At 63.5% G+C, this 57,671-nt stretch carries 48 protein-coding genes (1 of these 48 running past the window's edge); 40 read left to right on the top strand and 8 right to left on the bottom strand.

Annotated features, from left to right (window positions below):
• The 4 genes from Q0H23_RS05940 to Q0H23_RS05925 all read left to right on the top strand — a co-directional run.
• Window positions 1-476 carry the 3' portion of an FxLYD domain-containing protein gene (locus Q0H23_RS05940; protein ID WP_293836631.1) on the top strand. Its footprint begins 178 nt before the window's first position, so 476 of the gene's 654 nt are visible here — the last part of the coding sequence; the start codon falls outside the window, past its left edge; its stop codon occupies window positions 474-476.
• Window positions 477-518: 42 nt separating this feature from the next.
• Window positions 519-938, top strand: a complete 420-nt coding sequence (locus tag Q0H23_RS05935) for an XRE family transcriptional regulator (protein WP_293836629.1) — start codon at window positions 519-521, stop codon at window positions 936-938.
• 55 nt (window positions 939-993) lie between these two features.
• Window positions 994-2,136 carry a protein kinase gene (locus Q0H23_RS05930; protein ID WP_293836627.1) on the top strand — a complete coding sequence of 381 codons (1,143 nt, stop codon included), beginning with the start codon at window positions 994-996 and terminating at the stop codon, window positions 2,134-2,136.
• Between the two features lie 652 nt (window positions 2,137-2,788).
• Window positions 2,789-3,709, top strand: coding sequence for an alpha/beta hydrolase (locus Q0H23_RS05925; RefSeq protein ID WP_293836625.1), 921 nt, complete (start codon window positions 2,789-2,791; stop codon window positions 3,707-3,709).
• Window positions 3,710-3,864: 155 nt separating this feature from the next.
• Here the strand turns inward: Q0H23_RS05925 and Q0H23_RS05920 are convergent, their stop codons facing one another.
• Entirely contained in the window at window positions 3,865-4,488 is a 624-nt protein-coding gene (locus Q0H23_RS05920; protein WP_293836623.1) for a hypothetical protein, read from the bottom strand.
• A 307-nt stretch (window positions 4,489-4,795) separates the two neighbouring features.
• On the opposite strand from Q0H23_RS05920, the gene Q0H23_RS05915 reads away from it, so the two are divergent.
• The gene (locus Q0H23_RS05915) at window positions 4,796-5,554 is read left to right on the top strand and encodes an SDR family oxidoreductase (RefSeq protein WP_293836621.1); all 759 of its coding nucleotides are present in this window, start codon (window positions 4,796-4,798) and stop codon (window positions 5,552-5,554) included.
• 187 nt (window positions 5,555-5,741) lie between these two features.
• Here the strand turns inward: Q0H23_RS05915 and Q0H23_RS05910 are convergent, their stop codons facing one another.
• The gene (locus Q0H23_RS05910) at window positions 5,742-6,194 is read right to left on the bottom strand and encodes a fructose PTS transporter subunit IIA (protein WP_293815006.1); all 453 of its coding nucleotides are present in this window, start codon (window positions 6,192-6,194) and stop codon (window positions 5,742-5,744) included.
• 208 nt (window positions 6,195-6,402) lie between these two features.
• Window positions 6,403-7,872, bottom strand: coding sequence for a fructose-specific PTS transporter subunit EIIC (locus Q0H23_RS05905; RefSeq protein ID WP_293836619.1), 1,470 nt, complete (start codon window positions 7,870-7,872; stop codon window positions 6,403-6,405).
• A gap of 779 nt (window positions 7,873-8,651) precedes the next feature.
• Between Q0H23_RS05905 and Q0H23_RS05900 the strand changes: the two genes are divergently transcribed.
• The 9 genes from Q0H23_RS05900 to uvrB all read left to right on the top strand — a co-directional run bounded on the left by Q0H23_RS05900 (window position 8,652) and on the right by uvrB (window position 19,713).
• Window positions 8,652-10,247, top strand: coding sequence for an ABC transporter substrate-binding protein (locus Q0H23_RS05900; RefSeq protein WP_293836617.1), 1,596 nt, complete (start codon window positions 8,652-8,654; stop codon window positions 10,245-10,247).
• Window positions 10,248-10,477: 230 nt separating this feature from the next.
• Window positions 10,478-11,494, top strand: coding sequence for an ABC transporter permease (locus tag Q0H23_RS05895; protein WP_293836615.1), 1,017 nt, complete (start codon window positions 10,478-10,480; stop codon window positions 11,492-11,494).
• Between the two features lie 5 nt (window positions 11,495-11,499).
• Entirely contained in the window at window positions 11,500-12,402 is a 903-nt protein-coding gene (gene nikC / locus Q0H23_RS05890) for a nickel transporter permease (RefSeq protein ID WP_293814998.1), read from the top strand.
• Between the two features lie 6 nt (window positions 12,403-12,408).
• On the top strand, window positions 12,409-13,395 hold the full coding sequence (locus Q0H23_RS05885) for an ABC transporter ATP-binding protein (RefSeq protein WP_293836613.1): 987 nt from the start codon (window positions 12,409-12,411) through the stop codon (window positions 13,393-13,395).
• Window positions 13,388-14,485, top strand: a complete 1,098-nt coding sequence (locus tag Q0H23_RS05880; RefSeq protein WP_293836611.1) for an oligopeptide/dipeptide ABC transporter ATP-binding protein — start codon at window positions 13,388-13,390, stop codon at window positions 14,483-14,485. The genes Q0H23_RS05885 and Q0H23_RS05880 overlap by 8 nt, the downstream gene beginning before the upstream one ends.
• Before the next feature lie 339 nt (window positions 14,486-14,824).
• Window positions 14,825-16,021 (top strand): 30S ribosomal protein S1, encoded by a 1,197-nt coding sequence (rpsA, locus tag Q0H23_RS05875; protein WP_293814992.1) that lies wholly within the window; start codon window positions 14,825-14,827, stop codon window positions 16,019-16,021.
• Between the two features lie 260 nt (window positions 16,022-16,281).
• Window positions 16,282-16,713 (top strand): zinc ribbon domain-containing protein, encoded by a 432-nt coding sequence (locus tag Q0H23_RS05870; RefSeq protein ID WP_293836609.1) that lies wholly within the window; start codon window positions 16,282-16,284, stop codon window positions 16,711-16,713.
• 6 nt (window positions 16,714-16,719) lie between these two features.
• Window positions 16,720-17,328, top strand: coding sequence for a dephospho-CoA kinase (coaE, locus tag Q0H23_RS05865; RefSeq protein ID WP_293836607.1), 609 nt, complete (start codon window positions 16,720-16,722; stop codon window positions 17,326-17,328).
• Between the two features lie 123 nt (window positions 17,329-17,451).
• On the top strand, window positions 17,452-19,713 hold the full coding sequence (gene uvrB / locus Q0H23_RS05860) for an excinuclease ABC subunit UvrB (RefSeq protein WP_293836605.1): 2,262 nt from the start codon (window positions 17,452-17,454) through the stop codon (window positions 19,711-19,713).
• 3 nt (window positions 19,714-19,716) lie between these two features.
• Here uvrB and Q0H23_RS05855 read toward each other — a convergent pair whose 3' ends face one another.
• Entirely contained in the window at window positions 19,717-20,427 is a 711-nt protein-coding gene (locus tag Q0H23_RS05855) for a hypothetical protein (protein WP_293836603.1), read from the bottom strand.
• A gap of 863 nt (window positions 20,428-21,290) precedes the next feature.
• Here Q0H23_RS05855 and htpG point away from each other — a divergent pair.
• The gene (htpG, locus tag Q0H23_RS05850) at window positions 21,291-23,303 is read left to right on the top strand and encodes a molecular chaperone HtpG (protein ID WP_293836601.1); all 2,013 of its coding nucleotides are present in this window, start codon (window positions 21,291-21,293) and stop codon (window positions 23,301-23,303) included.
• 208 nt (window positions 23,304-23,511) lie between these two features.
• Here the strand turns inward: htpG and Q0H23_RS05845 are convergent, their stop codons facing one another.
• The 4 genes from Q0H23_RS05845 to Q0H23_RS05830 all read right to left on the bottom strand — a co-directional run bounded on the left by Q0H23_RS05845 (window position 23,512) and on the right by Q0H23_RS05830 (window position 28,986).
• Complete coding sequence (locus Q0H23_RS05845) at window positions 23,512-24,258, bottom strand: acyl-ACP thioesterase domain-containing protein (protein ID WP_293836599.1); 747 nt, start codon at window positions 24,256-24,258, stop codon at window positions 23,512-23,514.
• 333 nt (window positions 24,259-24,591) lie between these two features.
• Window positions 24,592-26,502 carry an ABC transporter ATP-binding protein gene (locus Q0H23_RS05840; RefSeq protein ID WP_293836597.1) on the bottom strand — a complete coding sequence of 637 codons (1,911 nt, stop codon included), beginning with the start codon at window positions 26,500-26,502 and terminating at the stop codon, window positions 24,592-24,594.
• The gene (locus Q0H23_RS05835) at window positions 26,495-28,294 is read right to left on the bottom strand and encodes an ABC transporter ATP-binding protein (protein WP_293836653.1); all 1,800 of its coding nucleotides are present in this window, start codon (window positions 28,292-28,294) and stop codon (window positions 26,495-26,497) included. The genes Q0H23_RS05840 and Q0H23_RS05835 overlap by 8 nt, the downstream gene beginning before the upstream one ends.
• 131 nt (window positions 28,295-28,425) lie before the next feature.
• Complete coding sequence (locus Q0H23_RS05830; protein WP_293836595.1) at window positions 28,426-28,986, bottom strand: MarR family winged helix-turn-helix transcriptional regulator; 561 nt, start codon at window positions 28,984-28,986, stop codon at window positions 28,426-28,428.
• A 436-nt stretch (window positions 28,987-29,422) separates the two neighbouring features.
• Here Q0H23_RS05830 and Q0H23_RS05825 point away from each other — a divergent pair, with 436 nt between their 5' ends.
• The 25 genes from Q0H23_RS05825 to larD all read left to right on the top strand — a co-directional run bounded on the left by Q0H23_RS05825 (window position 29,423) and on the right by larD (window position 57,540).
• Entirely contained in the window at window positions 29,423-30,361 is a 939-nt protein-coding gene (locus tag Q0H23_RS05825) for a phosphate ABC transporter substrate-binding protein (protein ID WP_293836593.1), read from the top strand.
• Window positions 30,362-30,390: 29 nt separating this feature from the next.
• Window positions 30,391-31,293, top strand: a complete 903-nt coding sequence (pstC, locus tag Q0H23_RS05820; protein WP_293836591.1) for a phosphate ABC transporter permease subunit PstC — start codon at window positions 30,391-30,393, stop codon at window positions 31,291-31,293.
• A complete protein-coding gene (gene pstA / locus Q0H23_RS05815; RefSeq protein WP_293836589.1) occupies window positions 31,286-32,287 on the top strand; it encodes a phosphate ABC transporter permease PstA in 1,002 nt (333 codons plus the stop codon). The genes pstC and pstA overlap by 8 nt, the downstream gene beginning before the upstream one ends.
• Window positions 32,284-33,222 carry a phosphate ABC transporter ATP-binding protein gene (locus tag Q0H23_RS05810; RefSeq protein WP_293836587.1) on the top strand — a complete coding sequence of 313 codons (939 nt, stop codon included), beginning with the start codon at window positions 32,284-32,286 and terminating at the stop codon, window positions 33,220-33,222. Before pstA ends, Q0H23_RS05810 begins: the two co-directional genes overlap by 4 nt.
• Before the next feature lie 4 nt (window positions 33,223-33,226).
• Window positions 33,227-34,021, top strand: a complete 795-nt coding sequence (pstB, locus tag Q0H23_RS05805; protein WP_293836585.1) for a phosphate ABC transporter ATP-binding protein PstB — start codon at window positions 33,227-33,229, stop codon at window positions 34,019-34,021.
• Between the two features lies 1 nt (window position 34,022).
• A complete protein-coding gene (locus Q0H23_RS05800; protein ID WP_293836583.1) occupies window positions 34,023-34,712 on the top strand; it encodes a PhoU domain-containing protein in 690 nt (229 codons plus the stop codon).
• 9 nt (window positions 34,713-34,721) lie between these two features.
• Window positions 34,722-35,432, top strand: coding sequence for a response regulator transcription factor (locus Q0H23_RS05795; protein WP_293836581.1), 711 nt, complete (start codon window positions 34,722-34,724; stop codon window positions 35,430-35,432).
• A gap of 4 nt (window positions 35,433-35,436) precedes the next feature.
• The gene (locus Q0H23_RS05790) at window positions 35,437-37,032 is read left to right on the top strand and encodes an ATP-binding protein (RefSeq protein WP_293836579.1); all 1,596 of its coding nucleotides are present in this window, start codon (window positions 35,437-35,439) and stop codon (window positions 37,030-37,032) included.
• Window positions 37,033-37,225: 193 nt separating this feature from the next.
• A complete protein-coding gene (locus Q0H23_RS05785) occupies window positions 37,226-39,253 on the top strand; it encodes a class I tRNA ligase family protein (RefSeq protein ID WP_293836577.1) in 2,028 nt (675 codons plus the stop codon).
• 793 nt (window positions 39,254-40,046) lie between these two features.
• Entirely contained in the window at window positions 40,047-41,081 is a 1,035-nt protein-coding gene (locus Q0H23_RS05780) for an ABC transporter ATP-binding protein (RefSeq protein WP_366509943.1), read from the top strand.
• Complete coding sequence (locus Q0H23_RS05775; RefSeq protein WP_293836573.1) at window positions 41,081-42,061, top strand: sugar ABC transporter permease; 981 nt, start codon at window positions 41,081-41,083, stop codon at window positions 42,059-42,061. Before Q0H23_RS05780 ends, Q0H23_RS05775 begins: the two co-directional genes overlap by 1 nt.
• A 10-nt stretch (window positions 42,062-42,071) precedes the next feature.
• Window positions 42,072-42,923: a carbohydrate ABC transporter permease gene (locus Q0H23_RS05770; RefSeq protein WP_293836571.1), complete on the top strand. Its 852-nt coding sequence runs from the start codon at window positions 42,072-42,074 to the stop codon at window positions 42,921-42,923.
• A 242-nt stretch (window positions 42,924-43,165) separates the two neighbouring features.
• On the top strand, window positions 43,166-44,494 hold the full coding sequence (locus Q0H23_RS05765; protein ID WP_293836569.1) for an ABC transporter substrate-binding protein: 1,329 nt from the start codon (window positions 43,166-43,168) through the stop codon (window positions 44,492-44,494).
• 13 nt (window positions 44,495-44,507) lie between these two features.
• Window positions 44,508-45,782: an alkaline phosphatase family protein gene (locus Q0H23_RS05760; RefSeq protein WP_293836567.1), complete on the top strand. Its 1,275-nt coding sequence runs from the start codon at window positions 44,508-44,510 to the stop codon at window positions 45,780-45,782.
• A 156-nt stretch (window positions 45,783-45,938) separates the two neighbouring features.
• Window positions 45,939-47,480, top strand: coding sequence for an InlB B-repeat-containing protein (locus tag Q0H23_RS05755; RefSeq protein ID WP_293836565.1), 1,542 nt, complete (start codon window positions 45,939-45,941; stop codon window positions 47,478-47,480).
• 216 nt (window positions 47,481-47,696) lie between these two features.
• On the top strand, window positions 47,697-48,431 hold the full coding sequence (locus tag Q0H23_RS05750; protein ID WP_293836563.1) for an HAD family hydrolase: 735 nt from the start codon (window positions 47,697-47,699) through the stop codon (window positions 48,429-48,431).
• Window positions 48,432-48,616: 185 nt separating this feature from the next.
• A complete protein-coding gene (locus Q0H23_RS05745) occupies window positions 48,617-49,546 on the top strand; it encodes an Mrp/NBP35 family ATP-binding protein (RefSeq protein WP_293836561.1) in 930 nt (309 codons plus the stop codon).
• A gap of 1 nt (window position 49,547) precedes the next feature.
• A complete protein-coding gene (locus tag Q0H23_RS05740) occupies window positions 49,548-50,915 on the top strand; it encodes an aminoacetone oxidase family FAD-binding enzyme (protein ID WP_293836559.1) in 1,368 nt (455 codons plus the stop codon).
• The gene (locus Q0H23_RS05735; RefSeq protein WP_293836557.1) at window positions 50,909-52,582 is read left to right on the top strand and encodes an FAD-dependent protein; all 1,674 of its coding nucleotides are present in this window, start codon (window positions 50,909-50,911) and stop codon (window positions 52,580-52,582) included. Before Q0H23_RS05740 ends, Q0H23_RS05735 begins: the two co-directional genes overlap by 7 nt.
• A 37-nt stretch (window positions 52,583-52,619) precedes the next feature.
• Window positions 52,620-52,886 (top strand): hypothetical protein, encoded by a 267-nt coding sequence (locus Q0H23_RS05730; protein WP_293814949.1) that lies wholly within the window; start codon window positions 52,620-52,622, stop codon window positions 52,884-52,886.
• Window positions 52,886-53,164 (top strand): DUF4160 domain-containing protein, encoded by a 279-nt coding sequence (locus Q0H23_RS05725; protein ID WP_293836555.1) that lies wholly within the window; start codon window positions 52,886-52,888, stop codon window positions 53,162-53,164. The genes Q0H23_RS05730 and Q0H23_RS05725 overlap by 1 nt, the downstream gene beginning before the upstream one ends.
• A 271-nt stretch (window positions 53,165-53,435) precedes the next feature.
• Entirely contained in the window at window positions 53,436-54,170 is a 735-nt protein-coding gene (locus tag Q0H23_RS05720) for a hypothetical protein (protein ID WP_293836553.1), read from the top strand.
• Window positions 54,171-54,188: 18 nt separating this feature from the next.
• On the top strand, window positions 54,189-55,193 hold the full coding sequence (locus Q0H23_RS05715) for a GGGtGRT protein (protein WP_293836551.1): 1,005 nt from the start codon (window positions 54,189-54,191) through the stop codon (window positions 55,191-55,193).
• A gap of 252 nt (window positions 55,194-55,445) precedes the next feature.
• Window positions 55,446-56,723 carry a nickel-dependent lactate racemase gene (gene larA, locus Q0H23_RS05710; protein ID WP_293836549.1) on the top strand — a complete coding sequence of 426 codons (1,278 nt, stop codon included), beginning with the start codon at window positions 55,446-55,448 and terminating at the stop codon, window positions 56,721-56,723.
• A gap of 70 nt (window positions 56,724-56,793) precedes the next feature.
• A complete protein-coding gene (gene larD, locus Q0H23_RS05705; protein ID WP_293836547.1) occupies window positions 56,794-57,540 on the top strand; it encodes a D/L-lactic acid transporter LarD in 747 nt (248 codons plus the stop codon).
• The last annotated feature ends 131 nt before the right edge of the window (window positions 57,541-57,671 follow it).

The raw sequence follows: 57,671 nt of genomic DNA, 5'->3' as shown, positions 1-57,671 counted from the left end.
TCGGGCTGGTGGGCGTGCTGCGCGGCAAGAAGGGTGGCCGAGGCTTCTCCATTGCCGCCGTTATCGTGAACGTCCTCGCCATTGCCATCGTCCTCGGCACGCAGAGCGCCTACTCCTCCGCCATCGACGAGGCGACGAAGGGCACCATCTCGACCGAGGACGGCTCTTCGGCTGCCGCCGCGAGCACGTCTGCGGAGTCCGGCGCGGCCGACAAGTACTCCATCGCCGACGAGCAGATGACCGGCGATGACTTCACCACGACCATCAGCGGCACGTTCACCAATCTCACGGATTCTCAGCTCGGCTACGTCAGCGTTAGCTATAACCTGTTCGATGGCGATGGCAACCAGATTGGAGCGGCGTACGCCAATACCAGCAATCTTGATGCCAACGGAACCTGGAAGTTCGAGGCGGTTGGCATGTACGACCAGGCTAAGGTCGCTTCCTACAAGCTGGCTGACGTCACTGGCTTCTAGCGCCGTCGTCTGACGCTCACGGTTTCGTGGAGAGGGGGCAAGATGGCCCAAAGACTAACGGAGGAGCTCCTCGCGGAGCTGCTCGAGGCACCCGACATCGATGCGTTTCTCGACTCTCATCATCTTGGTGAGCCGTCGCTCCCTGACTACCTCAATGCCCTTCTCGCGGAGAAGAACCTCGAGCGTGCGCAGGTCGTGCGTATGGCAAACCTCAACGAGACCTTTGGCTATCAGATCTTCATGGGCACGCGTAATCCCAGCCGCAACAAGCTGCTACAGATCGCCTTCGCGATGGCGCTGACCCTGCGCGAGACCAACCGCATGCTCGAGGCGGGCGGGGTGAGCTCACTGTACAGCAAGAGCCGTCGAGATGCGATCATCATCTTTTGCCTCGAGCGAGGGTGCTCTCTCCAGCGAGTGAACGAGGAACTCTATCGCTTTGGGGAAGAGACGATTTGCTGACGGCGGCGGTACGGTATTGTCCGGCGTGTGATTGATTGTGAACATGACGAGCGGGATGCGAATTAGTGTCCCGCTCGCCTGCTATTGTGGGGTTATGGATATCGAGACGACTGATGACATACACGAGCAGCTGAAGGACGTGTTTGGCGCCGCCACCTCTCCTTCTGCGTCCGCGGACGCCTATCGTGTGGAGCGCACGCTCAAGCGCACTCCCGCCGAGGTGACGGAGCTCGTATGGCTGAGGACTGCCGCGGGGACTGAGCTCGGCCCGTACGTACGCAAGGTCATTTCTCAGGGGAGCGGCCTTGGCTGTGCGTACGTTGAACTCTTTGGGCTGCAGCGCCAAGGCATGCGCTTTTGTCAGCTTCCGCGCATCGTTGACTGCCGCGAGAACGGCGGTTCTCTTGAAGTGCTCCTCGAATACGTCAAGGGGCGGACACTCGCGCAGGTGGTCGCGGATGCCTCGCCTGGTAATCGCGACACGCTTGCGCGCGAGCTCGTCCCCGCGATTTGTGATGCGGTTTCAGAGCTGCATGGCGCGCTTGAGTCGCCGTTGGTCCATCGCGACCTCACTCCCAGCAACGTCATCTGCCCTGATGTTCGTCCGTGTTCCGCTGCGAGTCCGCGACCTGCTGTGCGTTCGCGTTCCGCTGCGAGTCCGCGATCTGCCTCGCGTTCGTGCTGCCCCGTGCTCATCGACTTCGGCATTGCGCGCGTTTGGCGCGAGGGCGAGGAGGCCGACACTACGCATTTCGGGACTCGCTCCTATGCCCCGCCCGAGCAGTACGGCTTTGGCCAGACTGATGTCCGCAGCGATGTCTATGCCCTGGGTATGCTCACGTTCTTCTGCCTGACTGGGCGAGAGGCCACCCCGGCTGATCGGGAATGCGGTTTTGCCTGCGCCGAGGTTTCGCCTGCTTGGCGCAGCGTAATAACAAAGGCCACCTTTCTAGATCCCGATGGCCGCTATCAAAGCGTGGCCGAGATGCGCGATGAGCTTCCCGGGGCTGCCGATGGGCGCTTGCGCATGCATTTCGGAAGGTCTGGGGATCGATCTCGCTCGCTTGCCATGACGCTTGCCGAGATGAGGGAACGCTACGTCAGCGCTTCGGTGCCGAGCTTTTGGAGCGTGAGGAACGTTTTCGTATGTCTCACTGCCGCAATCATTCTTTTTTTCTTGCGCGATTTGCCTGTTTGACGAAAAGTACTATGTCGCTGGCCCGCTCTGGCTCAACGTTTATGGGTTCGCGCTGTTCTTTCCCTGCATGGTGCTGGTGTGTGGCTGGGTCCTTCTCGATAAGCGGTGGTTGTTTGCGAACGTTGGCTTTCTGCGGCGCTGGGGCCGCAAGCGAGCTCGGGCTGTGAGCGTCGGAGTCTTCGTTGTTGCCTGGCTGCTGCTCATTGTTTTTGTCGGCATTTGCAGGCGGTAGGTCGTCGTGTTTCGGGCCGAGTAGGGGCTCGTTTTTTGCGGGTGGCGGCATGTCGTCCTGCGGCCGGTATTTGCAGCCGGCGAGTTGTCGTTTTGTGGGCGGCGAGCCATTGTTTTGCACGTCAGCATTGGCCCTCGATTTGTAAAAGTCGCTAAGTAGGGGGCTAATCTGGGGTCTGTCGAGTAGACAACGGTTTCGTGCTGCAAAACCCCAGCTCCGAAACTCCCTTAAATCGGGTCTACTCGCGCCACTGCGAATTAGCCCCCTACTTAGCGCTTTTTTCGTTTGCGGGGCGGGTGAGTGCGCAGGAACGTGTCGCATGCGGCAATCAAACTGGTTTCGTTTGAGGAGCGGGTGAGTGCGCAGGAACGTGTCACATGCGACAATCAAGCTGGTATTCGACTGCGAGCGGAGGTCCGCATGGAGACGAGGGCGTGGGGTTACGAGGAGTTTCCCGAGTACGATGGCTTGCCTGATGGCGCGCGCGTGCTGGCGACGACGGGCGACGAGCCAGGTTCTCGCTATGTGCCGGACGTTCCCTATCTCCGTCGCGGGGATCACAAGCTGCACCTTCAGCTGTTGATTCCCATGTGCCGCAACTCGCTCAAAGCGAAGGCAGCGGGGGAGCATCCTGCCTATCCGTGCCTCGTCTATGTTCAGGGTTCTGCCTGGAGAAAACAGGACTGCTACAAGAACCTGCCTCAGCTGGCGAGGATTGCCGAGCGAGGCATCGTGGTTGCCGTGGTCGAGTATCGTGACTCCTCGATGGCGTGTTTTCCGGCGCAGGTTCACGACGCGCAGGCGGCCGTTCGGTTCGTTGCCGAGCACGCGGACGAGCTCTCGGTTGATTCGGACAAAATCGTTATCGGCGGCTCTTCTTCGGGTGGACACACGGCCGTTCTCGCGACCCTTCTTCCTGATGAGAACGGGTCTCCCGCTGCCGATCTTCCCGTTCGAGGCGTTCTCGATTTCTACGGAGCGGTGAGCTTCCTCCGCGAGGACGGGTATCCCACAACGCTCAATGCGGGCTCGCTGACAAGCCCGGAGGGCGCGCTTGCTGGTGGCAGCCTGCGCGAAAACCCCGAGCTTCGCTATCGCATCTCTGTCGACACCCATCTTTCGTCGGAGACGCCGATGCCTCCCGTGCTTATCGTTCACGGTACGAAGGACCGCATGGTCAACTGCGAGGTGTCGACAGATTTCTACGACTTGCTCCGAGCCCAGGGGCGCAAGGCCGAGCTCGTGCTCATCAAGGGCGGAGATCACGGTGGCTCCGAGTTTTACGTTCCTAAGGCAATCGACGTTTACGAGGACTTTATTCGCCGTTGCGTGAGAGGGTAGGGCTACGACGCTGCGCAAACCGGCGGCGCTATTCAAAAAAAGAGCCGCGGCAACCCGTGCTCGGGCCGTCGCGGCTTTTCCTTGCTGCGTGATACTCAGTGCGGTGATTCCGGCGTGCGTGGCACGCGTGGCGTGCGGTACGTAATCTCGCTGGGCTACTCCACCGTATAGACGTCGGTGATATCCCGATAGTCGCCAACAGGCGGTTCCTTGGCCGGATGGACGTCGTCACCAATCCAAATGCCCACGTCCTCGCCCATAAACGAAGGGCTATGAACCATCATCAGGTCGCTGAACGGATCATCGTCTGCGTGGTTAGGCTTGCGCTTGTAGTACTCGTTGGTCGTTTCGTTCACGATGTAGGGGTAGACCACGATGTCCTTGTCGAAGGTCCCCTCGAACGGCAGCTTCTCCAGATAAGCGCCCTCGCCCTCGCCTACGCGCTGACGGCCAACCTTGTCTTTTGCGCACTTGAACCTTCCGGAGACGTCCGAGAACCAGAGCGCTGCATAGCGCCAGGGCCCTTCGCCCTCGGTGAGCTCGAGCAGACGGCGCATGCTCGCGGGACAGTTCTTGTGCTCATAGAACTCGAGGCCGGTGGCATCGCCAACCAAAGCGATAACGTCGCCGCGCCATTCATCAGCCATGAGGGTGAGCACCGCATTCGTGCTTTCGGCTCCCACGTGGTGGAAACAGGGCCACTTGACATCATTCTTGAAGGGAACGGGATTCAGATACTCCCTCTTCGAGAAGTTGATCCAAGTGAACGACTGGCTCATGGCTGCACCTCCTTTGCAGATATTAAGACTATTTTGGGGAGAGCATAACAGTTGCCAACGCTGTGGTGTGGGGGAAAGAAGGGATAATGCAGCTAACGGCATAAAACCGTTAAATGAACGCCGTTCGCATAATTGGGACTTCTGTTCGGTTGACATACCAAGGAGAGTGGTGGCCTGGCGCGATGGCGTTATTTCGAGCTAACGCCCGCCGAGGACCGGTGCGCCGCATACCGAAGCGATGCGGGCTCGTCCGAGCGTTTGCTCTAACGTCCTCTCCGTCGTTCATTGCAATGAAAGGGGAATCACCATGAACAGGCTCGAGAACAAGGTCGCTGTCGTTACGGGCGCTAACTCCGGCGTGGGTGCCGCCATCGCCAAGCTCTTCGCCGCCGAGGGCGCCACCGTCGTCATGACCGCCCGTCGCGAGGCCGCGCTCGAGGAGGTCGCGGGCGAGATCGAGGCTGCCGGCGGCAAGACCTTCGTCATGGCCACTGACATCTCCAAGGCCGAGGACCCCGAGCGCCTTATGGCCGCCGTGGAGGAGAAGTACGGCAGGATTGACGTCCTCGTGAACAACGCCGGTATCCTTGAGTCCGGCCTCAAGCCCGTTGACCGCTTCACTGACGAGGACCTCGACCGCATCATCGAGACCAACCAGAAGGGTACCATGCGCTGCATGCGCGCTGCTTCCAAGCGTATGTCTGCCGGCGCGGCCATCGTGAACATCGCCTCGGTCGCGGGCGAGAAGGGTTGCGGCGGCGCCGTCTACGTCTCCACCAAGGCAGCCGTCATCGGCGTGACCAAGCACACCGCCCTGCGCTTCCAGGCTGAGGGCATCCGCTGCAACGCCATCTGCCCGGGCACCATCGTGACCCCGATGGTCGCCGGCACCACCGCCGCCGACATGGACGCCGACATGATGGGCGCCATGGCCACGCACTCCAATCTCCGTACGCAGCCCTGCATGCCGGAGGACGTCGCCAACATCGCGCTGTTCCTGGCAAGCGACGAATCCCGCGCTCTCACCGGCCAGATCCTCGTGAGTGACTTCGGAGCCATGCTCTAGGAGGTTGTTCAAGCGGGCCGTCGGACCGGCCGTCTCGCGCGAGGCGCCCGGGCTGCCCCACGCGCGCGAGGCGCCCGGAGCGAGTCGCCGGCGAAGTTCGCACGATACACATGAAAAAGCGGGCCCGGAGGGGAATTTCTCCGGGCCCGCTGCTGTTAACGCGTGTTATGGGCGCTTGCCCAAAACCTTACAGGCCGAGGCCCTCGTTCAGCGCCTGGGCGATCTGGGCGGCGTCATCGGAGCCGCGCAGGGTCGCCTTGAAGTCCGCGTTCATGAGCAGGACGGCGGACTTGGAGAGAAGGCGCAGGTGAGTGGTGCCGGCCTCGCCCTCGGGGATGAGAAGCGCCATGGCGATGTCAACGGGCTTGTCGTCGAGGCTCGGCCACTCGACGGGCTGCTCGTTCTTGAAGATGATGACGGCGGCGTCCTTGACCGCGTCGCTCTTGCAGTGCGGCACGGCGAAGCCATCGACCATACCGGTCTTGTCGATGTCCTCGCGAGCCTGGAAGGCGTCGTAGACGGCATCGGCGTCATCGGTGAGGCCGAGCGTGGCGGCATAGTCCGCGATGGTGCGGAGTGCCTCGTCCTTGTTGGCGGCATTCTGGTGGAGCAGGACGTTCTTCTCGTTGACGAAAGCCATTGGTGCATACCTTTCTTCACGTGTCTTGCCGGTGGGCAGCTGCTGCCTGGCTGGCGGATCTGCTGCCTGGCTTGCTGGGTTGCTGCTTCGCGCGAACGGCTGCGGTGCCTCGCGCGCCCGACCGGCGGGGCAGTATAACACAGGATATTTAACCAAAGAAGGACCCTGCCGGTGAGCCGACAGGGTCCAAAAGGTGCAGAGAGTTAACTTACTTCTGCTCGAGCTTCGGCTTCATGGCGACGAGGATTGCGGCGCCCACGAGGGCACCAATCACGATGTCGAGGCAGAAGAGAGCCACGTTGTTCGTGGCGAGGGCCACGATGAAGCCACCGTGCGGGACGTAGCAGTCGATGCCCTGGAAGGCGGCCAGCGCGGCGCCCACGGCGGAGCCGATGCAGATGCCCGGGAGGGTGTGGCCGAGGTCCTTGACCGCGAACGGGATGGCGCCCTCGGTGATGCCGATGCAGCCCATGAAGATGGCGGAGATGCCCATCTGACGGTCGGCGTCGTCAAACTTGTTCTTGGCGACGAGGGAGGCGATGCCGCAGGCCAGCGGCGGGACGGCGACGGCGACGCGGAACATGCCGTTGGGGCCGTAGACGCTGGAGGCCATGAGGGCCATGGTGAACGTGGAAGCGGTCTTGTTGATGGGGCCGCCCATGTCGAACGCGGTCATGACGCCGATGACGAGGCCGAGGATGACGGCGGAGCCACCCTGGAGGCTGCCGAGCGCGTTGGTGAGCCAGTCCATGACGAAGCCGAGCGGGGTGGCCAGGATGTAGATGTAGGCCATGCCGAGCACGAGCGAGGTCAGGATCGGGATGATCAGAATCGGCATGATCGTGTTGATCGTGTCGTTGACCTTCCAGGTCTTCATCCAGCGGACGAAGTAGCCGCAGAGAACGGCCATGATCATCGCGCCGAGGAAGCCGGTGGAGACGGCAGCGCCGCTCGGCGTGGTGACGGCGTTGTTAACCAGATAACCAAGAACGAAGCCGGGCGCGAGGGCGGGCTTGCCGGCCATCGAGTAGGCGATGTAGGCGGCCAGCACCGGGATCATGGTGGAGATACCAGCCATGCCGATGGTGTTGAGGCTCACCATGATCGGGTTCGTGACCTCCATGCCGTTGGCGCCGGCGGTGCCGGAGGCGAGGGAGAAGGCCAGGAACACGCCGCCGATGACGACGATGGGGATGAAGTAGCTAACGCCGGTGTTGAAGGCGTTGAGCAGGGTCTTGCCGGGCTCGGCGAAGATGGACTCCTTGGAAGCGGCCTTGGGACCACCGGGGGCGGCGCTGACCTTGGCGGCCTCGACGGGCTCGGCGGCCTTCTCGGCGACGGCGGGCGCGGAGGCGTCGATGCCGGCGGCGGCGATGGCGGCATCAATCACAGCGGCGGCATCAGAGATGGCGTCGGCGGTGCCGGCCTTGTGGAAGCGGCCCTCGGCCTTCTTGGCCTCGAAGCGGTCCTCGCCCTCGATGCCCACGTCGGTCGTGAGGATGACGAGGTCAGCCGAGTCGACGTCCTCCTGGGAGAGCTCGTCCTCGATGCCCATGCCTCCCTGCGCTTCGATCTTGCACTCGAAACCGCGCTTCTTGCACTCCTCCTCCATGGCGGACTTAGCCATGTAGGTGTGCGCAATGCCGACGGTGCAGGCGCTAACTCCTACGATCTTCACGTTCTCCTCCTTCATATACCGGTTTGCACTGGTCCTCTGGAAAGGGGCGTGGCGCCCGGATCTGGTGCCGGACTTGGTGCCACGGATGGTGCGGCCGATTTGGGTTTCGGTCGCTAAAGAAAGTATCCCGTGGGTGAATTCGCGACAAGAATTTGTCGGTAAACGTTGTTCTACCTTGGGAAACGTTGGAAATTGGTTAAACCGTTAACCCTAGTCATTTACTGGGAAAAGTAAAACCGAAGAGAAAGTCAAGAATTATTTCGACTTTCCGCCAAACGCGCAGACGGGTCTCTGTCGCCGCTGCGGAGTCGGCTGCGAGCGTGGTGTCGGTTGTCGACGCGTAGTCGGTTTCGAACGCGGCCTCGGTCGTTGGCGCACCCCGTTCGTCCTAATCCGGACCACTGTAGCGGAATAAAGTTTTTCTTGGGCGATTTGTTTCAGCTAGATTGCATTGATATTGCACCGGGGATAAGACTTTGCCAACAAATCGCTTCAAATCCCGTTTTCGCAAACGCAATTTGTAAATTCATCTCACATCGCATGGATGGGGCTTGCGAAGCCTCGCGCCTGCCCAGGTGTCGAGTCTCGTATGGCTGCCCGGACGTCGAGGTCGCGCCGTTCGCGCGCTCGTCGCTCGCATGAGAGCAAGGTCTCACGCGCGTGTCCGGTCTGCCGTCATCCCCGCGCGTCCACCGTGGGCGCGAGCCCCATGCGTCCACCCGGGCACGGACGCGAATTCAGCGAAAGACCGCAAGATTGATTAGGGTAAGGAAGCGCACATGGACAAGAACGCCATCTCCCGTAAGAACTTCCTCGAGTTCGTCGCCGCTGCAAGCGCCGCGAGCGCACTGACCGCCTGTGGCTCCAAGCGTGCCGGCAGCTCGGCTGCCACCGCCTCCGGCGAATACGCCGACACGATCACCTTCTCCCAGGGCGCCGAGCCCCGCGGCCTCGATCCCGCGTACGTCGATGACGGCGAGTCCGCGAAGGTCATGGTCCAGATCTACGAGAACCTTCTCCAGTACGAGACGGATTCCTGCACCGTTGTCCCGGGCCTCGCCGAGCTCCCTGAGGTCTCTGATGATGGCCTGACCTACACCTTCAAGCTGCACGAGGGCATCAAGTTCCACGATGGCACCGACTGCGACGCCGAGGCCGTCAAGGCCTGCATCGACCGCCAGCTTGAGCCCAACCGTACCGACGACATGCCCTACGCCTCCTTCAACTTCGGTTCCCAGGAGGACGGCACCGGCGTCGAGTCCGTCGAGGCCACCGACGCCACGACGCTCGTTATCAAGCTCCGCGCCGCGTCCACGCCGTTCCTCGCCAACATCGCCATGTGCATGTCCTCGCCGATCGTCGCCCCGTCCGCGTTCGACACGGCCATGGAGAACCCCGTTGGCACCGGCCAGTACAAGTTCGTGAGCTGGACGAAGAACTCCAACATCGTCCTTAAGCGCAACGAGGACTACTGGAACTCCGAGAAGGCCGGCAAGACCGAGAACATCATCTTCACCTTCATCGCCGAGGCCGCCTCTCGCGTCACTGCCCTCAACAACGGCGAGGCCGACATCATCGACGGCATCGATGAGGCCGTGGTCGACACCGTCGAGCAGGGTGGCTCCAAGATCTACAAGGCCGACGGCATGAACATCAACTACATGGCGTTCAACACCGAGTCCGAGATCTTCAAGAACAAGGACGCCCGCAAGGCCTTCGCCAAGGCCGTCAACGTCCAGGAGCTCGTTGATTCCCTGTACAACGGCTACGCCTCCGTCGCCAACTCCGTCATGCCGACCTGGATGGCTCCTTACGACGAGGACGTCAAGCAGACCGAGTACGATCCCGAGGCCGCAAAGTCCGAGCTCGCAGCCCTCGGCATCACCTCCGTCAAGTGCATCACCTACTCCAACCCGCGTCCGTACAACGGCAAGGGCGGCCAGGTCCTCGCCGAGGCCATCCAGGGCTACCTCAAGGAGGCCGGCGTCGACGTCACCATCGACACCTATGACTGGACGACCTACAAGACCAAGATCCAGACCGAGAGCTACGACATCTGCTTCTACGGCTGGAACGGCGACAACGGCGACCCCGACAACTTCATGAACCTGCTCTCCGACCCGAGCCTGTCCATGAACGTTGCCCGCTTCAAGAGCGACGAGTACAACGAGCTCATCAACAAGGGCCTCGTCACGCCCTCCGGCAGCGATCGCGATGCCATCTACCTGCAGTGCGAGCAGATGGTCGCCGAGGAGCAGCCGTGGCTGCTCATCTCGCACTCCCAGAACATCCTGGGCTATAGCCCGAAGGTCTCTGGCTTCTACTTCCACCCGACGGCTGTCGCGTTCCTGTACGACGCCGTCAAGGAGGCCTAAGGCAGGGCCTTTCGCTAGAGGCGTCTGAGCGCAATCCCGCGGGAGTCCGGAGCGGAAGGCCCCGGGCTCCCGCGACGGTTCTAGCGGAGGTCCGGGGCGCCCTGCCGCCGGGCGCGCCGTGCCGCCGGGTGCGCTGCCGCCGGCAGGGCCGCGTCGCCCTGCTGCCTGCTTCGCCTCGCCGTCTAGCCGAGAAGACCATCCACATCGCATAAGGAAAGGAGTGGAGAGCGTTGATCAAGTACGTTGCAAAGCGAGTGCTCCAGGCGATTCCCGTCCTCATCGGGCTATCCGTCGTCGTGTTCCTGCTCATGCGCGTGTTCGCCGCCGACCCCGCCCCTGTCGTCCTGGGCGAGCACGCGACGCGCGAGGCCATGGACGCCTGGCGCGACTCCCAGGGCCTGAACGACCCCATCTGGAAGCAGTACCTCGACTTTATTGGAGGTGCGCTCCACGGGGACCTCGGCAGCTCGTACTACACGCACACGGCTGTGACCACGGAGATCATGAGTCGCTTCCCCGCCACGATCGAACTGGCCATCGTCGCCATCATCATCGCGAGTGTCGTCGGCGTGGCGCTCGGCGTGGTCTCCGCCACGCACAAGGGCAAGTTCGTCGACGCGTTTTCCACGCTGCTCGCCCTCGTCGGTGTCTCTATGCCGATCTTCTGGCTGGGCATCCTGTTCATCATCCTGTTCACGGGAATGCTGCACATTCTGCCCTCCGGCGGCCGCATCGACCCGATCATGCAACCGGTTGGCGGAACGGGCCTCTTCATCCTCGACACGCTGCTCTCCGGTGACTTCGAGGCGTTTGGCAACGCCGTCATCCACATGATCATGCCGGCGTGCGCGCTGTCCATGTACTCCATGGCCATCATCACGCGCATGACTCGCTCGAGCATGCTCGACACGCTGAACGAGGACTACGTGCGCACCGCCCGCGCCAAGGGCCTGCCCGAGGGCAAGGTCACGAAGCATCACGCGTTGCGCTGCGCCATGCTGCCGGTTTCCACGGTCATTGGCCTCCAGCTCGGCAGCCTCCTCGGCGGTGCCCTCCTCACAGAGACGGTCTTCGCCTGGCCCGGCATCGGCAAGTACGTGGTCGAGTGCATCCTCAAGAGCGACTTCCCCGTGGTCCAGGGCGTAGTCCTGCTCATTGGCGTAATCTTCGTCGTCATCAACTTGGTGGTCGACATCATCTACGCCCTGCTCGACCCCCGCATCAAGTACACGCAGGGAGAGGAGTGATCGCCATGGCAGAGGCAACAATGGACGCTTCCGCCAAGACGGCTCCGGAGGAGAAGGAGTCCCTCTGGAAGGACGTCTGGTATTCCCTGTCCCATAACATGGCGGCGATGGTGAGCCTTGTGTTCATCCTGCTGCTCGTGGTTATCGCGATCGTCACGAAGGTCTTCCCGGGCATCGTGCCGTGCGATCCGTATGCCCAGGACCTCTCACAATCCTTCGCTACGCCCAGCGCGGAGCACATCTTCGGCTGCGACCAGCAGGGCCGCGACATGTTCAGCCGCATCCTCGTAGGCACGCAGGTCACGCTCGCCGTGGGCGTGCTGTCCGTCGCGATCTCGCTCACCGTGGGTGTCGCGCTCGGCGCCATTGCGGGCTACAAGGGCGGCAAGGTCGACACGGTCATCATGCGCTGCATGGACATCATGCTCGCCGTGCCCTCGATCCTGCTCGCCATTACGTTCATGGCGGCGTTCGGCAAGGGTATCGAGAAGGCGGTCGTCGCCATCGGCCTCGTGTCGATTCCGGAATACGCACGCATCGTGCGCAGCCAGATCCTCGCCGTCAAGGAGAGTGACTACGTGGCCGCCGCGCGCGTCATCGGCGACACCGATGCCACGATCATCGTGCGCCACATCCTGCCCAACGTCATGCCGTCGATCATCGTCCGCGCGACGCTCGGCATCTCGAGCGCCATCCTCGACTGCGCCGCCCTCGGCTTCCTCGGCCTGGGCGTCCAGCCGCCAGCGGCCGAGTGGGGCGACATGCTGGGCCGCGGTCGCAACTACATCTTCTCGGCGCCCCATGCGATGCTCTTCCCCGGCATGGCGATCACTCTCACGGTGCTCGCGTTCAACCTACTGGGCGACGGTGTCCGCGACGCGTTCGATCCCAAGGCAAGGAAGAGGTAGGTGCCCATGCTGCTAGAAGTCAAAGACCTCCGCACTGAGTTCCCCACGCGCCAGGGCGTCGTGCGCGCCGTCGACGACGTGACCTTCTCCGTAGACGCGGGCGAGACCGTTGCCATCGTGGGCGAGTCTGGCTCGGGCAAGAGCGTGACGTCGCTCTCCATCATGCGTCTGCTGCAGAGCCCCGGCCACGTCGCCGCCGGCTCGATCACCTTCGACGGCCAGGACCTTCTCGCGCTCTCCGAGAAGGAGATGCAGACGGTTCGCGGTGGCAAGATTTCGATGATCTTCCAGGAGCCTATGACGTCGCTCAACCCCGTCTACCGCGTGGGCGACCAGATCGTCGAGGCGATTCGTCTGCACACGGACCTCGACAAGAAGGCCGCGTGGACGCGCGCCGTCGAGATGCTGCGCCTCGTGGGCATTCCCAGCCCCGAGGACCGCGCGCGTGACTATCCGCACCAGATGTCGGGCGGCATGCGCCAGCGCGTCATGATCGCGATGGCGCTCTCGTGCAACCCCAAGCTCCTCATCGCCGACGAGCCCACCACGGCGCTTGACGTGACGATCCAGGCCCAGATTCTCGACCTCATCTACAAGCTGCGCCAGGACTTTAACATGGGCGTGCTGCTCATTACGCATGACCTCGGCGTCGTGAGCGAGGTGGCGGATCGCGTAGTCGTCATGTATCTCGGACAGGTTGTCGAAACGGCGACGGTCATGCAGCTTTTCGAGAAGCCGCTTCATCCCTATACGCTGGGACTTCTCGAATCCATCCCGCGTCTCGAGGACGACGACGCCAAGCGTCTCTACACCATTCGCGGTCAGATCCCCGCGCCGCTGAACCGCCCCGCGGGCTGCCCGTTCTCGGATCGCTGCGATCGCTGCCGCGAACGCTGCCGCAAGGAGTGCCCGGAGCTTCGCGAGGTTCCCGGCCAGCCGGGCCGCACCGTCCGCTGCTTCTTCTATGACGAGGAGGGGAGTGCCAATGAATAACGACGAGGTACTGCTCGACGTCCAGCATCTGACGAAGAGCTTCGTCGCCGACACGAACTTCTTTGGCAAGCCGACGTCCTTCGTTCAGGCCGTCGATGACGTCTCGTTCCAGATTCGCCGCGGCGAGGCGTTTGGCCTCGTGGGCGAGTCCGGTTGCGGAAAGACGACCATCGGCAAGATGCTGGTGGGCCTGCTTACCCCGACCTCCGGCTCGATAACGTTCGAGGGTCGGGACCTCACGGCAATGTCGCCCAAGGAACGCCGCCGCCTGTGCTGCGACATCCAGCTCATCTTCCAGGATCCCTACGCGAGCCTGAACCCGCGCATGACGGTGGGTAGCATCATCGCCGAGCCCATTCGCACGAACAAGATCCTGCCCGAGGACAAGATTGATGCCCGCGTGGACGAGCTGCTCGAGCTCGTTGGCCTTCCGGCGTCCATGCGCAACCGCTACCCGCACGAGTTCTCCGGCGGCCAGCGCCAGCGCGTGGGTATTGCGCGTGCGCTTGCCGTGAACCCCAAGCTCATCGTGTGTGACGAGCCCGTCTCGGCGCTTGACGTATCGGTGCAGGCGCAGGTCTTGAACCTCCTCGACGACCTTAAGGAGAAGATGGGCCTCACGTACCTGTTCATCGCCCACGGCCTGAACGTCGTGAAGCACGTGAGCGACCGCGTGGGTGTCATGTACCTCGGCCGTCTCATGGAGATTACCGAGAAGAACGAGCTTTACCACCACCCGCTTTGCCCCTATACACAGGCGCTTCTCTCGGCGATTCCGTCGGTCGACCCGAAGATGCGCCGTCGTCGCATCATCCTCGAGGGCGACGTGCCGAGCCCGATCGACCCGCCTGCTGGCTGCCGCTTCTGTAGCCGTTGCTTCGCCAAGGTGGGCGGCTGCGACGTGTCTGCGCCGGAGCTTCGAGAGGTGTCGCCGGGTCACTGGTGCGCGTGCCACCGCTACGACAACGTCCTCGCCGACGGCGTCATTGCGGAGGCGACCAAGATTCAAGAGATCTCGGCGCAGCCGGCGTATGGCCGCGACTCTGACACCGTTCCGGGCGGTATGGGCCCGAACGGTCTGGGAGAGTAGGAACTGCGGGGTCCGCGCGTGTGCGCGGGCCCCGTTTTTTGGCGCGCGGGCGCGAGGACGATGCGCGGGCGTGCGGCGGCGCAGGCATGCGGCGGCGGGCGTGTGCGGAGAAGGCCAACTTTTCGTAAATTTACGAGCAGACTTGCCACTTACGCTTGAAATGTGCTAGGCGTGCAAGGTATCCTATCAAGACGTGTGAGTCGGACGCTCGCACACCATATCTGTCGGCCCCCGAGCGATGTAAATCCAAGCCGGTGGCTGTGGGCGAGCATCTGGCCCGGAGCTGCTGCAGGCGATGCGCATGAGCATCGGGGCCCCGTTTTCGAAAGGGGTCCACCTTTGAGTGAGATTCAGAACTCGTCCGTTTTCTCGCTGGATGACGTGTCCAACGAGGAGATGAACAACCTCATCGACGGTACCATTACCGATTTCGACGAGGGCGATCTTGTCACGGGCACCGTTGTCAAGATTGAGCGCGATGAGGTCCTGCTTGACATCGGCTTCAAGTCTGAGGGCGTTATTCCCGTCCGCGAGCTGTCCATCCGCAAGGACGCCAACCCCGCTGACATCGTGAACCTGGGCGACACCATCGAGGCCCTCGTTCTCCAGAAGGAGGACAAGGACGGCCGTCTGGTCCTCTCCAAGAAGCGTGCCGAGTACGAGCGTGCTTGGAACCGCATCGAGGAGAAGTTCAACGCCGGCGAGAACGTCGAGGGCGAGGTCATCGAGGTCGTCAAGGGCGGCCTTATCCTCGACATCGGCCTGCGCGGCTTCCTGCCCGCCTCCCTCGTCGACCTCCGTCGCGTCAAGGATCTCAACGCTTACATGGGCACCCGCATCGAGGCCCGCGTCATCGAGATGGACCGCAACCGCAACAACGTTGTCCTCTCCCGTCGCGTTGTCCTCGAGGAGGCTCGCAAGGCCGAGCGCTCCGAGATTCTCTCGAAGCTCCAGCCGGGCATGCGCCTCAAGGGCACGGTCTCCTCGATCGTCGACTTCGGCGCCTTCGTCGACCTCGGCGGCATCGACGGCCTGATTCACATCTCCGAGCTCTCTTGGAACCACGTCAACCACCCCTCCGAGGTCGTCAAGGTCGGCCAGGAGGTCGAGGTTCAGGTTCTCGACGTCGACCTCAACCGCGAGCGCATCTCCCTCGGTCTCAAGCAGACCACCGAGGATCCTTGGCGCACGCTCGTCAAGAAGTACCCGGTCGACGCCATCGTTGAGGGCGTTGTCACCAAGCTCGTCCCGTTCGGCGCCTTCGTCGACCTCGGCGACGGTATCGAGGGCCTGGTCCACATCTCCGAGATGGCCAAGCAGCACGTCGACGCCCCTGCCCAGGTTTGCAAGGTTGGCGACAAGGTCCAGGTCAAGGTCATGGAGATCGACCTCGATCGTCGTCGTATCTCCCTGTCCATGAAGGCCGCTGCTGAGACCCTCGGTTTCGAGGTCGAGGTTGAGCCGATGGACAAGCCCGAGGAGGCCGCTGAGGCCACCGAGGCTGCTGAGACCATCGAGGCCACCGACGCCGAGTAAATCTCGCGCTTAGGTAACTAGCTCGATTGCGGGGCCGCTCACGAAAGTGGGCGGCCCTTTTTGCGTGCGACGGGAGGTCTCGCACGCCACCAGCTCGCCGCGCGATGGGTCCGATGTTGCGGGGGCGTTGCGATTCCCGCGCGCCGCCGGGCTCGCTCGATGGTTCGATGTTGCGGTGGCGTTGTGATTCCCTCGTGTGCGGTTAGTGTCCGCAATGCCGGGTAGAATTATTTCTCGAAGAAAAAGGAAGGCAGGTTTTCATGGCAAACGGTACGAATGGCAACAAGATGGAAGAGGCGCAGCGTAAGGTTCTTGAGTGGGCTCGTGGGCGCAATGGCGCGGATGAGCTCTCTGGTGCCTGCACGACGCTTGCCGTGATTCTTGTCATCATCGATTTGTTTGCGCGCACAACCTGGGTTTCAGTCGTAGCGCTGATTCTCCTCGGCTATTCATGGTTCCGCATCACGTCGAAGGATGTCTCTGCCCGCAGCCGTGAGAACTCGCAGGTCCTTAAAGCGGCTGGTCCTGTGATTTCGTTCCTAGCGAACCCTGCTGCTGAGCTTCGCGAGGCCAAGAACTACGTTCACCTCGCCTGTCCCGGGTGTGGTCAGCGCGTCCGTATTCCTCGCGGCAAAGGCAAGGTTCGCATTACCTGCCCCAAGTGCCACACGCGTTTTGATGGCAAGGCGTAGTCGATCATGGCACATACGACGTTTCTAGCTGGCGGTATCGCGTCGGGTAAGTCAACCGTTGCCCGTCTGCTGCATGATCGCGGTGCCTGGCTGTGTGATCTTGACCAGGTCTCCCGCGAGGTCCTCGAGGTGGGTAGTCCCGTTCTGGAGGCTATTGCGGCAGAGTTCGGTGATGATCTGATTGATGGGGATACGGGCGAGCTGAATCGAGGCGAGCTAGCGGCCCGCGCGTTTGCCACGCCGGAGGATACGGCGCGCCTCGAGGCGATTGAGATGCCCGCCATTCGTGAGCGTCTCGCCGCCATCCTTACGAGCTCGAGCTGTTCTGGGGCTGAGCCAAAGCTGACGATTGTCGAGGTGCCCCTGCTCGATCGCGTGGAGGATTTGCTTCCTCTTGCGGATGATGTCCTTATCGTGACGGCACCACTAGCGCTTCGTCGTGAGCGTGCCATTGGTCGCGGTATGGCGGGGGAGGATTTCGATGCTCGCGTGGTGCATCAGCCAAGTGACGAGTATCTTCGCGCCCACGCCACGCATGTGATCGAAAACGATGCTGGCGCTGCGGCGTTAGAGGCTGCCGTGGACGCGTGGTGGCTCGAGGTCATGGGGGAGTAGCGAAGCCCGATTTAGTTCCCGAGCCCCGGGATGGCCTCCCCGGATCTAGGGCTTTGGCTCGTGTCGGCTTGGTTCGTACGTGTATAATGGCGATATCGAACAGCTGTACGTAGCGGAGGAAACATGGGCGCACAGGAGGCAACTTCAAATCAGCCGCAGGTCACGGGCCATGTTGGCGCTGAGCTCCGCCGTTTTGGCGTCGAGAGCGCCGGCGTGCCCCTTAAGGTTGTCTCTTCGTTCGAGCCGGCAGGCGATCAACCTCAGGCCATAGCCAAGCTCGCGAAGGGCATCGAGGATGGCCTTCGTTACCAGACCCTCCTTGGCGTTACGGGTTCCGGCAAGACCTACACCATGGCCAAGACGATCGAGGCCGTCAACAAGCCTACGCTCATCATGGAGCCCAACAAGACTCTCGCGGCCCAGGTTGCAAGCGAGATGCGCGAGCTCTTTCCCAACAATGCCGTAGTCTATTTCGTCTCCTACTATGACTACTACCAGCCGGAGGCCTACGTTCCACAGAGTGATACCTACATCGAGAAGGATGCCTCGATCAACGAGGAGGTCGAGAAGCTCCGCCACCAGGCCACGGCAAGTTTGCTCTCGCGTCGCGATGTCATCTGCGTTGCCTCGGTGAGCTGCATTTACGGTATCGGTAGTCCGGAGGACTATGCGGGCCTTGCCCCCAACGTCTCAAAGGATGAGCCGCTCGAGCGCGACGATTTCATCCACTCGTTAATTGACATCCAGTATGACCGCAACGACATCGATCTTGCTCGCGGCTGCTTCCGCGTGCGCGGGGAGCGCGTGGATGTGTTCCCGCCATATGCTGAGCACCCTCTCCGCATCGAGTTCTTCGGTGATGAAGTCGAGGTTATCGCTGAGATCGATGAGGTCACGGGCGAGATTCTGCGCGAGTTTGACGCGGTGCCCATTTGGCCGGCAAGTCACTATGTCACGGAGCGACCCAAGATCAACCGCGCGCTCGACACCATCAACCAAGAGCTTACGGAGCGCCTGGCCCAGCTCAAGGAAGCCGACAAGCTCCTCGAGGCTCAGCGCCTGCGCGAGCGTACGGGGTATGACCTCGAGATGCTTGAGAACATGGGATATTGCAACGGCATCGAGAACTACTCGCGTCACCTCGATGGCCGTGCTCCTGGCGAGCCACCCTTCACGCTTATCGACTATTTCCCCAAGGACATGCTCTGCATCATCGACGAGAGCCACGTGACGGTGCCTCAAATCCGCGGCATGCATGAAGGTGACCGCGCGCGCAAGATTACGCTGGTAGAACACGGATTTCGCCTGCCTAGCGCGCTCGATAACCGTCCCTTGCGCTTCGATGAGTTCGAGAGCCGAGTGCCGCAGTTCGTCTATGTCTCGGCCACGCCCGGAGACTACGAGGAGCAGGTTAGCCAGCAGACGGTCGAGCAGATCATCCGCCCGACTGGCCTGCTTGATCCGTTGATTGACGTGCGCCCCATCCGTGGCCAGATCGATGACCTGACGGAGGAGATTCGCACGCGCGTTGCCGCAAAGGAGCGCGTTCTGGTGACGACGCTCACCAAGCGCATGGCGGAGGACCTTACGGATCATCTCCTCGACGAGGGGCTTAAGGTCAACTACATGCACTCGGACACTGCAACGCTCGATCGCGTGGATATCATTCGCGACCTGCGCATGGGTAAGATTGACGTGCTCGTGGGCATCAACCTCCTTCGCGAGGGCCTCGACATTCCGGAGGTCTCGCTTGTGGCGATCCTTGATGCAGATAAGGAGGGCTTCCTCCGCAACCGTCGCTCGCTCATTCAGACGATGGGCCGTGCCGCGCGTAACGCTCACGGTGAGGTCATCATGTATGCGGATCGCATTACGGATTCAATGCGCATCGCCATTGATGAGACTCGCCGGCGCCGCGCCGCTCAGGAGGCGTTCAACGAGGAACACGGCATCGTGCCCAAGACCGTCAAGAAGTCGATTGCGGACATCTCGAGCTTTATTTCCGAGGCAGAGGAGACGATTGGCGACAAAACGCGCGACCGCCATGGCACGGGAAGCCACGGTGCCTTCGAGAGCCTTGCCGGGGTTGATGCCGATGCGCGTGCGAAGAGTGAGGCTACGGCCAAGCCTGTTGCCACCGAGCTCGCGAAGAAGCTGCCTCGCGAAGAGCTGACTCGCATTATGGAAGCGCTTGAGAGTGACATGGCGGCGGCGAGCGAAGCCATGGACTTCGAGCGTGCCGCTGACCTGCGCGATCAGCTCGTCGAACTCAGGAGCAAGGTAGAGGGAACTACGGAGGACGAGGTCATGGCTCGCCTTAAGGCTGGCGCACGCAAGGGGAGCGTCCACGCCACTCGCAGACGCTACCAACCGAGGAAGAAGTAGCGCCTAGGCTATGGACCCTTCAAACAGATCGTGCCGTAGGTTGGTTTCGGCTCGTTTCTGCTGCGATGTCTTGCTGACGTCGATATCAAGCTTTAGCGCGAGGAGCCGTTTAATTGCGCTCCAGCTGTTCTGGTGCTCGATTTGCTCGTGTGTGATGGGGATGACCTCTACGCCCATAAGCTGGAGCGCCGCCGTGCGCGCGGCGTCGCTGAGGGACGCTGCTTCGCCGCCATGGACGGACGCCCCCTGGCATTCGACTGCGACGGGCGGGTGCGTCTCGGTTCCTTCGAAGAATAGGTCCGCGTAGCAGCAACTCTTCTGATATAACTCCTGCGCTTGGCCTGACAGGGCGATTCGATGATTATTCGTGAACGCGAGCCCGAGGCCACCACTTGCTTTGGGAAGTCCAAGCAAGATGGACACTTTCGCCTCGAAGGGAGAAGCGCATACACCTGTCATATGGGAGACGGCCCAGCGCAGACGCTTGATTCCATGAAGCCCTTCGAGTTGCCACGTGAGCCTCGCGAGCTCGTCGACGCTTAAGATTGGGTCTCGTTTCCAGAGGTCAAGCGGTTTTCCCCTTGATCCGATGACTCGTCGCCATCCGTCGTGCGGCGCCAACAGTCCCTTCGCGAGGGCCTCCGAGAGCGTCGCTTCCGTGCGAGCGTTGGGGCTAAAAGCCGAGTATGTTCCGCATAGTTCATAGGCAGCCATAAGCAATTGCGCGGGAGCAAGTTGCGTCGCAAGGTCTAGCAGCGTAAATGCGGGTGATGTCACCTGAAAGTTATGGTCCGTATCGAGAACGCTGCCAAACGGAAGCTCTCGGCTAACCACGTGCGTGCGATAGAGCTTTGTTCTAGTGCAGGGCCTGCTGGAAAGCGAGAGCCTATGCAGGGGCACTTTGAGCAAGTCGACAACTGTCGGGTTATGCAAGACGCCACGATGAGAAGGGTCATTAAACGTGTCTGGCAACGGTGGATACAGGGCTAGAACCTGGGGTGGAACTCGGTGATATCGGAAAGCGGTGATTGAGTAGAGCGGCATTTCCACGGCAACTCCAATGACTATTCGCAAGAGACTCGTAGATCCAGCGTCTACGGAAGCCAATCGCTTGGTTTCGATGGGGTTGGTGGCGTGCATAGGATTATAGGCGGTCTTTGGCGATTAAAAACCCAATGGTTAGTGGGAAACTGCCCTAGGTTTTGTGGGACGATGCGAAATTCTATAGCCAAAACGGTTTTTGCCGAGTAGCTCTAATCTACGTGAGCTAATTACCAGCAGTTTTAATGTTGGCGAGTGTGGAGCTACTTGGAAAACTGGTATTGGCTATAGAATTTCGAGTCCACTAAATCTGGCTTCGCGTAATGAGGCGCGAAGAAGTATCCCAAATCACAAATCGCTGTGTCGGAATGGCTGAATCACCCTGATTTCGGGTGCTGAATGCGTTCAAAAACGACTTTCGTTGATTACTTGCGCATATTTGGGATATAAAACCTAAGTCAACCATTAGCAGATTTGCGAGCAGCGGCCCGCGTGGTCGTAGCTTGCCCGCGTCGCTCGTCTCGGGAGGCCTGCACATGCGCAAGTTCAAGACAGAGAGCAAGAAGCTCCTCGACCTCATGATCAACTCGATCTACACCAACAAGGAGATCTTCCTTCGAGAGCTCATCTCCAATGCGTCTGACGCCGAGGATAAGCTCTATCTCCGCAGCCTCACGGATTCCACGATCGATCTCGACGAGGATAGCCTCGCCATTCGCGTGACGCCCGACAAGGACGCGCGCACCCTCACCATCTCGGACAATGGCCTTGGCATGACGGCGGAGGAGCTCGAGAAGAACCTCGGCACGATTGCGCACTCAGGTTCTGAGGAGTTCAAGGCAGAGAATGCCGAGCACCAGGGCGACGACGTCGATATTATCGGCCAGTTTGGTGTCGGCTTCTATTCTGCCTTCATGGTCGCCAAGGAGGTTCGTGTGGTGACCAGAGCTGCTGGCGAGGACGTCGCGCATGAGTGGGTGAGCGACGGCCTCGAGGGCTATACCATCGCAGATGCCAAGCGCGATCACTGTGGCGCTGACGTCATCCTTACCCTCAAGGATGACGTCGAAGGTACGGATGGCGCAGAGGGCGAGCGCTACAGTCGTTTCCTCGAGGAGTGGACCCTCAAGGAGCTTATCCGCCAGTACAGCAACTACGTGCGCCATCCCATCCAGATGATGGTCACCAAGAGCCGTCAGAAGCCCAAGCCCGAGGACGCTCCGGAGGACTACACCCCTGAGTACGAGGACTACACAGAGCTCGAGACCATCAACTCCATGACGCCGATTTGGAAGAAGCGTGACGTCGAGCAGAAGGACTACGACGAGTTCTACAAGTCCACCTTCCATGATTGGGAGGATCCGGCGCGCACCATCACCTTCCACGCCGAGGGCGCGCTCGAGTACGACGCGCTGCTGTTCGTCCCGGGCAAGGCTCCGTTCGACCTCTACAGCAAGGATTACGAGAAGGGCCTCGCGCTCTATAGCTCCAACGTCCCGATCATGGAGAAGTGCGCTGACCTCCTGCCTGACTATTACAACTTCGTGCGTGGTATCGTGGATTCGCCGGATGTCACGCTGAACATCTCGCGTGAGACGCTGCAGCAGAATCGCCAGCTCAAGGCTATCGCCAAGCGTATCGAGAAGAAGGTCACGAATGAGCTCGAGGCGATGCGCGATCAGGATCGCGAGGCCTACGAGAAGTTCTTCGAGAACTTCGGCCGTGGCCTCAAGTACGGCATCTATTCGAGCTATGGCATGAAGGCCTCTGAGCTCGCGGACCTCCTGCTCTTCTGGAGCGCTCGCGAGCAGAAGATGGTCACGCTCGCCGAGTATGCGAAGGCAATGCCTGCCGGCCAGAAGGCCGTCTACTATGCCGCCGGCGACTCTCGCGACCGCCTGGCGAAGATGCCCGTCGTGAAGGCGGCCCTCGATCACGGCTTTGACGTCCTGCTTTGCACTGCTGATGTGGACGAGTTCACCTTCCAGTCCATGCGTGCCTATGAGGCCAAGGGCCTGCCCAAGACTTACGAGGACGACACCGCGCGCGAGGCCGCCGAGAAGGCCGTCGCCGATGGTGCGGAGCCCGAAGTCGAAGATCGCTCGCTCGAGCTCAAGAACGTTGCCGCTGGTGACGTCGACTTTGCCACGGAGGACGAGAAGAAGGCGGCCGAGGAGGCCACGAAGGATAACGAGGACCTCTTCAAGGCGATGAAGGATGCTCTGGGCGAGAAGGTCACGAAGGTCACGGTGTCCGCACGTCTGACCGACGCCCCCGCGGCGATTACCTCCGAGGGTCCGCTCACGCTCGAGATGGAGAAGGTCCTTGCGGCCGGCCCGGACGCAGCGGACGCCCCGAAGGCCCAGCGCGTGCTCGAGCTCAACGCCAAGCACCCCGTCTTCGGCAAGCTCAAGGCCGCCCAGGAAGCCGGTGACACCGACAAGCTCACCAAGTACGCTGGCCTGTTGTATGACCAGGCGCTGCTTGTTGAGGGCATTCTGCCCGATGATCCGGTGGAGTTCGCCCAGAGGGTCTGCGAGCTGATGTAGCTTCGGCTTGGGCTTGCCTGGGGCCGTGAGCGCGGGTGCGAGTTGCGGGCCGTGGCCGCGAGCTTGCGGGTTGCGGGCTTGCGGGCTGCGGGCTGCGGGCGCGGCGTCCGGCCCGTCCGTGGGCGACAGGCGAAATAGCTATGAAAGAGGCGGGGTCTCGCGTGTGCGAGGTCCCGCCTTATTGTGCCGGCATGTGGCGAGCGCTGAGCTAGCTTAGGCGAACGATGGCGTAGGGCGATCCGCTCTCGTCGTCGAGGGTGACGATGGCCGACGGGTTGCCGTCGGCGAGGGGTTCGCGATGAACGTGCGGGTAGATGGTATCGCCGAGCTTGGCGGCGCGGCTGTAGTGGACATCGAGCGTGCAAGGGATGGAGGCCTCGCCCTCTTCAAGCGCACCAAGCGCAAGGCTCACGTACTGCGCGTTGTTGACGTGGTGGTTCGTGTCGATGTGCGCGCCGGTCACCGTTATGGGAGCGCAGGCCAAGCCTTCGCCTTCAACGCGAACAACGTGTTGGATGGGCGGCAGATCGAGCGGAGAGTCGTTGCGAGCGTCCTCGACGTAGGGGGCGGACTCGCTCTCCGGAATGCGGACGGGGCGGCCTTTGTTGGCGTCGAACATGAACCAGCTCGAATCGGCGCGCACAAGGGGATGGCTGGCCGCATCGTCGCTCGCGAGGCAGACGGTGAAGTTTCGGCTGGCGCGAAGGCCCTTGAAACCCGTCGCCCAGGTGCTCACGCGAATCTCGTCGCCGAAGCTCGGGAGCTCGGCGATATCGATCTTCCAGGCGCTGAGTAGCCAGGCGAGTCCCGTCTCGGCGGTGTGTACCGGTCCGAGTCCGAGCTCCTCGCTTCCAAATGTGGTGCAATCCTGCAGGTAGTTGACGAGGGAGGGAATGGACAGCTTACCCGTCTCGTCTATCTCGCTGTATCTCACGCGGCTGGTGAACGAATACATGTGACTCCAATCCTCCCTGGTAGTTTATCCGTCAGGGCTTGTCCTCTGTTTTTGGTAACGCGCTGGAAAGCGGCTGGGGTGATGGGTTCTGATTGCCGGGGCGGCGGACTCTGGCAACCGGGGTGGCGGGTCCTCGCCGGCGGGGCGGCGTGGACCCGCCGGCATGCGCATCGTGCCCCGTCGAACAAAGCGCCCCGCGACGCTGTGGCCGCGCCGCGGGGCGTTGCATATCGGGCGAGGGCCGCCATGCTGGGACGTGCCCGGAAGCCGGAACGAGCCTGGAAGCTAGGACGTGTCCGGAAGCCGGGACGTGCCCGGAGGCGCCCCCTCCGTCTACTCCAGCTCGAAGGCGCCGGTGTAGAGCTGGTAGTAGTAGCCCTTCTTGGCGATGAGCTCGTCATGGTTACCGCGCTCGATCACGTGGCCGTGGTCGAGGCAGATGATCACGTCGGAGTTGCGCACGGTGGAGAGTCGGTGCGCGATGACGAAGGTGGTTCGGCCCTGCATGAGCGCGTCCATGCCCTTCTGAACGATGGCCTCGGTGCGCGTGTCGATCGAGCTCGTGGCTTCGTCCAGGATCATCGCGGGCGGGTCCGCCACGGCGGCGCGGGCGATGGAGATGAGCTGGCGCTGGCCCTGCGAGAGCTGGCTGCCGTTGCCAGTGAGCATCGTGTCGTAACCCTCGGGCAGGCGGGTGATGAAGTCGTCGGCGCCAGCGAGCTTGGCGGCGGCGATGCACTCGGCATCAGTCGCATCGAGCTTGCCGTAGCGGATGTTGTCCATCACGGTGCCGGTGAACAGGTTCACATCCTGCAGCACCACGCCGAGCGAACGGCGCAGGTCTGCCTTGCGGATCTTGTTCACGTTGATGCCGTCATAGCGAATCTTGCCGTCGGCGATGTCGTAGAAGCGGTTGATGAGGTTGGTGATCGTGGTCTTGCCGGCACCCGTGGCGCCCACGAAGGCAACCTTCTGGCCCGGCTTGGCATAGACGGAGACTCCGTAAAGCACCTGGTGGTCAGGCGTGTAGCCAAAGTCGACGTCCTCCATGCGCACGTCTCCGCGAAGGGGCGTGTAGGTGGTGGTGCCGTCGTGGTGCGGGTGCTTCCAGCCCCAGAGACCCGTGCGCTTCTCGGACTCGACGAGCTCACCCTTCTCGACGGCCAGGTTGACGAGCGTGACGTAGCCCTCGTCCTCCTCGGGCTTCTCGTCGATGAGATCGAAGATGCGGTCCGCGCCGGCGAGGCCCATTACCACGAAGTTGATCTGCATGGAAATCTGGCCGATCTGGCCGCAGAACTGCTTGGTCATGTTGAGGAACGGCACCACCACGGCAATGGAAAGCGTCATGCCCGACAGCGACACGTTGGGCACGTCGAGCGCGAGCAGGAGGCCGCCGGCGAGCGCCACGATGACGTAGAGCAGGTTGCCGATGTTCATGAGCACGGGCATGAGGATGTTGCCGTACATGTTGGCCTTCTGGGAGACCTCGAACAGGTGCTCGTTGAAGGCGTCGAAGTCGCGCTCGGCGGCCCGCTCGTGGCAGAAGGCCTTGACGACCTTCTGGCCGTTCATGATCTCCTCGACCTGGCCCTCGACCACGCCGAGCTCCTTCTGCTGGGCCACGAAGTAACGCGCGGAGTTGCCGCCGAGCACCTTGGTCATGAAGACCATAAACGCCACGCCGGCCACGATGACCATGCACATCCACGCGGAGTAGTACAGCATGATGATGAAGACCGTGATGAGCACGACGCCCGTCTGGAAGAGGTTGGGCAGCGACTGGGAGATCATCTGGCGGATGGCGTCGATGTCGTTGGTGTAGTGGCTCATGACGTCGCCGCGCTGGTGCGTGTCGAAGTAGCTGATGGGCAGGTCCTGCATGCGGTTGAACATCTTCTCGCGCAGCTTCTCGAGCGTGCCTTGCGTGATTGTGGCCATGGCGCGGTTCCAGAACGCTGAGGCGGCCACGCCCACGAGGTAGACGGCCGCGAGCACGGACACGAGTGCGAGCACCTGCGGGCCGGCGACGGACCAGTCGCCCGACTCGCCAAACTCGGTCACGATTTGCAGCGCTCCCTGCAGGAACACCGCTCCGAACGAGCTGGAGACGGCCGCGATCAGCAGACACACGACGACGGCCGGCAGCAAGCGGGGATAGAACGAGAACAGCGTCTTGATGAGGCGGATGGCGGTGCTGGCCTTCGCCTGGGGCCTGGTCGGCTTGCTCGTGGCCTTACTCATCGGCCTCGCCTCCCTTCTCGGTCGAGGCGTTCGCGGCGTCTTGCTGTGCCTCGGCTGCCTCGACGTCGGACTCGTCGGTGCCCATGCGGTTCTGCGAGGTATAGGTCTCGCGGTAGATTGGGCTGCGGCGCATGAGCTCGTCGTGGGTGCCCACGTCGGAGATGCGGCCACCGTCCATCACGACGATGCGGTCGGCCTCCTGCACCGAGGAGATGCGCTGGGCGATGATGATCTTGGTGGTTTGGGGCAGGTAGGTCGCCAGGCCCTCGCGGATCTTGGCGTCGGTCTTGGTGTCGACGGCGCTCGTGGAGTCGTCGAGGATGAGGACCTTGGGGTGGCGTAGCAGGGCGCGGGCGATGCAGAGGCGCTGCTTCTGGCCACCGGAGACGTTGGAGCCGCCCTGCTCGATGTAAGTGTCGTAGCCCTCTGGGAAGGTGTCAACGAACTCATCGGCGCAGGCGAGGTGCGCGGCCTCGCGGACCTCGTCGTCGGTGGCGTTTTCGTCGCCCCAGCGCAGGTTCTCGGCGATGGTGCCGCTGAACAGCACGTTCTTCTGCAAGACCATGGCAACGTTGGTGCGCAGGGTCTCCAGGTCGTAGTCGCGCACGTCGACGCCGCCCACGCGGACGGTGCCCTCGGTGGCGTCGTAGAGGCGCGCCACGAGGTTGACGAGCGTGGACTTCGAGGAGCCCGTGCCGCCGATGACGCCGATCGTCTCGCCGCTCTTGATGTGCAGGTCCACGTCGGCGAGCGCCTGGCGCTGGGCGCGTGCGGAGTACTTGAAGCTCACGTGGTCGAAGTCGATCGAGCCGTCGGCAACCTTGTCCACGGCGTTCTCGGGCGCAGCGATCGTGGGCTCTGCCTCGAGGACCTCGTTGATGCGGCGGGCACTCTCGTCGGACATCGTGACCATGACAAAGATCATGGACAGCTGCATGAGGCTCATGAGGATCTGGAAGCCGTAGGTGAAGATGGCCGACAGCTGGCCCACGTCAAACAGCGTGGCGTGGCTCGTGATGATGACCTGCGAGCCAAAGTAGATGATGACGACCCACGTGAGGTCAACGGCGAGCATCATGGCCGGGTTGTTGATGGCCAGGAGCTTCTCGGCGCGCGTGAAATCGCCGCAGATGTCCTGCGCGGCGCGGGCGAACTTGGACTTCTCGTAGTCCTGGCGCACATAGCTCTTCACGACGCGCATGCCCGTGACGTTCTCCTCGATGGACTCGTTGAGCGCGTCGTACTTGTGGAAGACGCGGGCGAAGATCGGTCGCACGAGGTGGATGATGTAGAACAGCACGAATCCCAAGATTGGAATGATGACTGCGTAGACCAGCGCGAGCGCGCCGCCCATGACGGCTGCCATGGTGAAGGCGAACACGAGGCACAGCGGCGTGCGCACGGCGATACGGATGATCATCATGAACGCCTGCTGGACGTTGTTGATGTCGGTGGTGAGTCGCGTCACGAGCGAGCTCGAGGAGAACTCGTCGATGTTGGCAAAGCTGAAGCGCTGGATGTTGTAGAACATGTCGCGACGCAGGTTCTTTGCGAAGCCGCAGCTTGCGTGACTGCAGGTGATGCCGGCGCCGGTGCCGAACGCCAGCGAGCACAGGGCGAGCAGCACGAGGACGCCCGCGGGCTGTAGCAGCTCCTCAACCGTTGCGTTCACCTTGATCTGGTCGATGAGCTGGGCCGTTAGGAAGGGGATGGCCATCTCGCAGATGACCTCGCCCAGAACGAGAAGGGGCGTGGCGATGGAATAGCGCTTGTATTCACGGACGCTGTTCATGAGGTTACGCATGATGACGCCGTAGTTCACCTTCGTATTGGCGATGGGCTTGCTGCCAGCGACGTTTGTGCCGGTGCCGGGCTTGCTGCCAGCGACGTTTGTGCCGGTGCCGGGTGTCTGCTGATCCGCGTCTAGTTCTTGCTGCATGGGCAGTCCCCCTTCTCATACGGGTCGATTGATCTCCAGTGCTCTTTGACGAGGTCAAGCATGTTTTCTAGTTCGTCACGCTGCTCGTGGGTGAGGCAGGTGAGGGCGTCCGCGCGGAAGCCCTCGCGGCGCGCCTGCTCTTCGAGTGCCTGGGCGTGACCCTCGGACGTAAGCTTCACGATGAGCTGGCGACGGTCTTGCGGATCGCGCGTGCGCTCGATGAGGCCATCGCGCTCGATTTTTGCGAGGACCTCCGAAAGCGAGCCGGCTTTGAGGTCGAACATGTTCATGAGCTCGCGCTGGGGCATGGCGTCGCCGTGCTTGAGCAGGGCACAGATGATGGGCGCGCGGCCCGAGCGACCACCACCGTGAATATGGATGTAGTGGCCGCAGAACCCAAGCATGTCCACGATGTGCGCGCACTGGCGCTCGCAGGGGTCCGCGATGTCCATCCAACGTGGGCGGAACGGGTCATCCGTGGTGGGGAGGGGTCTGGATTCGACTCTTCCGCATGGGGTGAAACCCTTCGCGTCTTGCTGCTCCATGGGCCTCCTTTCAATGGTTCTTCGAGTGTGACTCGAGAAGTCTAGGAGCATGCTGAGAGATAGTCAAGGTACCTAATGATTTGGAACCTAATTATTTTACAAGTGCTTTACACCGGCGGCGCGCGTTGGTGCGCGCACTCGGCAGTCAAACGATGGCGACCTTCTGGCATATTCGAAATGCATCCCGCGCCACGAATAGCCGATTCGTGCCGCTAGCGCCTCATACCCCGAATCCGCCGCGCGTTTGTAAGCGCAACGTAAGCGCGGGTCATCCGTACGTAAGGGCGCGTCACCCGCTCGTAAGGCATGGCGGATTACGCCGATCGCGCGCCGGCCGGCCCGTAGAGTCTCGTCTTGGAAAGCGGAAGCGCCTCCACGGGCCACAAGACTCGGTGCCCAGAGGCCAAGCCGCAACGCTCACACACAAAGGAGAACCATGAGCATGGACATGTCTCGTCGTCAGTTCCTCGGTCTTGCCGGCAGCCTCACCGCCGTTGCCGGTCTCGGCCTCGTCGGCTGCGGTGGCTCCGGTGCCGCCAACACGGCCGCCGCTTCCTCCGGGGCTGCCGCCGACCTCTCCGGCTCCATTACCTGCTCGGGCGCCACGAGCTTCCAGCCGCTCGTCGAGGACGCCGCCAACGCCTTCATGGATGCTAACGCCAACGTTAGCATCACCATTTCCGGTGGCGGCTCCGGCCAGGGTCTCTCCGACGTCAAGGACGGCAAGGCCCAGATTGGCCGTTCCGATATCTTCGCCGAGGAGAAGCTTGACGCCGCCGACGCCGCCAAGCTCGTCGACAACCGGGTCGCCGTCGTGGGCATGGGCCCGGTCGTGAACAGCGATGTCGACGTCGACGACCTCACCACCGAGCAGCTCAAGGGCATCTTCACCGGCGAGATCACCAACTGGAGCCAGGTTGGCGGCACCGCCGGCCCGATCCAGGTCATCAACCGCAAGGCTGGCTCCGGCACCCGTGCCACCTTCGAGAGCGCCATCCTCGCCGGCGCCACCGTGCCCGACTCCTTCAAGCCGGTCGCCGAGGAGGACTCCTCCGGCACTGTCGTCGAGAAGCTCCAACAGACCGCTGGCGCCATCTCCTACCTCGCCTTCTCCTACTATGACGACTCTAAGTTCAAGGCCCTCAAGGTCGACGGCGTCGAGCCCACGGCCGAGAACGTCGAGTCCGGCGACTTCAAGATCTGGTCCTACGAGCACATGTACACTACCCAGGACGCCGACGAGGTCACGAAGGCCTTTATCGAGTACATGCTCTCCGATGACGTCCAGGGCTCCCTCGTGGAGGAGAAGGGCTTCATCCCTCTGACCGGCATGAAGGTCAAGAAGGACGCCGCCGGCACTATCTCTGCCGCCTAGCCTAGACACTCCATCCAAAGGACTCGCACATGGCAAAGCAGCTCATGCCGAAGCGAAGCCTGGAGAACGTTGGACTGGGGCTCACGGGGGCGTGCGTCGCCCTCGTGGCCCTCGTTGTCTTGACCCTCATCGTCATGGTCGCCGAGCAGGGTCTCACCACGTTCTTCGTAGACGGCGTTGACTTCGGTAGCTTCATCTCGGGGCAGAACTGGATTCCGACCGACGGCCGCTACGGCGCGCTGCCCCTCATCGTGGGATCGTTCTCCGTCACGATCCTCTCGACGGTCTTCGCGCTTCCCGTCGCCCTGGGCTCGGCGGTCTTCGTGGTCGAGGTCAGGCCGGTCTTCGGTCGCAAGGTCTTCCAGCCACTGGTCGAGCTCCTCGTGGGCATCCCCAGCGTCGTCTATGGACTCATCGGCCTCACGGTGGTCAACGCCGCGATGCGCTCGATCTTCGGCGACGCGGCGGGCACCGGCGCCGGCATCCTCTCGGGTGCCATCGTCCTCGCGGTCATGATCCTGCCCACGGTGACGACGCTCTCCATCGACGCCCTCGCCGCCGTGCCTAACCAGTATCGCGAAGGTTCCTACGCCCTCGGGTGCACGCGCTGGCAGACCGTCACGCACGTCGTCCTCAAGAGCGCGCTCCCGAGCCTGCTTACCGCGGTCATTCTCGGCATGACGCGCGCCTTCGGCGAGACGCTCGCCGTGCAGATGGTCATCGGCGGCGTCGAGAAGGCCATGCCCAACGGCCTGCTTGACCCCGCGGCCACGCTCACGACGGCGCTCACGAGCGGCCTTTCCAACGCGACGACGGGCTCGGTCGAGTACCACGCACTCTGGAGCCTGGGACTTCTGCTCATGGGCATGTCGCTCGTGTTCATCATGGTCATCCACGTTATTGGCAAGAGGGGAGCGAAGGCGAATGGCTAACGCAAACTCGGTATGTGCCGCCGGCACCATGCCCTCCGGCGCCGCCCCCGCCGGGGCTTCCGGCACCCCGAGCGGCCCCGGCGTCATGTCCGGCGTCGACCTCGACGCCCACGCGGCGAAGATTGGTTACCAGGACAAGATCGCGACCGGTGTGCTCACTGCCATCGTCGGCCTCGTGCTGGCGCTGCTTGCCGCCATCGTCATCTACATCCTCGCCCGTGGCCTGTGGAAGGTCGTCCAGCCGGGTTTCCTCACGAACGCCTCGTCTGACAAGGAGCTGCCCGGCATCGCCTTCCAGCTGTTCGACTCGTTCTACATGCTGGTCATCACGCTGCTCATCAGCGTGCCCATCAGCCTGGGCGCGGCCATCTTCCTCGTGGAGTACGCACCCGACAACTGGATCACAAGCGCCGCGTCCACCGCAATCGAGACCCTCTCGAGCCTGCCCTCCATCGTCGTGGGCATGTTCGGCAGCCTGTTCTTCGTCGTGGTGCTCCACTGGGGCATCTCGATCATCGCCGGCGCGCTCGCGCTCACGATGTTCAACATCCCCATCCTCGTGCGCGTCATCCAGCAGGCGCTCTCCGACGTGCCGCGCTCGCAGCGCGACGCCGCACTCGCCATGGGCCTCACGCGCTGGGAGACCACGCTCAACGTGCTGCTCCCCGCCGCCATGCCCGCCATCGTCACCGGCATCGTCATCTCCGCCGGCCGCGTGTTTGGCGAGGCAGCTGCCCTGATCTTCACCTCTGGCTCCGCCACCGCGCGCATCAACTTCGGCGCCGCCATCACGAGCCCGCGCAGCCCCTGGAACATCTTTCGCCCGGCAGAGACGCTGGCCGTCCACATCTGGAAGCTCAAGATGGAGCCCACGCCCGGCAACGACGAGATCGTCTGGGGCACGGCCGCGGTCCTGATCATCTGCGTGCTGCTGTTCAACGTCCTTGCGCGTCTCGCCGGCAAGGCCCTTGCGAGGAGGCTGACGAGCGAATGAGCCAGACCATGACCGAGGGCCTCGACGAGGCCCAGCGCGAGGCCGCCGCCGCGCCCGTCGCGCCCGACGCTGCCGAGGGCCGCGCCTCCGTGACCCCCACCGCTGCCAGTCCCGCCGCACCTGCGCCCGCAGCCTCCACTGCCGCCCCCGCCGCGTCCGCGCCTGCTGCCCCCACCGCGCTCCTCCGCGCTCGCGGCGTCACCGTGCGCTACGACCACGTCAAGGAGGCCCTGCACCCCACCACGCTCGGCTTTGACGCCGGCCAGGTGACGGCGCTTATTGGCCCCTCCGGATGCGGCAAGTCGACCTTCCTGCGCTGCCTCAACCTCATGAACCGCGAGATTCCCAAGTGCGACGTGGGCGGAGAGATCCTCTACCACGGCCGCAACATCAACACGCGTGAGGAGAACCTCTTCGAGCTGCGTACGAGCATCGGCATGGTGTTCCAGCAGCCGACGCCGTTCCGCAAGTCCATCCGCGAGAACATCCTGTTCGCGCCGCGCCGCCACGGCCGCGTCGCCAGCCGCGAGGATGGCGACGAGCTCGTCGAACGTTCGCTTCGCCAGGCGGCCCTCTGGGACGAGGTCAGAGACAAGCTCGACCAGAGCGGCCTGAGCCTCTCCGGCGGCCAGCAGCAGCGCCTCTGCATCGCGCGCACCCTCGCGATGAACCCGGACGTCGTGCTGTTCGACGAGCCCTGCTCGGCGCTCGACCCTATCTCCACCTTCACGGTGGAGGAGACGATTCGCTCGATCGCTGACTCGGGCATCTGCGTCGCCATCGTGACGCACAACATGGAGCAGGCCACGCGCGTGAGCGACCGCACGGCTTTCTTCTATATGGGCGACATGGTCGAGGACGGTCCCACGAAGCGCATCTTCATGGATCCGCACGACGAGCGCCTCGCAGACTACCTCAGCGGAAGGTTTGGATGATCTGATGGAGAAGGAGTTCACCCAGTCGTACCACCGTTCTATCACGGACACCCCGTCCGCCATCGACGTACGCGACTTCAATCTCTGGTATGGGGACTTCCAGGCCTTGAAGCACATCACGCTCGACATCCCCGAGCGCCGCTGCACCGCCTTCATCGGCCCCTCTGGCTGCGGAAAGTCGACGCTGCTCCGCACGTTCAATCGCATGTGCGACTTCGTCGAGACCGTGCGCCACGAGGGCGCGATCGAGTTCGCGGCCGAGGACGTCTTCGCGATGGATGCCAACGCGCTGCGCGTCCACGTGGGCATGGTCTTCCAGCACCCCAACCCGTTCCCGATGAGCATCCGTGACAACGTCCTCTACGGCCTCAACCGCATGACGCGCCTCACTCGCGCCCAGGCGGACGAGGTCCTCGAGCGCACGCTCACCGAGGCTGCCCTCTGGGACGAGGTCAGAGACAAGCTCGACCAGAGCGGGCTCGGCCTCTCCGGTGGCCAGCAGCAGCGTCTCTGCATCGCGCGCGCCCTGGCGACGAGCCCGGACGTCCTGCTCATGGACGAGCCGACGAGCGCCCTCGATCCCATCTCGACCCTCGTGGTCGAGGAGCTCATGCAGCAGCTCTCGCGCGAGCACACCGTCGTGGTCGTCACCCACAACATGCAGCAGGCGACCCGCGTTGCCGACAAGACCGCGTTCTTCTACCTCGGTGAGCTCATCGAGGCCGGTCCCACCAAGGAGCTGTTCGCCAACCCGCGCGAGCAGCGCACCCAGGAATATCTCTCAGGGAGGTTCAGCTGATATGGCTACCCGGATCGAGTTCACAAGGCAGTTGAGCGATATGGAGGGCCTGCTCGCGCGTTTCGCCGAGAAGTCCGCGACGGACGTCCACGCTGCGGGCCTCGCCGCCTCCGGTGACCGTGGCGCCGAGACGGGCGTCCTCGAGGGGAGGAAGCCCGCCGATCGCCTCCGCCAAGAGATCGAGAGCCTCTGCCTCGACATCATGCTCATGCAGCAGCCGCTCATCGGCGAGGACCTGCGCTTTGTGTCCGCGTCGTTCCGCCTGGTCTCCGACCTCGCGCAGATCGACTCCATGACGCGCGACGTCGCCTTCGTCTTCTCCGAGATGCCCGCCGACGTCACGACCCGCCTGTCCGACTCCTTCGCTCACATGAGCGAGCACGCGGCGAAGATGGTCGACGACAGCATCGAGGCGTTCCTCACCAAGAACGTCGAGCTCGCGCAGAAGGTCATCGCCAGCGACGACGTCCTCGACAAGATGTACGCCGCTGCCGAGGCGGTCGTCGTCGAGCTCATCAGGCAGGGCCAGCCGTCGCCCGGCAGCCTCCCGGAGCTGCTCATGGCCGCCAAGTACTTCGAGCGAATCGGTGACCAGGCGCAGCGCATCGCCGATTGGGCGGTGTTCCGCGCCACCGGAGAGCGTATCCTTACCGGTGGGGACCACTCCGCCGCCAACACGGACGGGGAGTAGTCCAAAGTGATGGCGGATCGGATGGAGAGCGACCAGTTGATCTACTACGTCGAGGACGAGAAGAACATCCGCGAGCTGACGGTCTACGCGCTGTCGCAGGCTGGCATCGAAGCCAAGGGCCTTCCCGATGACGCGGCGTTCAGACGCGCCTGCGCCGAGCGCACCCCTGACGCGGTGCTTCTCGACATCATGCTGCCCGATACGGACGGCCTCACCATCCTAAAGCGAATCCGCCAGACGCCCGGCCTCTCCCAGGTGCCGGTCATGATGCTCACGGCTCGCGACTCGGAGCTTGACACCGTGACCGCCCTCGACGGCGGAGCGGACGACTACCTCGCAAAACCCTTCGGCATGATGGAGATGGTGAGCCGTGTGCGCGCCCTGCTGCGTCGCGCCCCGTCGCGCGCCGTCGCCTCGGCCGCCGTCTCCGACGTCATGAATCTGGGACCTTTGTCCCTTTCTCCCTCCAGGCACGAGGTCTCCCTCGAAGGAAAGCCCCTTAATCTCACCGTCAGGGAATTCGATTTGCTATCGTTCCTCATGAGGTCTCCCGGTGTGGTGTTCAACCGCGAGACGCTTCTGCAGCGCGTGTGGGGTTGGGACTTCGACGGCGGTAGCCGCACGGTCGACGTCCACGTCCAGACGCTGCGCCAGAAGCTCGGCGATCACGCCGAACTCATCGAGACAGTGCGTGGGGTTGGATACCGATTAAGGGGCTAGTGCCATGGCGGAGGACGCGACCAACGGCATGATGGGTCAGGACGAACTTCCTGAGCAGGTGGCTGATGCCGTCGATGACGGCGGCGCCACCGGGGCTGTGACGCCTTCGGGCGAGGGTGGCGCGGATAGGGACGCGCTCACCGTGCCCGTCGCGGATGCCGTGCCTGCCGCGGATGCGGATGTCGACGGCGGCGCCACCCCGCGGAGGGTCCGTGCGCTCCTGTGCTGCGGGCGCAAGTCCCTTGCGCGCCGCATCTTCGTCTCGCTCGCCGCCGTGTCCGCCATCGCGGCGGTTGCGGTTCTCGTCATCGCCTCACTCGTCTACCAAAAGAGCGGCGTGCGCGACGCCGGCCGCATGCTCGAGACCGAGTGCGCCCTCGTCAAGACGAGCATGCGCGGCACGCAGTCTGACATCATCCACCTCACCAACCTCGACCTCGGCGAGGCGCGCGTGACCGTCGTCAGCCCCGACGGCACCGTGCTCTATGACAACCAGAACAGCGTCGACAGCATGCCCAACCACGCCGACCGCCCCGAGATCGCCGGGGCGCTCGAGACGGGAAAAGGCTCTGCGGAGCGTGATTCTGCCACGTCTGGCAGGGTCGAGATCTATCGCGCCGTTCGCCTCGACAACGGCAACGTGCTGCGCCTCGCCGTCGCCCGCGATGGCATCAGGGCGGCGCTCGGGCATGACGTACTGCTTGCCGTTGCCGTCGTCACCGCCGTGGTGCTCGTGTGCTGGGCCGTGTCGCGCTTGATCGTCGACCGCCTCGTGGAACCCATCCTCGACATCGATCCCTCGAATCCTGACCCGGAGGGCTCCTACGTGGAGCTCGAGCCCCTGGTCGAGCGCATTGACGAGCAGATGGGGGAGCTCCGTGGCGCGGACCTCATGCGCCGCGAGTTCACCTCGAACGTGACGCACGAGCTCAAGACGCCGCTCTCCACCATCTCTGGTGCGGCGGAGCTCATTCGTGACGGCATCGCGAAGCCCGAGGACGTGCCGGAGTTCGCCGGCCGCATCGTGGACGAGGCACACCACATGACGGACCTCGTGAACGACATCCTCACCCTCTCCAAGCTCGATGAGTCCGAGCGCGCCGGTGACACCTCGCTGCTTGGCAAGGCCGAGCCCGTCGATATCGCCCATGCGCTTCGCGAGGTCGGCCACCGTCTCGCGCCCGTGGCCGATGCCGCCGGCGTGAGACTCACTTGCAGCGGAGACCCCGTCGTCGTGCGCGGCATTCCATCGCTTCTCGACGAGCTCGTCTACAACCTGTGCGACAACGCGGTCCGTTACAACCACGCCGGCGGCACGGTCGACGCCCACATCGACGTCGTTGACGGATGCCCGCGCCTCGTCGTGGCCGATACCGGCCTGGGTATCCCCGAGGCGGCGCAGGCCAAGGTCTTCGAGCGCTTCTATCGCGTCGACGCGAGCCGGTCGCGCGAGCGCGGCGGCACGGGCCTGGGCCTCGCTATCGTGAAGCACGCCGCGGCCTATCACGGCGCCAAGCTCACGCTCGAGTCGAAGGAGGGCGTCGGCACCACCGTGACCGTCACCTTCCCAGAGTCCTCGCTCGTGGAGGCACTCGGCTAGTCGCCGGCAGCTTGCCATTCTCGGACGCTCGATTCGGGGCGGTGCCTCTCCGGGGGCGCCGCCCCGGTCTTTCTCGGCCTCTCGGCCCCGTTCCCGCCCGGCGCCTCTCGGCCGTCCGGCCCCGCTCCCGCCATTCCCGGGCGTGCAAAAGTGCGATAATCAGCAGGTTGACTGACTATCGAGAAGGGCACCCATGGCTTCCGAGAACACGAATCGCCCCATTTTCCCGGCGCGCGCCGTCGTCACGGCCGGTATGCCGTATGGCAACAAGGACCTGCACTTTGGCCACATCGGTGGCGTCTTCGTGCCGGCGGATTTCTTCGCCCGCTTCCTGCGTGACCGCATCGGTGCCGAGAACGTGCTGTTCGTCTCCGGCACGGACTGCTATGGCTCGCCGATCATGGAGGGCTACCGCAAGCTCACGGAGGCCGGCGAGTTCTCCGGTACCATCACCGACTACGTCCGTGGTCACCACGACAACCAGAAGGCCGCGCTCGACGCCTACGGTATCTCGCTCGACATCTTCGCTGGCAGCGGCCTCGAGCCGGCAAAGCCCTTCCACGCCGCGCTCTCTGACGCGTGGATTCGTCGCCTGTACGAGGTTGGTGCCCTCAAGAAGCGCTCCACGCTGCAGTTCTATGACACCGAGGCGAAGACCTTCCTGAACGGCCGCCAGGTCAAGGGCCGTTGCCCGGTCCGCGGCTGCAAGTCCGAGAAGGCCTATGCGGACGAGTGCGACCTGGGGCACCAGTTCGACCCGGAGGAGCTCATCAATCCGGTCTCCCAGCTCACGGGCACCAAGCCCGAGCTTCGTCCGTGCGACAACTGGTACTTCGACCTGCCCGCGTTCTCCGAGGCCCTCGAGACCCTCATGGACGAGTGGGACGCTGACCCGCAGGTTCGCGACATCGTGACCAAGACCGTGCGCGAGAGCCTCGTCGCGCCTGTCATCTATATCAAGAACGAGCTGCGCGAGGACTTCGCCGCCGTCGCGGGCGACCTTCCGGTCCACACCGTGCACGAGGCGCAGGGCAACCAGGCCAGCTTCTCCGTTGAGTTTGCCGATTGGGAGGCGCGCGACAAGGCGCGCGAGGTGCTCGAGGGCGCGCACGTGCGCTTCCGCACGGGCAAGTGCCTGCTGCCGTTCCGCATCACCGGTAACATCGACTGGGGCGTCGCCGCCCCGGAGATCGACGGTGTGAGCGGCCTCACCGTCTGGTGCTGGCCCGAGAGCCTGTGGGCGCCGATCAGCTTCGTCCAGACCGCACTTGCCGAGAGCGCGGATGGCCGTTACTCGAGCCGCGACTGGCACGACTGGTGGTGCGCGGATGACTCCCGCGTCTTCCAGTTCATTGGCCAGGACAACATCTACTTCTACTGCGTGGCGCAGCCCGCGATGTGGGAGGCGATGGGCTGGGGCCTCAAGCAGACCACGCCGGTGGCCAACTACCACATCCTGTTCATGAACAAGAAGGCCTCGAGCTCGGGCGCGATCAAGCCGCCGATGGCCGCGGAGCTTCTCGACCACTACACCGCCGAGCAGCTGCGTGCTCACTGGCTGTCGCTCGCACTCGACGCCAAGGCCGTGAGCTTCTCGCCCAAGGTCTATGACACGAGCGTCTCCTACAAGGACAAGAAGACCGGCGAGGAAGTCCTCGTGTGTGACGACTCCCGCGTCGTCGACCCCGCCCTCAAGGAGAGCGCGTTCCTCACGAACATCTTCAACCGCCTGGCGCGTAGCTGCTTCTACGGCGCCGCGAAGGCCTGTGGCTGCAAGCTGCCGGCGGTGGAGGCGAGCGCCGAGGTCATCGAGGAGTGCCGCGAGGCGACGCTCGCGTTCGAGCGCACGGTCCACGGGATGGACTTCCACGGCGCGCTTGCCGCGGTGGAGGAGTTCACTCGCGCGGCCAACAAGCGTTGGGATGCGACGAGCAAGGCCGCCGGCGATGACGCGGACGCTTACGTGGCCGCCCTCGCGGATGCCTTCGCCGCCCTTCGCACGACGGCCCTGCTGATGCACCCCGCCGTGCCTGCTGGTTGCGAGCTCGTCGCCGAGTACATGGGCTTCTCGGAGAAGGACTTCTTCAGCTGGGAGCACGCTCTCGCCACGCCGCGTGAGCTCGCCGCCGAGCTTGGCGAGGATGCCTCCGAGCACGCTATCCTCGAGCTCCCCCCGCGCTTCGACTTCTTCCGCAAGCACGAGAGCCAGTACAAGAAGTAGCGGCTCCCCGCGCCTGTTCGCGGGCGTCGCGCTCGAGCTAGCTTCGCGAATCACAGACCTCTCCGGCATCCGCGCCGGGGAGGTCTTTTGCATTCGCGTGCCGTTTTTCACGCCGCCGTGGCGTCGATTATCGCGCTGTCGTGTCGTCACGCCATGAGTTCCCGCGTTGCCGCGTCTAGTGTCGTCGCGCCATGCGTTCCTGCGCCGTCGCGATCTTGCGCCTTCTTGCCATGTCTGGCTGTGCTCTGGGAGGCTCTGGACCTGCCATGGAAGCCCCTTTTGTCCCTTCGCTCCGCTTTGCGTGCAACGAATTCGAGATTCTGCGGCTCAAATTGGGGCTTCGAGGCTCTAAAAACAATATGAGAGTTTGCAGCTAGCAAATAAAACCCCAGTTGGCCGAAATCCGAATGAGGATAACCATCATTATTCAGCCGCAGAATCTCATTTTTGTTGCATGGTGCCTCTGGTCTTGGCTCTAGAGAGCCTTCTGAACGCGCCTGCGCACCGTCAGAGGACGTCTCAAACCGCCAGAGGACGTTTCAAACAGAGTCTTGCGGTGGCGTTTTGTCGTGCGCACCCTTTGCGCCGCACCGCCTTCATCGGGGCTCTCCATTCCAGCCTCCATTGGGACCTCCATTCCCGCCTTTACCGGATCCTTTCATTCCTGACAAAAAGATGCCCGAACGCCTTCATACGCTGTCCGAGCTCTGACAGAACCGAAGTCTCGCCATGACGGAATGCCGGGACAATCTCTCTTGTGCCCAGATGAATGAGAGAGAAAGGAAAGGCCCGCGTGTCGAGTATTGAATTGCGTCACGTATCGAAGTCGTACGACGGAAAGCCTCCGGTGATTCCCGATCTTTCGCTCACGATCCCTGACGGGAGCTTCACCGTGCTGGTTGGCCCGTCGGGATGCGGAAAGTCGACGACCCTGCGCATGATTGCGGGACTCGAGGACGTGACCTCGGGTGATTTGCTCATTGACGGGGAGAGGGTAAACGAGGTGGGACCCTCGGACCGTGACATTGCGATGGTGTTCCAGAACTATGCCCTCTATCCCACGATGACGGTGAGGGACAACATCGAGTTCGGCCTCATCAACATGAAGGTGCCCGAGGACGAGCGCCGGCGTCGAATCGACGAGATCTCTCGCATCGTCGGCCTGGAGGGCTACCTCGACCGTAAGCCCTCGCAGCTCTCCGGCGGCCAGCGCCAGCGCGTCGCCCTGGCGAGGGCCATGGTGAAGAAGCCCAAGGTCTTCCTCATGGACGAACCCCTCTCCAACCTCGACGCGAAGCTGCGCACGCAGATGCGCACCGAGCTCATCGCCCTCCACCAGCGCCTCGGGACGACCTTTGTCTATGTCACGCATGACCAGACCGAGGCCATGAGCATGGCCACCAAGATCGTCCTCATGCGTGACGGCGTCATCCAGCAGGCGGATGTCCCCGAAGAGGTCTACGGGCACCCCAAGAACCGCTTCACCGCGCAGTTCATTGGCACTCCTTCCATGAACGTGTTCCCCTGCGCGGGCCTTGCCCTTCCCGAGCCTCCCACTAGTGCGGTGCTCTTCGGCTTCCGCCCGTCGCGTGCGATTCTCGCCGGCGAGGGTGGCGCCCCCTCAAACAGCTTTGCCTTCGAGGCGAAGGTCAACATCCATGAGGTCATGGGCTCCGAGATCATCTACCAAGCAGAAGCTCCCTTTGGGACCCTCTCCTTCAAGACGTTCAACCAGCCGCTCGTTGAGGTGGGGCAGACCGTCCAGCTGTTCGTCGAGGGGGATTCCATCCACTACTTCGATGGCCAGGAGAGGCGGGTCGAGGCCTGATGGAGGCAAGCATTGCGGCCATCCCGGAGAAGACGACGGGGCGCCTGGGTGCGGGGAAGACAAGCGGCAACTCGAGGGAGAGCAAGGCGGGCGAGCGCCTGAACGCGAAGAGGGTGCTCCGCGCGCTTCGCCCCTACGCCGCCATCGCCCCTTCGATCGTGATCCTCGCGGTCTTCTGGATCTATCCGATATTCGAGATGGGTGGTCTCTCCCTCTGCGAGTGGAACCTCGTCAATCCGGAGAGGGTATTCGTGGGCCTTCAGAACTACGTCACGTTGTTCCAGGACGTGCAGTTCCGCCAGACGCTCGTCAGCACGCTGATCTACATGGTCTTCACGGTGGGTCTCTCGGTCTCCTTCGGCATGCTCTGTGCCCTTCACCTCAAGCGCGCGAGCCGTAGGAACCGATTCCTCCAGGCAGTCATCTTCTCGCCCTACGTGATCTCGCTCGCCTCGATCTCCCTCCTGTGGCTCTGGATCATGAACAGGGATTATGGCCTGCTTAACCAGATCCTCTCCGTCTTCGGGGTGTCTCCCGTCGACTGGCTCGGAGACTCTCGCGTGGCGCTCGCCTCGCTCATTGCGATCTCCGTCTGGAAGTCCGTCGGCTATGACGCGCTGATCCTCACCTCGGCGCTGCAGTCCGTCCCGGAGAACCTCTACGAGGCGGCCGAGCTCGACCACGCGAAGCCCTGGGCCACCTTCTGGAAGATCACCCTGCCCATCGTGTCGCCGACCCTCTTCTTCCTGGTGATCGTCGAGGTCATCTCCTCGCTCAAGGTCTTCGAGACGATCCAGATCATGACGCAGGGAGGGCCGCAGAACGCCACGAACACTATCGTGTTCTCCCTCTACCAGTACGCGTTCAAGTTCTACAAGGTGGGCTATGCCGCGGCCATCGGCATGGTGCCGCTGGTCCTCGTCGCCATCTTCGCAGTCGTCTACTTCAAGGTGCTCGAGAAGCGCGTCCACTACCGTTAGGAGCTCCCTTATGCAATCCACGACCAAGCACGGGATGCCGGCGCGCCGCGCCGTCCGCTCGGCGGGGAGGCTCGCGATCGACATCCTTCTCGTGCTCGTCTTCTTCTTCCCGTTCTTCTGGATGGTCTCGAGCTCGCTCAAGACGCTTGGCGAGACCATGCAGTTCCCGCCTTCGATCCTGCCGGCAAATCCGCAGTGGCAGAACTACGTCGACGCGCTGGAGTCCGGCCCCTTTGGGGTCTACCTGAGGAACTCGATCATCGTCACCCTGGCGACGCTCGTGTGCCAGACACTCACCGTGATCCCCGCGGCCTACGCCTTCTCGCAGTATCGCTTCCGTGGCAAGAAGGTCCTGTTTGGCATCACGCTCGTCACGATGATGGTGCCGGTCCAGCTCGTGTTCCTGCCCATCTTCATCATGTTCTCTCGCTGGCACATGATCAACTCCTACGCCTCCCTGGTGCTGCCGTTCGCCACGAGCGCCTTCAATATTTTCATGCTGCGCCAGACATTCAACAAGATGCCGCCGGAGCTCATCGAGGCCGCTAAGCTCGACCACGCGAGCGAGCTGACGATCATCTTCAAGCTGTTCCTGCCGATGGCAATGCCGACTCTTGTAACCCTGGCGCTGCTGACCTTCATCGGGACCTGGAACGACTACTTCTGGCCCCTCGTCCTCACCACCAAGGACCTCGCTCGCACGCTGCCCGTTGGCGTCGCCGCACTCAAGGCGTCCGAGTCTGGCGTGAACTTCCACCTGCTGATGGCGGCGAACGTCGTGCTGACGGCCCCGATCATGGTGGTCTACCTCTTCGCGAACAAGCACATCGTGAAGGCGTTCTCGTACCTGGGCGACAAGTAGCGAAGCCACGGCCATCGCACGCGGCGCCCGTGCCCGCGCGAGTCGTCCGCGCGCCCGTGCCCGCCCATGTCTGGCCTGTCAGTGCCGCGCATGCCAAGCGCTGGCCGGGCCTCCGCCTGACACATCGCACGTGATCAAAAACAACAGGCTTCTCTCTTGTACCCCTCCGCGGAGGTGGGGGAGTCCTGTGCCGATAACGAAAACCAAGCCATTACGCATGTGAAATCGAAAGGACATACCTCATGAAGGACCTCTCTCGCCGTCAGTTCGTCAAGCTCGGAGCCACCGCCACGGGCGCCGCCGCGCTCGCTGGTCTTTCCGCCTGCTCGGGCGACGGCGGCGCGGCCAGCCCTGCTGCCAGCACCTCCTCTGACGGCACCATCGAGCTCACCTATTGGTACTGCTGGACCGACAAGATCAAGGAGAACAACGAGGAGCGCATCCAGGAGTTCAACGATACGGTGGGCAAGGAGAAGGGCATCCACGTCACCGCAGAGTCCCAGGGCTCCTATGACGACCTCAACTCCAAGCTCAAGAGCGCGTTCGTTGCCGGCGAGGCGCCTGACGTCTGCGTCATGGTCATCAACTCGACCAAGGTCTTCGCCGACGGCGGCATGATCCAGCCGATCGACGAGTTCGTCGCCGATGACGACCTCAACGACTTCTGGCCCGGCCTCATGGAGAACTGTCAGGTCGACGGCAAGCTCTACGGCGTGCCGTACCTGAGGTCGACGCCGATTCTCTACTACAACAAGACCCTCTTCGAGAAGGCCGGCCTCGACGCTTCAGTCGCCCCCGCCACCTGGGATGACATGGTCAAGGCGTCCGACGCCCTCGCCAAGGTCGGCGTCAAGGGCTTCGGCTTTAGCTCCGACACCTGGCTGCTCGAGGCCTTCTCCTTCTGCAACGGCGGTTCGCTCTGGGGTGACGGTATCCTCGGCACGAAGGCGACCTTCGCCGACGACCCTGCGGTCGACATGGTCCGCTGGTTCCAGGACAACGTCGCCAACCACAACTTCTCGTTCGTCGCGGGCACCAACGCCTCCGACACCCTCGACTCCAATGCCGCCAACCAGCAGATCGCCATGTGGACCTCCTCGACCGCCGGCCTCACCAACGCGATGAGCCTGGCGGAGCAGGGCGGCTACGAGGTGAGCGTTGGCTTCATCCCCAAGAACGCGCAGAACAAGGTTCCGACCGGTGGCTGCAACCTCGTGATGTGCGGCAGCATCGAGGGCGAGCGCCGCGAGGCCGCGGCCGAGCTCATCAACTTCATGACGAGCAAGGACGCGAGCGTGAAGAACCACCTCAAGACCGGCTACCTCCTGACCCGCAAGTCCGCCTCCGACGACGATCGCATCAAGGACGCCTACGCTGAGATGCCCGAGTACCAGGTCGCCTTCGACCAGCTCGAGTACGCGGTCGGCGACTGCATGAACTCCGGCTTCGACGAGGCCGCCAAGATTTACGTCGACGCGTTCGAGGGTGTCATGAGCACCGGCGAGAACCCCGAGGACAAGCTGAAGGCCGCGGCGGAGCAGGCGACCTCCGTCCTCGCCCAGAATGCCTAGGGAGGTGCCGTTGATGCATAGGCTTCTTGTCGTCTGCGTGGATGCCCTCTTCACGACCGACCTGCCCGACACGCGCCATCTCCCCGGATTCTCGAGGCTCCTCGAGAACGCGGCGGTCTTCGAGCACGTCGAGAGCGTCTATCCGACGCTCACCTACGTCTGCCATGCGAGCATCGGATCTGGTTGCTGGCCCGAGCGCACGGGCGTTCCCCACAACCAGAAGCTCGACCCTGCCAGCAGGAACGAGGAGTGGTACTGGGACTACTCTGCGATCAAGGTCCCGACGGTCTTCGACTGGGCGTCCGAGGCTGGGATGACGACGGCGTCCGTCGGCTGGCCGGTGAGTGCCAACGCCCCCGTCACTTATGACATCCCGGAGATCTGGAAGTGGAGCGCGTATCCCACCGTGGAGGCGGTCTACCGCGACGGTTGCAACGACGCCGGCTGGGAGTATGCGTCCCGCTATCTCAACGAGCATGATGTCGCCCACGCGACCCATCCCTCGTATGACGAGTTCGAGATACGTTGCCTCGAGGACCTGATTCGCGAACGGGCACCCCAGGTCATCCTCGACCACCAGGCGCATCTCGATCACGTGAGGCACGTCGCGGGCAACCACGCCCCCGAGGTGCAGGAGGCGCTCCGCCTCCACGACGAGTGGCTCTGCCGCACCTTCCGCGCCCTTGAGGACGCGAACGTGCTCGGTGACACGGTGATCTGCGTCCTTGGCGACCACGGCCACCTGGAGGTCGACTACAAGCTCTCCGCCAACGTGCTTCTTGCCAAGGCCGGCCTTCTCGAGGTCGACGAGGCAGGGGAGGTCAGTTTCTGGAACGCCTACGTGCAGTCTGGTGGCATCTCCGCCGAGCTCTTCGTGAAGGATGAGGCGTACCTGGAGCCTGCGATGAAGGCCCTCGCGCCGCTGTTTGACGAGGGCTACGTGACCGACGCTCTCACGAACGACGAGGCGAGGCAGCGTTTCCACATCGCTGGGGACTTCTCCTACATCTTCGAGGCCGCTCCGAACTACGCCTTTGGCGACGACGCGGAAGGCCCGCTCGTGACGCCCGCCGGCGGCGACGACTACAAGTACAGCCTTGCCACGCACGGGCACATGCCCTTCAGGGGAGAGAAGCCGTGCTTCATCATGGCTGGCCCCGGCGTCAAGCCGGGACGCTACCAGGGTCTGCGCCTGGTTGACGAGGCTCCGACCATGATGAAGGCCGCGGGGATTCCCTTCGACGAGGCCGCGCTTGATGGAAGGAGCTTCTTCTCGGAGGGGCTATAGGAACGCGCCTTTTGGGGCGTCCGCTGTAAGGCGGGCGCCCCTTTTTTGTCCGAGATTATTCCTATTCTGGCTATAGGAATTCAGAGGGGGGGGACTACAATTACTGAAATGCACGGAGACTCGGCAATCGCCTTATGGCACAACAAGGAGGAACGTATGAGAGTGAGGAGTTTCAAGAAGGGTGTCGCTGCCGTCGCGGCGGCGGTACTCGCGGTTGCGCTGGGTGCCGCCCCGGCGCCGGCGCTGGCTGAGGACGGCACCGTCGTCACGGATGCCACCACCCTGCAGGCGGCCCTGGACGATGCGAACGTCAGAATCATTACCCTTGGCGATGACGTCACCTATAGCATGACCGTGCCTGCCGGCAGGACGGTCACGCTCGACCTGAACGGCCACACGCTCACGAATGATTCTGGCAAGCACACCATTACCAACAACGGCGCCCTCACCATCACCGGCCAGGGTACCGTCGACAACGTGAGCCACGCCTGTGCGGCTCTCTACAACGATGGGGGAGACGCCACCATCGCCGGTGGCACTTTCACCCGCAGTGCCGAGGCCGGTACTCCCGGTGTCGCCAACGGCAACAGCTGGTACGTTGTCAATAACGAGTCGGGTAGCCTGAAGATGAGCGGTGGCACCGTCAGTGGCAAGAGCGGGTTCTCCTCCTGCTTCCGCAACGGCGGCACCATGGACTTCACTGGCGGCACTATCGAGCAGCCCGTCATGATCGGCCTCAAGAACGAGGGCACCCTCGTCATGGACGGTGGCAAGGTCGTTAGCTCGAACGGTTTCCAGAACTGGGGCACTGCGACCATCAAGTCCGGTGAGATCGACGGCCTCGTCACCAACCTCTCTTATGACGACTCGACTCCCGGCAGCCTCAAGGTGGCCGGCGGTTCGATCTCCGGTGATGTGGTCGTCGTCAAGTACAGCGGTGCCACCACGACCCCGTCCCTCAATGTCACGGGCGGCTATGTCGCCGGCACCATCACCGCCACCGCAGGCACGACCGTCAACCCCGAGCTCAATACGCCGAGTGACGAGGTGGCGGCGAACGTCACCATTGACGGCGGCACCTTCGCCGATGCCTCCAGCAACGCCAGGTTCGTTTCTCTCAATGCAGCCATGCTCCGTAGCGGCGATAGCTTCAAGGTCGTCAACATGGCTGACGCCATTGCCGGGTCCACCTCGGCGGTCAACGTCGGCAACGCGAAGGTCTTCTTCGCCGATGCCGATGCCGCCCGTGACTTCGCTAAGGAGACCGGTCTCGATGACAGCGCCGTCGAGCGCGTCAACTACGTCGTCAGCTTCGAGACCAACGGTCACGGCTCCGTCGATCCCGTCACGGTCAGGAGCGGTCGCGCCCTTGGTTCTCTGCCTGAGGTTCCGGCTGTCGAGGGCTACACCGCCGCTGGTTGGTACGTTGGCGACCAGAAGGTCGACGAGACGTATGTTCCCACCTCTGACGTGACCCTCGTCGCCAAGTGGACGAAGAACGCCACCCAGTCGAATGGCTCTGCTGACACGGGCAACGCTGGCGCCGGCAATGCTTCGAATGCCAACGCGTCTAACGCCGGCGGCAAGGTCCTGCCGCAGACCGGTGACACCAACAACGTCACGACGATGGTCGTGGTTGCGGTTGTCGGAGTCATCGCCGTTGCGGGTGCCATCTTCGCGCGCAGGCACAACAACTAGGCAAGCTAGTTGCCAGGCATATGCGGTAACGCATGCGGGGCGTCCCTCGGGACGCCCCGTTATTTGTGCCGAGATGCGATGGGAATGTGTCGGGGCGCTTGCTCGGGACAGGGGTGGCTATTCGGCACGCGCCAGGGTACAGTGCGCGTGGAAGACCGCGGACTGCGGTGCTCCAGTGGGTAGAATGAAGGCTCACGCAAAATAGAAGGAGCTAGCATGATTAAAGCCGTCCTCTTTGACATGGACGACACGCTGCTCGACATCAACCTCACGGCGTTCATGAGCGCCTACGTAGCTGACACGTCGCGCATCCTCTCGAGCATCTCCGGGGCGCCCACGCTCTTGTTTGGCATGGCGTACGCTCGCGGCTACCTCGCCGTGAGCAATGACGCGCGTGCCGATGGCCTCACCAACCAAGAGGTCTTCAATGCGGAGTTCGAGCGCGTGAGCGGCGTTCCCGTGGGAGATGCGGCCATCGCGGATGCCATCGGCTATTACGAGCGCGAGATCCTGCCGCGCCGCGGCGCCGGCCTGGTTGCCGCACGCCCGATGCCGGGTGGCCTCGACGCCATCGAACGGGCCGGCGAACTGGGCCTTTCCGTGGCGTTGGCGACGAACCCGAGCTTCTCCGAGAGCTGCATTCACGCGCGCATGGGCTGGGCTGGTATCGAGGATGCGCCGTTTCTCCGCGTGAGCCACTCCGGCAACTCGACGCGCCTCAAGCCGAAGGCGCGCTATTACGAGGAGTTTGTCTCGGCGATCGGCCTTGCTCCCAGCGAGTGTCTCATGGTTGGCAATGACGCCCGCCGCGACTTCCCGCGCCCGGACATCGGCATGCGCACCGCCTACGTGGGCCACACCCATCCGCGTCGCGCCGTCTGGTGCGGCCGCATGAGCGAGCTCGCGGACGCCCTCCCTGCGATCATCGACGAGCTCAACCGCGAGGGCTAGGGAGCGGGGCCGTGCGCGGTTCAGGCTGTCTCGGTGCCTCGCCGCGCCGGCGTCTCGCGCTGACCCTGCCCGCCGTCCCGCGCCCGCGCCGCCGTCGCGTCCGCCGCATGGGTAGAATGGAATCCGTGTTCCAAAGCGGCGAGGGCGCGCCATGCGTCGTCGCGTTTCCAAGAAACGGAGCCCCAATGGCAGATCAGAACGGCATTCCCCAGTTTGAGCTGGGCGATCTTTCGCGCGTGCACCACCTCATCGGCGTCGTCTCCGGCAAGGGAGGCGTGGGCAAGTCCCTCGTGACGGGCATCCTCGCCCGCGAGCTCTCGCGCGCCGGCAAGACCGTCGCCATCCTCGACGCGGACATCACCGGTCCCTCCATCCCGCACATGTTTGGCATGGCCGACAAGCGCGCCCAGGTCGAGGACGGCCACCTTCTCCCGTGCGTCTCGAAGCATGGCGTCAAGGTCATGAGCGCCAACCTCGTCCTTGAGGACGAGTCGCAGCCCGTCCTGTGGAGGGGTCCCGTCCTTGGCGGAGCCATTCGCCAGTTCTGGGGTGACACCGCGTGGGGTGACATTGACTACATGCTCGTCGACATGCCTCCCGGAACGGGCGACGTCGCGCTCACCGTCTTCCAGAGCCTTCCAATCGAGGGCATCGTCATCGTCACCAGCCCGCAGGACCTCGTCTCGATGATCGTGGGCAAGGCCGTGAACATGGCGGCCCAGATGGAGATTCCGGTTCTCGGCCTTGTGGAGAACATGAGCTACGCGGTTTGCCCGCACTGCGGCGAGCACATCGCGGTCTTTGGCGAGAGCAAGCTCGCGGAGGTCGCCGCTGGCTACAGCCTGCCCGTGCTCGGCACGCTCCCGATCGACCCCGCCATCGCCGCGGCCTGCGATGACGGCACCTTCGAGGACGCCCTTCCCGAGGGCCTCCTGCCTGACGCCGTCGCCTTCGCCCTCGACCTCCCCGAGCTCGAGGTTGCCGAGCAGGAGCCCAAGCCTCGCGAGCCCACGATGGCCGAACGAGCCGCTGCCGCCGCTGCTGCCTACAAGGCGAAGAAGGCCGAGGCCGTGGATGGTAGCGACACCGTCGACGTGACCCCGAGCGAGGTCTAGCGTGGCGACTCGCCGCAAGACTTCCGCCGGTGCGGCGCGCGCGAGGGAGAGGGAACAGGCCCTCGCTGCCGCCGCTGGCGTCGCCCTGCCCAAGCGCGCCGATGTCGCCGTCATAGGAGGCGGTGCGTCTGGTCTCGCGTGCGCGATTACCGCCGCTGAGGCGGGTGCCTCCGTCGTCGTGCTCGAGCGCGACCTCGCCTGTGGCAGGACGATCCTCGCCACGGGCAACGGCCGCTGCAACTTCGCGAACGCCGAGCTCGATCCGGCTCGCTACCGCAACCCCGAGTTCGTCTCCGTCGTCATGGGGAAGCCGGCTGCGGCGCTCGAGGACATCCTCGGCTTCTTCGCGGGGTGCGGCCTCGTCTGGGCGGAGGAGGAGGGCAGGCTCTACCCGCGCAGCCGCCAGGCGGCGAGCGTGCGCAATGTCCTGCTCGCCCGTGCGGCGCGTGCCGGCGTCACGTTCGCGCCCGCCCGCGAGGTCACCTCGCTCAGGCGGCGCGGCACGTCTTGGGGCATTCACTTCGATCAGGCCTGGGATGGTTGCTCTTCCTCGTTTGACGCCGGCGCCGTCGTGGTCGCCTCTGGCGGCGGCTCCGCGCTCGTGCGCGGGCTGGGCGTTTCCGTCGCGGACGAGTCTCCCGTGCTATGCGCGCTCGCCGCGGTGGGGCCGGCGCCCTCGTTGCTCGATGCGCTCGATGGGCGCCGCGCCCGTTGCGTGGCGTCCCTCACGCGAGGGGGTCGCGTTGTGTTTCGCGAGGCGGGGGAGGTGCTCTTCCGTCCGTATGGGCTCTCCGGCATCGTCTCGTTCGACCTGTCGAGGAGGGCGCGTCCCGGTGACATGGTCGAGCTCGACCTTGCCCCGGACGTTGGCGCCTGGGAGGTCGACACGCTCGTCGCGAGCCATTCCGGCGAGGCGACTGCCCTCGATGGCATCCTCGACCCGGTGATCGCGGCCGAGCTCATCGCCCTCGCTGGCGGCTCTGGCGCGGATGGCCTCGCCTGGCGCGTGGCGCCGCTCGTGAAGGGCCTGCCCTTCCGTGTGACCGGCCTCGCGGACGAGGCGCATGCGCAGGTGACCCGCGGTGGCATCGACGTCTCCGCACTCTCCGCGGACACTCTCGCCATCACGGGCGCGTCTGGGCTCTTCGCCTGCGGCGAGGCTATCGACGTGGACGCCGATTGCGGCGGTTTCAACCTCGCCTGGGCCTGGTCGAGCGGTCTGCGCGTTGGTGCCGCTGCTGCCGAGGCGGGCATCGCCGCGCGCCCGTCTGTGGGGGAGGCCGAGAAGGGCATCAATGCCGTCGTGCCCGCTGGCTCCCGCGCTTCACGTTCGTCCAGCTCAAAAGCCAAGGGAAGCTCCGCATGCTAGAGATTTCAAACCTCAAAATCGCCCTCGCCAGACTCGATGGCACGCCCGAGTCCGAGCGCCGCGCCGTCCGCACGGCGGTCCTCCGTCGCCTGCACGTCGCGCCGGATGACGTCACGGGCGTCGAGCTGCGCCGCCGCTCCGTCGACGCTCGCAAGCGCGACAACGTGCACCTCACGGTGACGGCGCGGGTGACGCTGCGCGGCGGGGCGAATGCGGAGAGGACCCTCCTCGCCAAGCTCGCGCATCGCAAGAACGACCGCGGTATCCAGCAGGTCGAGGACAACACGCCCCTGCTCCCGCCGCGCGTCGCGAAGTCCCCAGCCCACCGGCCCGTCGTGGTCGGCGCAGGCTGCGCGGGCCTTTTCTGCGCGCTCGCGCTCGCGTCGGCCGGGCTCGACCCCATCCTGGTCGAGCGCGGTGACGACGCTAGCCGCCGTGGCGAGGCCGTCCGCCGCTTCAACGAGACGGGCGAGCTCGACTGCGAGAGCAACATCCAGTTCGGCGCGGGCGGTGCCGGAACCTTCTCCGACGGCAAGCTCACCACCGGCACGAAGAGCGCTCTGCACCACCTCGTCCTCGATACCTTTGTTGAGGCGGGCGCTGCGCCAGAGATTGCCTGGGACGCGAAGCCGCACATCGGCTCGGATGTCCTGCCCGGCGTCGTCGACCACATCTGCGCGCGCATTCGCGAGCTTGGCGGCGAGATTCGCTTCCGCACCAGGCTCGTGGGCATCGACATGGCGGGCGGCACCACCTCGCCGCGCGTCGAGGCCGTCTCCCTCGAGCGCCGAGAGCCGTCCGGTCTTCTCGTGGAGGAGCGCCTCCGCACGGACGCCCTCGTCCTCGCCTGCGGCCATTCCGCCCGCGATGTCTTCGAACTCCTACGTGACCTGGGCGTGGCGCTCGACCGCAAGACCTTCGCCATGGGCGTGCGCATCGAGCATCTCCAGGCTGACATCGACCGCGCGCAGTACGGCCCCTCCGCCGGCCACCCCGCGCTTGGGGCCGCGCCCTACAAGCTCGTGGCGCATCTCCCGAGCGGCCGCAGTGCCTACAGCTTCTGTATGTGCCCCGGCGGCTACGTGGTCGCCGCTGCGAGCGAGGAGGGCGGCGTCGTCACGAACGGCATGAGCCTCGCGGCCCGTGCCGGCACCAATGCGAACTCGGGTCTGCTCGCCAACGTCTTGCCGAGCGACCTGCCCGGCGACGACCCGCTTGCCGGTATCGAGCTCCAGCGCCAGTGCGAGCGCGCGGCGTTTGAGATGGGTGGCGGTGGCTATGTCGCCCCGGCGCAGCTCGTGGGAGACTTCCTGCGTCGCGAGGCCTCGAGTGCGGCCGGTCGCGTCAGCCCCACGTATCCGCGCGGCATCGCCTGGGGCGAGGTGGACGGGTGCCTTCCACCCTATGTCGCCGAGACCCTGCGCGAGGCAATCCCCGCCATGGCGCGCCACCTCCGCGGGTTCGATGACGCCGAGGCCGTGCTCACGGGCGTCGAGAGCCGCTCGAGCTCGCCGGTGCGCGTCACGCGCGGCGAGGGCTTCCAGAGCGTGAGCCATGCCGGGCTCTTTCCAGCGGGCGAGGGCGCGGGCTACGCGGGCGGCATCATGAGCGCCGCGACCGACGGCCTCCGCGTCGCCGATGCCGTGATCTGTGCGCTCGCGGGGTAGAATTGAGTGAGCGGGCGACGAGCGAGAGGAGGGCATCATGTTTTGGGATTACATCCAGCTTCCTGATGAAACTCAGGTTGCCTATTCGGATATGCACGAGGACGGTACCGTTGAGGTTCGTATTGAGCGTCCGGTCGACATGGGCTTCAATTCTGCGCGCTGCATGCTCCCTGCTTTTACCTGGAGCGATGTTGAGGGCTTCACGGATGACGAGATGAAGAAGCTTGACGCCCTTGTAAAAAACAACGCGCCGCTTATCTTCGAATTCGCTCAAGCGGACCCAAGCGAGAGGCTGACTGCCTAATGCCTGAGGTTCTCGTGGTCGGTAGATATGTGCTGTTCTTTTGGGTCTCAGAGAACGGAGAACCTGTCCACGTGCATGTTGCAGTGAGGCATCCAGAGAAGAATTCAACAAAGTTCTGGCTCACGTCTTCCGGCGGATGCATCCCTGCCAACAACAACAGCGGCATCCCCGAGAAGGATTTACGTAATCTTGCCAAGGTCATCAAGTTCAACCATGGCCTCATCTGTGAGCGATGGATGGAGACGTTCGGGCGGGATTCGCTCGTGTTTTATCTATAGGCCGCTCAGGGCTATTCAGGTTAGCTCGCAGGATGCGAAGTTGACCGCCCAACTCTGTACAACTCGCATTCTACGTGCGGAAACGTTACAAATGGGCAACTCGCGACGTTCGCGCGCAGGCTCGTCTGCGCTATGATTGCAACGTCTGTGGAAGCCGCGTTCGCTTGTGGACGCGCAACACGATGGACGCCGCGGCACCGGGGAGTGTCGTGGTCCGTATGCGCCGGATTCGCCGTCTTGGCGTGCCGGCTCGCGCAAAGAAAGGAGAGGCATGCAGTATTCACAGGAAGTGGAGAACATGTGCCCCGTCGCCAAGGGTGCTTACCACGGCCCCGCGCCCATCCCCGAGGAGGGCAAGTGGGTTCAGGCCAAGGAGATCTCTGACATCTCTGGCCTCACGCACGGTGTGGGTTGGTGCGCTCCCCAGCAGGGCGCCTGCAAGCTCACGCTGAACGTCAAGGAGGGCATCATCGAGGAGGCCCTGGTCGAGACCATCGGCTGCTCCGGCATGACCCACTCCGCCGCCATGGCTTCCGAGATCCTTCCCGGCAAGACCATCCTCGAGGCCCTCAACACCGACCTCGTCTGCGATGCCATCAACGTCGCCATGCGCGAGATCTTCCTGCAGATCGTCTACGGTCGCAGCCAGACCGCGTTCTCCGAGGGCGGCCTGCCCGTCGGCGCCTCCCTCGACGACCTCGGCAAGGGCCTTCGCTCCCAGGTCGGCACCATGTTCGGCACCAAGGCCAAGGGCGCTCGTTACCTCGAGCTCGCCCAGGGCTACGTCACCCGCATGGCGCTCAACGACAAGAACGAGATCATCGCGTTCGAGTTCCTGAACCTCGGCAAGTTCACCGACGCCCTCAAGGCTGGCAAGTCCGCTGAGGACGCTATCCAGGGCGCCATGGGCCACTACGGCCAGTGGGACAACGCCGCCAAGTACATCGATCCGCGCACTGACGAGGAGACCCACTCCGTCGCCAGCACGTTCCCGGTTCACGAGTAGAAAGGGAGGGATATAACCATGGCTGTTACGTTCGAAGGTTACGAGCGCCGCGTTGAGAAGATCAACAAGTGCCTCGCCGACAACGGCATCGCCTCCCTCGAGGAGGCCCTGCAGATCTGCACTGACAAGGGCTTCAACCCGCGTGAGATCGTCCACAACACGCAGTCCATCGCCTTCCAGAACGCCGAGTGGGCCTACACCCTGGGCTGCGCCCTGGCTGTCAAGCGCGGCGTCAAGTCCGCTTCTGAGGCTGCTTCCGTGATCGGCGAGGGCATCCAGGCCTTCACCGTCCCCGGCTCCGTCGCTGAGGACCGTAAGGTCGGTCTCGGCCACGGCAACCTCGGCGCCATGCTGCTCTCCGATGACACCGAGTGCTTCGCGTTCCTCGCCGGCCACGAGTCCTTCGCCGCCGCTGAGGGCGCCATCGGCCTGGCCCTCAACGCCAACAAGGCCCGTCAGAAGCCGCTCCGCGTCATCCTGAACGGCCTTGGCAAGGACGCCGCCCAGATCATCGCCCGCATCAACGGCTTCACCTACGTGAAGACCCAGTTCGACTACTACACGGGCGAGCTTAAGATCGTCGAGACCATCCCGTACTCCGATGGCCCGCGTGCCGCCGTCAACTGCTACGGTGCTGATGACGTCCGTGAGGGCGTTGCCATCATGTGGCACGAAAACGTCGACATCTCGATCACCGGCAACTCCACCAACCCGACGCGCTTCCAGCACCCGGTCGCTGGCACCTACAAGAAGGAGCGCCTCGAGGCCGGCAAGAAGTACTTCTCCGTCGCTTCTGGTGGCGGCACTGGTCGTACCCTGCACCCGGACAACATGGGTGCCGGCCCCGCCTCCTACGGCATGACCGACACCATGGGCCGCATGCACTCCGACGCCCAGTTCGCCGGCTCCTCCTCCGTGCCTGCGCACGTCGACATGATGGGTCTCATCGGCATGGGCAACAACCCCATGGTCGGTGCCACCGTCGCCTGCGCCGTCGCCGTGAACGCCGCGCTGAACGCGTAAGGACAACCTTACAGAATCATTCTCGTGCCAAGTTTCTGGCGTGAGACGAGACCGCTGCTCGGGCTTCTCGGGCAGCGGTTTTCTTTTTTTTCTGAGCTTGGCGAACGGTAGCAAATTTGTCGTGGACGGTAGTTCTTGCGCGGTGTACCCTAGGCAGCGCCTGAACGGCACCTCGTTGCAACGCGGTATCTACACCACAGGGCGCGCCTTACATAAGGCGCGTCTGCAAGAAAAAGGGAAGCGATTCGTACCATGTTCGAGACCGAACTGCCGTATGACCATAAGACGATGACCATTCGTCTCGAGGACAAGAACTTCGCTGGCCTCATGCAGGGCCACCAGAACGACTTCAAGCCGTCCGAGAGCCAGGAGCAGCTCGTCGAGGACTCCCTCGACAACCCCTACGGCTCTCCCAAGCTCGAGGAGCTTTGCGCGGGCAAGCGTGATATCGTCATCATCAGCTCCGACCACACGCGTCCCGTGCCCTCGCGCGTGACGATGCCCATCCTGCTTCGCCGCATCCACGCCGCGGCGCCTGAGGCACGTGTGCGCATCCTCGTGGCCACGGGCATGCACCGTCCCTCCACGCACGAGGAGCTCGTCAACAAGTACGGTGAGGACATCGTCGCCAACGAGGAGATCGTCATGCACGTCGCCACCGATGACAGCATGATGGAGAAGATCGGCACGCTGCCCTCCGGCGGCGAGTGCATCATCAACAAGGTCGCGGCCGATGCCGACCTACTGCTTGCGGAGGGCTTCATCGAGCCGCACTTCTTCGCGGGCTTCTCGGGCAGCCGCAAGTCTGTGCTGCCGGGCGTGGCCAGCTACAAGACGATCATGTACAACCACAACGGTCAGTTCGTGAACGACTCTCACTCCCGCGCCGGCAACCTGTGCCACAACCACATCAGCGAGGATATGTTCGCCGCCGCCGAGATGGCGCACCTCGCCTTCGTGCTCAACGTGGTGCTTAACGGCAAGCATGAGGTTATCGGCTCGTTTGCCGGCGACATCCACGAGGCCCACGAGGCCGGCTGCGACTTTGTGAGGAAGCTTGCCGGCGTGGAGCCCGTGGCGTGCGACATCGCCGTGACCACGAACGGCGGCTACCCGCTTGACCAGAACATCTATCAGGCCGTGAAGGGCATGTGCGCCGCCGAGGCCACGCTGCCCGAGGGCGGCGTCATCATCGACGTGGCCGGCTGCGCAGACGGCCATGGCGGCGAGGGCTTCTACCACAACATCGCCGACAACGACCCGGCCGAGTTCGAGCGCGCCTGCATCGACCGCCCGAAGGACGAGACCCTTCCCGACCAGTGGACCTCGCAGATCTTCGCCCGCATCCTGGCGCATCACCCCGTGATCATGGTGAGCGACCTGTGCGACCACCAGATGCTGCGCGACATGCACATGACGCCGGTCAACACCGTTGACGAGGCACTCAAGCTGGCCTTCGAGATGAAGGGCGCCGACGCCAAGGTGGCCGTCATCCCCGACGGCCTGGGCGTGGTCGTGGCCCAGCACTAGCCCGACGTGGCCGCGGGGGCGCGGCCTTGGATAGGGGACAGAAGGAAGTACGTTCGAAGGAGTTTTGCACGTGATCAGCAACGATCTGCTTTTCCATATGCTGTGCGAGTTCGGCAGCACGGCACTCATGATCATCTTTGGCGTGGGCGTCCACTGCGACACCGTGCTCAAGGGCACGAAGTATCAGGGTTCCGGCCACATGTTCGCCATCACGACGTGGTCGTTCGGCATCTCCGTGTGCCTGTTCGTCTTTGGCGGTGCCGTGTGCATGAATCCGGCCATGGTGCTTGCGCAGTGCATCGTGGGTCTCGTCCCCTGGGCGAGCTGCATTCCCTACATGGTGGCCGACATGCTCGGTGCGTTCGTGGGCGCCTGCATCGCCTGGCTCATGTACGCCGACGAGTTCAAGGCCTCCGAGGGCGTCGTTGACCCGATTGCCCAGCGCAACATCTTCTCGACGAACCCCACGAAAGAGGGTACGAACTTCGCTCGTGACTTCTTCTGCGAGGCCATCTGCACCTTCGTGTTCATCTCCGCGATCCTTGCCGCCGCGAGCCGCGCTGGCGAGAACGTCCTGATGCTCGCTATCTGCGTGGGCCTCATCGTGTGGGCCGTGGGTATGGGTATGGGTGGCATCACGGGCTTTGCCATGAACCAGGCTCGTGACCTTGGTCCGCGCCTGGCCTACCAGCTGCTCCCCATCAAGGACAAGGCCGACAATAACTGGAAGTACGGCCTGCTCGTGCCGGGCATTGCTCCGTTCGTGGGCGCCGCCGTGGCCGCGCTGTTCGTTCACGGGTTCCTCGGCATGTTCTAGAGCATTCTTGCGTGACGCTTCGTGGCGCCGCTGCCCCTCGCGGGTGGCGGCGCTTTTTCTGTGCGCGTGGCGCGTGTGTGTGGCCGGCAGGCGCGGGCGGTGGCGCGTGGGGCCGGCGGCGTGCGTAGCGC

Origin of the sequence: uncultured Parolsenella sp., from assembly GCF_934660935.1 — a bacterium.
Taxonomy (GTDB): Bacteria; Actinomycetota; Coriobacteriia; order Coriobacteriales; family Atopobiaceae; genus Parolsenella.
Note: the sequence above shows the minus strand (reverse complement) of the source record. Positions and strands in the feature narration are given on the sequence as shown.

What these genes read in the sequence shown, in the direction of transcription:
- Q0H23_RS05935 (WP_293836629.1), top strand. Translation starts at nt 519, where the DNA reads ATGGCCCAAAGACTAACGGAGGAGCTCCTCGCGGAGCTGCTCGAGGCA.
- Q0H23_RS05930 (WP_293836627.1), top strand. Translation starts at nt 994, where the DNA reads ATGCGAATTAGTGTCCCGCTCGCCTGCTATTGTGGGGTTATGGATATC.
- Q0H23_RS05925 (WP_293836625.1), top strand. Translation starts at nt 2,789, where the DNA reads ATGGAGACGAGGGCGTGGGGTTACGAGGAGTTTCCCGAGTACGATGGC.
- Q0H23_RS05920 (WP_293836623.1), bottom strand. Translation starts at nt 4,488, where the DNA reads ATGAGCCAGTCGTTCACTTGGATCAACTTCTCGAAGAGGGAGTATCTG.
- Q0H23_RS05915 (WP_293836621.1), top strand. Translation starts at nt 4,796, where the DNA reads ATGAACAGGCTCGAGAACAAGGTCGCTGTCGTTACGGGCGCTAACTCC.
- Q0H23_RS05910 (WP_293815006.1), bottom strand. Translation starts at nt 6,194, where the DNA reads ATGGCTTTCGTCAACGAGAAGAACGTCCTGCTCCACCAGAATGCCGCC.
- Q0H23_RS05900 (WP_293836617.1), top strand. Translation starts at nt 8,652, where the DNA reads ATGGACAAGAACGCCATCTCCCGTAAGAACTTCCTCGAGTTCGTCGCC.
- nikC (WP_293814998.1), top strand. Translation starts at nt 11,500, where the DNA reads ATGGCAGAGGCAACAATGGACGCTTCCGCCAAGACGGCTCCGGAGGAG.
- Q0H23_RS05885 (WP_293836613.1), top strand. Translation starts at nt 12,409, where the DNA reads ATGCTGCTAGAAGTCAAAGACCTCCGCACTGAGTTCCCCACGCGCCAG.
- Q0H23_RS05880 (WP_293836611.1), top strand. Translation starts at nt 13,388, where the DNA reads ATGAATAACGACGAGGTACTGCTCGACGTCCAGCATCTGACGAAGAGC.
- Q0H23_RS05870 (WP_293836609.1), top strand. Translation starts at nt 16,282, where the DNA reads ATGGCAAACGGTACGAATGGCAACAAGATGGAAGAGGCGCAGCGTAAG.
- coaE (WP_293836607.1), top strand. Translation starts at nt 16,720, where the DNA reads ATGGCACATACGACGTTTCTAGCTGGCGGTATCGCGTCGGGTAAGTCA.
- uvrB (WP_293836605.1), top strand. Translation starts at nt 17,452, where the DNA reads ATGGGCGCACAGGAGGCAACTTCAAATCAGCCGCAGGTCACGGGCCAT.
- Q0H23_RS05855 (WP_293836603.1), bottom strand. Translation starts at nt 20,427, where the DNA reads ATGGCTGCCTATGAACTATGCGGAACATACTCGGCTTTTAGCCCCAAC.
- htpG (WP_293836601.1), top strand. Translation starts at nt 21,291, where the DNA reads ATGCGCAAGTTCAAGACAGAGAGCAAGAAGCTCCTCGACCTCATGATC.
- Q0H23_RS05845 (WP_293836599.1), bottom strand. Translation starts at nt 24,258, where the DNA reads ATGTATTCGTTCACCAGCCGCGTGAGATACAGCGAGATAGACGAGACG.
- Q0H23_RS05840 (WP_293836597.1), bottom strand. Translation starts at nt 26,502, where the DNA reads ATGAGTAAGGCCACGAGCAAGCCGACCAGGCCCCAGGCGAAGGCCAGC.
- Q0H23_RS05835 (WP_293836653.1), bottom strand. Translation starts at nt 28,294, where the DNA reads ATGAACAGCGTCCGTGAATACAAGCGCTATTCCATCGCCACGCCCCTT.
- Q0H23_RS05830 (WP_293836595.1), bottom strand. Translation starts at nt 28,986, where the DNA reads ATGGAGCAGCAAGACGCGAAGGGTTTCACCCCATGCGGAAGAGTCGAA.
- Q0H23_RS05825 (WP_293836593.1), top strand. Translation starts at nt 29,423, where the DNA reads ATGAGCATGGACATGTCTCGTCGTCAGTTCCTCGGTCTTGCCGGCAGC.
- pstC (WP_293836591.1), top strand. Translation starts at nt 30,391, where the DNA reads ATGGCAAAGCAGCTCATGCCGAAGCGAAGCCTGGAGAACGTTGGACTG.
- pstA (WP_293836589.1), top strand. Translation starts at nt 31,286, where the DNA reads ATGGCTAACGCAAACTCGGTATGTGCCGCCGGCACCATGCCCTCCGGC.
- Q0H23_RS05810 (WP_293836587.1), top strand. Translation starts at nt 32,284, where the DNA reads ATGAGCCAGACCATGACCGAGGGCCTCGACGAGGCCCAGCGCGAGGCC.
- pstB (WP_293836585.1), top strand. Translation starts at nt 33,227, where the DNA reads ATGGAGAAGGAGTTCACCCAGTCGTACCACCGTTCTATCACGGACACC.
- Q0H23_RS05800 (WP_293836583.1), top strand. Translation starts at nt 34,023, where the DNA reads ATGGCTACCCGGATCGAGTTCACAAGGCAGTTGAGCGATATGGAGGGC.
- Q0H23_RS05795 (WP_293836581.1), top strand. Translation starts at nt 34,722, where the DNA reads ATGGCGGATCGGATGGAGAGCGACCAGTTGATCTACTACGTCGAGGAC.
- Q0H23_RS05790 (WP_293836579.1), top strand. Translation starts at nt 35,437, where the DNA reads ATGGCGGAGGACGCGACCAACGGCATGATGGGTCAGGACGAACTTCCT.
- Q0H23_RS05785 (WP_293836577.1), top strand. Translation starts at nt 37,226, where the DNA reads ATGGCTTCCGAGAACACGAATCGCCCCATTTTCCCGGCGCGCGCCGTC.
- Q0H23_RS05775 (WP_293836573.1), top strand. Translation starts at nt 41,081, where the DNA reads ATGGAGGCAAGCATTGCGGCCATCCCGGAGAAGACGACGGGGCGCCTG.
- Q0H23_RS05770 (WP_293836571.1), top strand. Translation starts at nt 42,072, where the DNA reads ATGCAATCCACGACCAAGCACGGGATGCCGGCGCGCCGCGCCGTCCGC.
- Q0H23_RS05765 (WP_293836569.1), top strand. Translation starts at nt 43,166, where the DNA reads ATGAAGGACCTCTCTCGCCGTCAGTTCGTCAAGCTCGGAGCCACCGCC.
- Q0H23_RS05760 (WP_293836567.1), top strand. Translation starts at nt 44,508, where the DNA reads ATGCATAGGCTTCTTGTCGTCTGCGTGGATGCCCTCTTCACGACCGAC.
- Q0H23_RS05755 (WP_293836565.1), top strand. Translation starts at nt 45,939, where the DNA reads ATGAGAGTGAGGAGTTTCAAGAAGGGTGTCGCTGCCGTCGCGGCGGCG.
- Q0H23_RS05750 (WP_293836563.1), top strand. Translation starts at nt 47,697, where the DNA reads ATGATTAAAGCCGTCCTCTTTGACATGGACGACACGCTGCTCGACATC.
- Q0H23_RS05745 (WP_293836561.1), top strand. Translation starts at nt 48,617, where the DNA reads ATGGCAGATCAGAACGGCATTCCCCAGTTTGAGCTGGGCGATCTTTCG.
- Q0H23_RS05735 (WP_293836557.1), top strand. Translation starts at nt 50,909, where the DNA reads ATGCTAGAGATTTCAAACCTCAAAATCGCCCTCGCCAGACTCGATGGC.
- Q0H23_RS05730 (WP_293814949.1), top strand. Translation starts at nt 52,620, where the DNA reads ATGTTTTGGGATTACATCCAGCTTCCTGATGAAACTCAGGTTGCCTAT.
- Q0H23_RS05725 (WP_293836555.1), top strand. Translation starts at nt 52,886, where the DNA reads ATGCCTGAGGTTCTCGTGGTCGGTAGATATGTGCTGTTCTTTTGGGTC.
- Q0H23_RS05720 (WP_293836553.1), top strand. Translation starts at nt 53,436, where the DNA reads ATGCAGTATTCACAGGAAGTGGAGAACATGTGCCCCGTCGCCAAGGGT.
- Q0H23_RS05715 (WP_293836551.1), top strand. Translation starts at nt 54,189, where the DNA reads ATGGCTGTTACGTTCGAAGGTTACGAGCGCCGCGTTGAGAAGATCAAC.
- larA (WP_293836549.1), top strand. Translation starts at nt 55,446, where the DNA reads ATGTTCGAGACCGAACTGCCGTATGACCATAAGACGATGACCATTCGT.